This window comes from Clostridioides sp. ES-S-0054-01 (genome assembly GCA_021561035.1).
Taxonomy (GTDB): Bacteria; Bacillota; Clostridia; order Peptostreptococcales; family Peptostreptococcaceae; genus Clostridioides.
This window is the reverse complement of the sequence record CP067346.1, coordinates 904,728-962,398: the sequence shown is the minus strand read 5'-3', so window position 1 is coordinate 962,398 and position 57,671 is coordinate 904,728. Positions and strand designations below refer to the sequence as shown.

The window sequence follows — 57,671 nt, the reverse complement described above, 5'->3', positions numbered from 1 at the left end:
TGTAGGAGAAACTCTTGGATGATTTACTAAGTCTAGATTTAATGTAGGTTCTTGTTCATAAACATCTATAGCAGCTGCTGATAATTTACCTTCATCTAATGCTTTTAGTAAATCTTTTTCATCAACTAAACCACCTCTTGCACAGTTTATTAAATAAGCCCCTTTTTTCATCTTATTTATTTCTTTTTCAGTTATTACTGCCCCCTTATTCTTATCAAATGGAATGTGTAAAGATAAGAAATCTGCCTTTTCTAAAACCTCTTCCATATCACAGAATCTATAATTGTTAAAACCTTGTGCTTCACCCATTATGTCAGTATATACAATATCCATACCTAATAATTCTGCTCTCTTTGCAACTTCTTTTGCAATTCTTCCAAAACCTATAAGTCCAAGTGTCTTTCCATTAATTTCTGTACCTTTGTATTTTTTCTTTTCCCATTTTCCATCTCTCATAGTTACATTTGCAGTATTTATGAATCTTGCAAGAACAAATAATTGACCTATTGTAAGTTCTGCAACAGATATACTACTTGCATTTGGAGTATTCATAACTTTTATGCCCTTAGCCTGTGCATATTTAACATCTATATTATCTAACCCTACTCCACCTCTTACTATCAGCTTCAACTTTTTGCCCTCTAATGCTTTATCTATTACATCCTTAGTAACTTTAGTAGCTGAACGTACTACAAGTACATCAACATCTTTAAGTTTCTCTCCTAAAACATCTTTTTCATAAAACTGCTCTATCACATTAAAATTTAACTCTCTCAATTTTCTCACTGCTTCTTTCTCTATTCCATCAGTAATTAATATATTATACATAACAAACTCCTCCAATTTATATTCACTTAATTTTCCCAATTTTTATTTTTTAAAGTATTTTCATCAATAAAATACTCTACTTAATTTAACTTTCTGTTTATATAATTTTCAAAATATTTTTTCATTAAAAACATATCAAATTTCTCTATTGTTTGTTAAAAATTTAATATGTAATTTTTATAAAATATATTTTATTATATATTCTAAATTTATCTTAAAATATACATATTTTTACAATATTACTGATTAAAACCTAATATATCATCAATATTATCTAATAATTCTTGTACATCTTCGACAGTATAGTCACCCATATGTGAAATTCTAAAAGTTTTTTCTTTTAAATCTCCATAGCCATTTGCTATTTGGAATCCTCGTTCTTGTAATTTTGAATTTAAATTTGATACACTAATACCTTGAGTATTTTCTATAACAGTAAGTGTATTGGATAAGTGATTTTCATTGGTAAAAATTTGGAAGTGTTTTTTAGCCCAGTTTCTAACTAAGTTTGCCATGTCTTCATGTCTATTGAACCTGTTATCTAGACCTTCATCTAATATATTATCTAATTGGAAATCTAAAGCGAACATGTGAGAAAGAGATGGTGTTGAAGGGTATTGGTAGTTTTTCTTGATTAAGTATTCATACATTGCTAACAAATCAAGATATACTCCTCTAAAAGGTACTTGCTTAGCTCTATCGATTGCTTTTTGAGAAAATGTGCAAATAGACATTCCTGGTGGTAATCCCAGTGCTTTTTGTACTGATGTTATACAAATATCTATTCCTATCTTATCAACCTCGACTTTTATTCCACCGGCTGAACTTACAGTGTCTACGCAGTAGACCACATCTTTATACTTTTTAACAACTTCTCCAATTTCTTCTATCGGGTTTCTTATTCCAGTTGAAGTTTCATTGTGAGTTACAGTTATTAAATCGTATTCTCCGGTAGAAAGCACCTTATCAACCATTTCTGGTGTTGTTGCCTCTCCTAATTCAACTTTAAATATATCCGCTGGGACATTATTAGCCACTGCCATTTTGTACCATCTATCACCAAAGGACCCACAGGAAAATACTGCTGCCTTTTTGGATGTACAGGAACGAATGGAGCCTTCCATTAAACCAGTTCCGGATGACGTGGATAAAAGTATCGTGTTGTTTGTATAGAATAGTTTTTGCATTTTTTCACTTATACTCTTTTGGAGCATAGATGCATCTTTTCCTCTATGTCCTATCATTGGTGTAGCCATCTTTTGCAAGACTTCTTCTTTAACATCAATAGGACCAGGAATAAATAATTTCTTACTCATTATAATTCCCCCCTTTTTTAGTTTGTAATATGGATAGCGTGTTTACTGTCCTTATTTTTAATAACTATAATATCAAGCTAAATTAACTATGTCAACTCAATTTTTATTTTTTATATATAATTTTTTTTTTATATTTTATGAAAACATTCATTTTGCACATTAGCACAAGTCTGAATTTTCCGAATATTTTTTTCAAAAAAAATAAACTTTTTAGTTATATAAATTAATTTTTTTAGTATGTAAATTTAACACTATTAAGATAAATATTTTTAGTACAACTAATTTATTTTTATCTTGTATTTTTACTACACTTTTTCATTTTATATTTTTAATTCTATCTTTTTAAGATATAAAAGTTTTATTTAATTAAAATTCAATATATTCTACTTTTTCTTTTGATTCTTCAAAAAACCATTCTTCATCAGAAAAATCACCTTCTGCAATTTGACCAATAGGCATCTTCATATACTTTCCAGTAGCTGTTACTGCTATATCTCCATTTGGCAAAATTATTTCGCCTGTACCTTCAAACAATTTTCTATTTTCCTTAGTTATTCTTCCAACAACTTTTATAGTAGCATCTGTTGGCACTGGTTTTTTATATTTCAATTCCAAGGATACTGTTACTCCCCATATTTGGTCATTATTTATACTTACAGCTCTTCCAATAGTCTCATCCAATATTGCAGCAGACATACCTCCATGTACTCTTCCTGGATAACTTTGATGCCAATCCTTTGTATTGCAAATCGATACAAGTTCTCCATTCTCAAGTTCATAAAAATCTGCTTTAAGTCCTAGTTCATTTTGTGTTCCACAAACTAAACAAGATTTGCTACTATTTTGCTTCTTTAAAACTTTATACTTTGCCAAAAACTCCATCTCCTAACCTACACTAATAGTTGCTTAATATTAAATAACTCTAAAATATATTATATAATATTAATAAAATCCCTGCAAACTTCTAATAATAAAAATAGGCTATTTCAATATGATAATTTTAATTTGAAGTACTATTTTCTAAAAAAGGAGCTATCTCAAAATAGAAACTTAAAGTAAAGATAAGTCTCTTTTTCATTATTGAAATGATGAAAATATATTTGACTTCATACAAAAAAGAGTGCCTCATAAACTAATAAAGTTTATCTTGAGACACCCCTTCTAAAAACAAGCTATTTTACAATAGATTTTTACTAATTTTCCAAATTATACATTCAAATTATATTATACAAATTAAACTATAATTCTAAATTTCATTTACTATTAATTCTCCCATTTCTTTCGTTCCTACAACAGTTCCCACACCATTATATATGTCACTAGTTCTATAACCTTTATTAAGTACACTTTGTACTGCATCTTCAATACACTTAGCTTCTTCTTCTAATTTAAAACTATGTCTTAACATCATGCTTACAGATAGAATAGTTGCAATTGGATTTACAATATCTTTTCCAGCTATATCAGGTGCACTTCCATGTATTGGTTCATACATACCAAAACTATCTTCTCTAAGTGATGCTGATGGTAACATACCTATAGACCCTGTAATCATAGATGCTTCATCAGATATTATGTCTCCAAATATATTATTAGTTACTATTACGTCAAATTGACTAGGGTCTCTTACAACTTGCATAGCAGCATTATCAACATACATATGTGACAACTCTACATCTTCAAACTCTTTAGCTAAATCTTCCATTATACTTCTCCAAAGTCTTGAACTCTCAAGAACATTTGCCTTATCTACACTTATAAGTTTTTTATTTCTATTTCTAGCTATTTCAAAAGCTCTCTTACCAATTCTTCTTATTTCATTTTCGTTATATGTCTCTACATCATAAGCATTTTCAATACCATCAATGATTTTTCTTCCACGTTCTCCAAAATAAATGCCCCCTGTTAACTCTCTTACAACAACAAAATCAATACCTTTCTCAACTATATCTGCTCTGAGTGGTGAAGCTTCTTTTATACTTTCATACATTGTCGCTGGTCTTAAATTTGCAAATAACCCCAGTGACTCTCTTAACTTTAAAAGACCAGCCTCTGGTCTTATATCCCCCTTACATTTATCCCACTTTGGACCTCCAACAGCTCCAAGCAATACAGCTTCATTTTTTCGACAAACTTCAACAGTTTTATTAGGTAGAGGTTCTCCAGTTTCATCAATTGCACATCCTCCAGCTAATACATATTCACAATCGAATCTATGATTAAATTTACAACAAATTTTATTTAGAACCTTTATACCTTCATCTATAATTTCCGCTCCAACACCATCACCTTTTATGACTGCTATATTATAATTCATCACCCCACTACCCCCTATTTAATTTTATTGAGTTAATTAAACCTTCATTTAGTATAATATTTTGCATAAATTCCGGAAATGGTTCTGCCTTATATTCTTTTCCTTTTGTTATATTTTTTATCACACCTGTAGAAAAATCTACTTCTATATTATCCCCTTCCTCTATGTTATTAACAGCTTCTTCACATTCAAGTATAGGAAGCCCTATATTTATAGAGTTTCTAAAAAATATTCTAGCAAAAGTAGAAGCAATCACGCAGGATACTCCGCTTTCTTTTATTACAATTGGAGCATGTTCTCTTGATGAACCACAACCAAAGTTTTTAGTTGCAACTATAATGTCTCCTTCTTTTACCTTAGAAACAAATTTATCATCAATATCCTCCATACAATGCATTGCTAGTTCTTTATAATCAGCTATATTTAAATATCTAGCTGGTATTATTACATCTGTATCTATATTATCACCAAATTTAAAAACATTTCCATTAGCAATCATAAACTTTACCTCCCTTAAATTATCTCTGATGGTTTTGATATTTTTCCAGTTATAGCTGATGCTGCTGCTACAGCTGGGCTTGCAAGATACACCTCTGAATCAACATGCCCCATTCTTCCTACGAAGTTCCTATTTGTTGTTGAAATAGATTTTTCACCTGATGCAAGTATTCCCATATGTCCCCCTAAACATGGTCCACAAGTTGGTGTAGAAACTGCTGCTCCTGCCTTTATAAAAGTAGTAATATACCCCTTTTCTATAGCTTCAAGATATACTTCTTGAGTTCCAGGAAATATCATAACCCTAACTCCATCTGCAACTTTTTTACCTTTCATTATTTCAGCTACTACTTCAAGGTCTGATATTCTTCCATTCGTACAAGAACCTATTACAACTTGGTCTATTTTTATATCTTTATTAATCTCATCTACTGTTCTAGTATTTTCAGGAAGATGAGGAAAGGCTACTGTTTCTTTTAGTTCAGCTAAATCTATTTCGTATACTTCATCATAGACTGCATCTTCATCTGCTTCATATACATTTACATCTTTTGTTATCGTTCTACACCTATGTGAATTTATATATTCCATAGTCTTATCATCTACTGGAAAAATTCCATTTTTAGCTCCTGCCTCTATTGCCATATTACAAATGGTAAATCTATCATCCATAGATAAGTGTTCTACTCCATCCCCACAAAATTCCATTGACTTATAAAGTGCGCCATCAACACCTATCTCACCTATTATATGAAGTATTATATCTTTACCACTTATCCATTTATTTGGCTTGTTCTTCAAAACAAATTTTATTGCTCCAGGAACCTTAAACCAACATTTTCCTGTAGCCATACCTGCTCCCATATCAGTTGAACCTACGCCAGTAGAAAATGCTCCTAATGCTCCATATGTGCAAGTATGAGAGTCAGCACCTATAATTACATCTCCAGCTGTTACTATACCTTTTTCAGGAAGAAGAACATGTTCTATTCCCATATCTCCTACATCAAAGAAATTTACAACTCCTTTTGATTTTGCAAAACTTCTTGTAAGTTTACATTGTTCTGCACTCTTTATATCTTTATTAGGTGTAAAATGGTCTAAAACCATCACTACTTTAGTCTTATCATAAACATCTTCAATTCCTAATTTTTCAAATTCTCTAATGGCTACTGGTGATGTTATATCATTGCCTAAAACTATATCTAAATCTGCTTCAATTAACTGCCCTTTCTTAACCTCATTTAACTTAGCATGTTTGGCTAAGATTTTCTGCGTCATAGTCATCCCCATTTTTTACTTCCTCCTCAATGTAACTTTTATTTATTGCATTCATAAGTGCATTAATAGCTGCTGTATTTATGTTTTCCGATATGCTTACTCCAAAATAGACTTTATTATTATGCTCTATTCCTACATAAGCTACCCCTCTTGAATGTGACCCTTCCTCTAATGCATGTTCCCAATAGTATCTAAATTTATAATCTTTCATGCCACATTGTTTTAGTGCATTATTAAATGAATCTACAGGTCCATTTCCTACACCAACAATTCTCTGTTCATTTCCCATATAAGTTACTCTTGCAGTCATCTCAATCATGTTAGTATCATTAGAATCATCATTTTCATAGTTTAGTTCATCCATTGATTTTATTTTATATTTTTTAACTTTATAAGGACTCTCAACATCAATATATTCTTTCTTAAATAAATTAAAGATTGCTTCACTACTAAGTTCTTCCCCTATTCTATCAGATTCCATTTTGACTACATTTCCAAAATCAGAATGCATATTCTTAGGTATCATAAATCCATAATCTGTTTCCATTATATAAACAGCTCCACCTTTTCCAGATTGACTGTTTATTCTAATAATCTCCTTGTATTCTCTTCCAATATCATGAGGGTCTATTGGTAAATATGGAACTTCCCAGTAATCATTATCTCTGTTTTTCATTGCTATCATGCCCTTTCTAATAGCATCTTGATGTGAACCTGAAAAAGCACAATGCACAAGATTCCCTACATATGGATGTCTATCATGTACTATAAGTTTTGTACATTCCTCATATATTTCTCTTATCTTATCTATATTGCTAAAATCTAGCCCTGGCTCTATTCCTTGTGTATAAAGATTAAGCCCCACATTTACTATATCCATATTCCCAGTTCTTTCACCATTTCCAAATAGTGTCCCTTCAAGTCTATCTGCACCAGCTAATAATCCAAGTTCACTTGCTGCTGTACAAGTTCCTCTATCATTATGAGTGTGCAAACTTAGTATAATGGAATCTCTACAACTTATATTTTCACAAAACCACTCTATTTGGTCTGCATATACATTTGGTGTTGCCATTTCCACTGTTGATGGAAGATTTATTATTACTTTTTTCTGTGGAGTTGGTTTCCAAACTTCTATCACTGCCTCACATATTTCAAGTGCGTAATCCATCTCTGTTCCTGTAAAACTCTCTGGTGAATATTCAAAAGTAAATTCTGTCTCTGGATATTTTTTTACTTCTTCATTAAATAATTTTGCCCCTTCAACTGCTATATCTATTATTTCTTGTCTACTCATATTAAAAACCACATCTCTTTGAAGAGTAGATGTAGAGTTATATAAATGTATAATTGCTTTCTTACATCCCCTTATTGATTCAAATGTTTTTTCTATAAGATGAGCTCTAGATTGTGTAAGAACTTGTATAGTCACATCATCTGGAATCATATTCTCATCTATTAATTTTCTTAAAAACGTATACTCTGTATTTGATGCTGATGGAAATCCCACCTCTATTTCTTTAAATCCTGTATCAATAAGCATTTTGAACATTCTGACTTTTTCATTTACACTCATAGGTGTTGGTAGTGATTGATTTCCATCTCTTAAATCGACACTACACCAAATTGGAGCCTTAAATATTTCATTGTCTGGCCATTTACGATTTGCTATTTGCATTTTATCATATCTTTTATACTTCCTACATTTCATGTTATTTCCCCCTTTTTCGTTTTTTGTATTCAGTATACTTTATATTGACGCAATTCTCCTCTATTTAATTCATAAGAATAAATGTCAATTTTATCATTAGAATAAAAATAACCTCATCTCTAATAAAATTAGAGACGAGGTTTTGCTCGCGGTACCACTCTATTTAGCTTTTTAAAAAGCTCCCTTAGTAATAGCCAATATAATAATTATAATGACCATATTTCCTATAACGTGGAATTACTCCGATTATTCTAAGATTTAAATCTTAGAAAACAGCTCCTAGACAAGTTCAGAACTATCAACTACTAAATCACACCATCCTTTAGCTCTCTGAAAGTTTCATTATTCTTACTACTTCTATTCATCGCTTTTTTAATCATTTAAATTTTCTAAATTTTTTGATTTAATAGTTATTATATACACATTAAAATGTATTGTCAACACAAAAAATAATTATCTTCGTTTTTTATTTTTGATAAGTAATTTTATAAAATATGCTAACTATTGAAAATAGTATAATATTATGCCTTAAACTTTTTCATCTTTTCATCTATGATATTCAATAATTTTTTTTCATCTTCTAAACTCAATGCACTTAATCTAATTTTATAATTAGATTCATCAGTATATATATTTAATATATTTTTTGCTACTTCTATTTTTTCTATTATTTTATAGTTAAACTTTTGATTTTTTTTAGATTTTATACTGAATATACATTGATTATTTATTGATATTGAATGATTATCGAGAGTAATATATACTTTTCCCTCATATTTATTTGAAAAATCACGACCTTGTTTAAATAGAAAAACTGCTGTTATTATACATAAAAGATATAGGATTGTTGTTGAGTATATAAAAATTGTGACTAAAATTATAAGTGCTAAGACCATATATATAGCCATTCCTTTTTTAAAATAACCATTGTCATAATAATTCATATAGATAAACTTATTTTTACTCAAATTTTTTCACTCCCACAATTCTAAAAATCTATATCAAAAAGCTCTATAATTTCATCTTCATGATAATTTATGACCAGTTCATCTGGAAAATCTACTGATTTTAAAACTTTCTCTGCATTTTCAAATTCTCCTATAGAATAACATATATGAGAGTCAGTGCCAAGAATTACTCTTACACCATATGTTTTACATAATGTTAGCATATGACTTGCATTTTCCCAAGCTCCAGTCCTATGAGAGTTTGAACTTAATGATGAATTATTTATTTCTAAAAGGACATTTTTATCTTTAGCTCTCTTTACTATAGATTCATAATCTAAAGGATACCTACTATCATCTGGATGTCCAATTATCTTTACCTTAGGTTTATCCATAACTTTTAAAATAGCATTTGTATTTTCTTCTTTTGTTCCTGAAGCTATACAAGGTCTATGCAGACTTGCAATTATATAGTCCAAGTGTTGAAACATATCTTCTTGAACATCCAAATTACCATTATAATCCATTATGTTTCCTTCTATTCCCCTAAGAATCTTTACCTCTTGTACTCTACGTGGAAATAGATGTAGATTATAAAAATAAAATGGATGTGGTCCTCCTGGCATATTAGGTCCATGGTCTGATATTCCTAGATATTTTATATTTTTCTTAATTGCTTCTTCGACATTTTCTTTGAAAGTACTATGTGCATGTCCACTTATTAGAGTGTGACAATGTACATCTATAATAGACTTTTTCATTAAATTTCCTCCTAACATCTTATATAAGTTTTATAGATAGCTAAAGGGCTATTCCAAAACTAAAGCTGTCATAATAGACAGGGTAACGTTTTAAAACAGCCCCATTTTCAATTATTTTACACTTCTAAATCTTTAAATTTATCTTTAAATAACTCTCCAATACTTCCTAAAGATTCTTCTACTTCTAGGTATTCTGTTATATCTTCTTCTGGCTCTCTAGTTGCTTCTTTTATTGAAACTAACATTCTTTTAGTCTTTGGTTTAAAATCAAGAATCTTAACTTTCACTTCATCTCCAATATTCACAACATTAGTGACTTTAGCCACTCTAGTATCACTCAATTCAGATATTGGTAAATATGCTTCTACACCTTCTTTAATTTGAACAAAAGCCCCTTTTTCTATTATTCTAAGAACTTTAGCATTAACAACATCATCAATTTGTACTTCTTTCGCTATTAAATCCCAAGGGTCATTATTTATGTCTTTTAATGCCAATGCAATTTTTTTAGTCTCTTCATTTACATCTAACACATAAACTTCTACTTCTTGACCCTCTGAAACAACATCTTCAACACTTTCAACTCTTGTCCAAGCTAAATTATTTATATGTGCTAATCCTTCAATCCCACCAATATCCACAAATGCACCATAAGGCATTATCTTTGTTACCTTACCATCTCTTTTTTGTCCAACTTCAAGTGAGTTAAATAATTCTTCTTTAGCTGCTTTGATACGAGCTTTTTCTTCTTCTCTTTCTTGCTTAATTCTTGCTCTTTCAGCTTCTTTTTCTGCTTTAATTTGAGCTCTTCTTTCTTCTCTCTCTTTATTTATACGCTCTTGTAATACATCTCTATGAGACGCTACAAGTCTATTTTTTCTAATATCAAATTCTTTTATATAAACTTCTAGGTTAAGACCAACAAATTTAGATGTGTCTGTAATAAACTTTGTATCAAGTTGAGAGATTGGTATAAAAAATGTATATGTATTGTAATTAGCAAATACACCTTTATCTATATTTTTTTCAACATTTACAGTTATTATTCTATGTTCATCATAAGCCTTTTGTAACTCGGCAAAATCATTTCTTTTGTCAAGTTGTAATTTAGATAAAGTTATTGTACCATCTTTTTGAGATACTTTTGTTATTACAGCAGTTATTTCATCACCTATATGGTATAAATCTTCTATATATTGATTTTTTTCTATATTCAATTCACTTATAGGTATTATTCCATCAAACCCATAGTCTAATCCTAATTGTACTTCATCATTTCTCACTGCAGTTATTTTTCCAGTTGTCAATTCTCCAACTTTCACTTTGCTGAATACTTGTTCTTGCTGGTCAAGTAATTCTTGCATTGTTAAATCATTTTCCATTATAAACATCCTTTCCTCTCATTGATTATCATATCTGTAAATATTATACCATTAATATTGCAAATACTTACATTTTTCTTACTATAATTTTAAAAATAAATTCGACTTCATATATTTATACATTATAGAAAATATCTTATTAAATTAAAATACAAATTCTAATTTTTATCTAATAAAATATTTTCACAGAAAATTTATATTGTATATCTTATTCTTCTGTTGCTTTAGGTTTTGATAGAGAACTTTTATAAAATATAAAGAAACAAATTGCTGTTATAGTGGCTGCTGTTATATCCGCAACTGGCTCTGCTAAAATCACTGCAAAAAGTTTTTCATTAAAAAATGTTGGAAGTATAAATATTAAAGGTATTAAAAGTACAATTTTTCTAAGAAGAGCTAAAACCAAAGATATTTTTGCTTTTCCAAGTGCTAAAAATGTCTGTTGACAAGCTAGTTGAATTCCAAACATAAAAGCACCAGCAAAATATATTTTTATACTCCAGCTAGTCATACTAAGTAACTGCGGATTCTTATTAAATATACCAACAAAAAATTCAGGAAATATCATCAGTAAACCCCACAAGATGGTAGAATATGTAAGACATGACAATAGACATAGCTTAAATGTCTTTTTTACTCTATCAAGTTGACCTGAACCATAATTGTAACTTATTATTGGTTGTGCTCCTTGTGTAAGTCCCATATTAGGAAGCATAAGAATTTGCATTATACTGCTCATTATGGCCATTGAACCTACTGCTAAATCTCCCCCATACATTTGTAATTTACTATTTAAGGCTATAAGTACTAGACTTTCTGTAGATTGCATTATAAATGGAGATATTCCCAACCCCAGCACTGGCAAGATGATACTTGCTTTGGGTATCATATACTTCTTTTTTATCTTAAGTATACTTTTCTTTCCAAAAAGAAACATTAGTACCCAAATAGCAGAAACACCTTGTGCAATTATAGTAGCTAATGCAGCTCCTTTTACACCCATATTAAAGCCAAATATAAAAATCGGGTCAAGTGCTATGTTTATCAAAGCCCCTATAGCAACGGTCATCATACCAGTTGTAGCAAACCCTTGGGTATTTATAAAAGTATTCATACCTAGTGAAATCTGAACAAATACTGTACCTATTAGATAAATATTTAAATAATCCATTGAATATCCAATTGTAGATTCACTTGCTCCAAATATCCAAAGCAAAGGCTCTTTTCCAATCTGAAAACCTATAGTTAAAAGTATTGCTAAAATCACCAATACAGAAAAACTATTACTCATTATTTTCTCTGCATCATCATTGTTCTGCTCACCCATTTTTATAGCAGCTAACGGTCCTCCTCCCATCCCAATTAAATAACTACATGCAGTTATTATAATTATTATTGGAAATGCTACTCCTACACCTGCCATAGCAACTTCTCCACTTTGCATTCTACCAATAAAAATTCTATCGACTATGTTGTATAAAACATTTACAATTTGTGCGATAATAGCTGGTGTGGCAAGTTTAAATAATAATTTACCCACACTTTCATTGCCTAAGTTAGCGTTTGAATTTTCCATTTTAAAACCTCCTTAATCCATTAATTAAAATGTATTATTAAATTTATTCTATATAAAAATTTTATTTTATTAGCATACAAATTTAGAGTACTTTCCCTACAAGTAATACTATACTATATTTCTTTTGACATAGTAAACATTTTAGAATTGACAGAATTTAAATACTTTGTCTAATTTTTTATCTACCTTATAAAAACTTTCACATGTACTCATAAAAAAACTATCCAAGTATATTACTTAGATAGTTTTATATTATATGTAGAGAAAGAGCTGAAACTATAACTCCTGATAGCAAATTACCAAAAAATACTCCCATAAAAGCATCTTTTATTCTCATTTTAAGTATGGAAGCTATAGCAGATGCAGTCCATGTTCCTGTAGTTGGAAGTGGTATACCTACAAATAGTATTATACCAATTATTGAAACACTTTTTAATTTCTTCATTCTCGAGTTTATTTTTCTATCAATTATATCAGCAATCCCCTTAAATAGTTTTTTCCCCCTTAAAAATTGTAATATATGTCTAAATGTCAATATCAAGGGAATCGATACTAATGTAGAACCAATTACACCAAATACGTAAACCCATATAGGATTTAAGCCCATTGCAATACCTATAGGAATGGCTCCCCTCAATTCCGTTACAGGAACCATAGATAAAATTAATATGTGTAAATATCCCAAACTATTCCCTCCTATTCTAAGTGACATTAAGTTATAAATTTATTTGCTCTATAACCTCACCATTCTTTTTACTAACTAAAAACGCATTTTTAGTCAATGAAAGCATTGGTAAATCACTCTTAGAGTCTGAATATGCATATGAATTTTCATAATCAATCTCTATCCCAAGCTTACCTAATACAGCCTTTATTCTTTCTACTTTTTCAATTCCCTTACAATTTTCTCCAATGAATTGATTTTTATATCTTGAATTTTCATAAAATAACTCAGTACCTATGACCTCATCTGCAAAACCATAATACTTAAAATATTTCATATATGCATATGGAGATGCAGTTATCATAATTATAACATTATGCTCTTCTTTATTCTTGTAAATAATCTTTTTCATAGATTCGTTAATTTTTTTCATTATACAGTCATCAAAAAACTCTTTTAAATCTTCTTCACTAAAATCTACTATTGGATGAAAGACTGCCTCTTTTGCCCTTTTCAAAGTTATTATTCTAATCAAATACATAAATAGAATAAAAATAATGTATGGCAACTTTATAACAGTTTTAAAAGTTTTATTTTTTAAAGAGTAGATAAAAAAATCTATCATGCTATCAGTATTTATAACAGTGTAATCCACATCAAGTAATAATACACTTTTTTTCATAAGTATTTGCCCATCCTATCACTAAAAAATCAATATTACTAAACATGTAATTATCCATAAGATTACATTTATCTTTAAAGCATTATCTGTTAAGACAATATCGGTAGGATTACTTTCATTTGTAGTGTTAATTATATAATTGTATCTAAGCACACCATAAACTACAAATATTGTTGTAAATATCATATGTGGCTTTTCTGGATTACTTGTAGAATACAATGCATAACATACAATTGTAGAACTTAATATAACTATCATCATTTGATTTAAATTTTCTACGTCATAATCTTCTAGTATTTTTCTATGTTCAACTGCATCACCTCTTAAAGTTTCTATTTCTTTTTTACGTTTTCCAAGAGCTAAGTACAGAGATAAGAAAAATGTACATAAAATTATCCAATTTGATAAACTAACACTTATGGCTACACATCCTGCATAAACCCTAAGTATAAATCCAAGAGATATAGAAAACACATCTAATAGTATTATATTCTTTAGTTTAATAGAATATAATATATTGTTTATCAAGTAAAGACTAAGAATTATAGAAAGATTAAAATTAACAACTGTTGATAAACAGATTGAAATTAAAGCTAATACTACAAATAGTATATTAGCACTTTTTTTGCTTATTCTTCCACTTGCCACTGGTCTATTACATTTTTTAGGATGTTTTTTATCTTTGTCCATATCTATAACATCATTCAACGCATATACTGATGATGATATTAGACAAAAACACACAAATGCAATAAACGTATTTAACAATAAATTTATATTTAGTATGTTACTTGAAAAAATTATAGCTGAAAATACAAAGAAATTCTTTATATATTGCTTTATTCTCATTAGTTTTATATAATCTGAAATTTTAGTAAGAAGCCTTATATTTGTATTGGTCTGTTTCATAAACTTACTACCCTTTCAATATTATTTTTTAAACAGGATATGATTTTATCCCTATATTTAAAACTTCTATAAATCCATTTACATTACTGATTATTATAGTAATCAGTAACAATGATAGAAATATATTATACATATTTTTTTCATTTTTTCTAAGTGCTTTGGTAAAGTAAGCCAATAAAACTATAACTGCAAAACTAAAATTTATAGTCATAATACTTGAATTGACTAGATTATAACCTACTATACCATGTAAAACTAGATTAAATATAATTATTCCCATACATAGCTTAGGAACTCTTTTTTCTGAATTCTCAATAACTGATAAAACACAAAAACAAAAAGCTAATAATGTAAGAATTACTGGTATTGTCGCAACTTCTCCATTTTGCAAAAATAACCCCTTTTTAATCTCTGCTCCAGGAAAATAAAAAACTGAATACAACAGTCTTTCTATAATCATTGCAATTTTCTCCAAAATTGGTTCTCCACTTATAAATTTAGTATCATACTGTATTACATTTCCAAGATTCATAAAACTCTCATAAGATTTTGTTGAAACTACACAAATATATGCCATTAAGATAAATGTAATTAAATGTTTTAACATTTTTCCTATTTTCAATTTAAATTCAAATATCATATTAAAAAAATACAAATATATATTACTAATAGTTATTCCAAACAGAGGAATAGCTGCCAATTCTAGCAAATAAGAATTCTTCCCTTTCACCTTATTTGCAATAACTATGAAAAATATTAATGAAAATTGACTATATATAAATCTCTCTATATTTAAAGTCATAAATAATTGTGGAAAAGAAAATATCATTATCATAGTAAGTAAAATTAAAGTTAACCTCTGCATTTTTATCTTTTTAATATGATTAAAAACTAAAGTTATTGATATAGCACTGGTTATTATTTGTAAACAAATTAACCCAAACCCATAAGCACTATTAAAATCGGCTGTTCCTGAATTTGCTATTGAAGTACACAATAAGTATATTGGATATGCAAAAATCGATATAATTGCTGAAAATAATATGTGCTTACTATTATCTTGATTTATAGCAAATACATTTAAATTGAATAAAACACCTGTATCTGTATCTAACAGCACATCATAGGTATTGTTCAAATCATAAAATATAGTAGTCTTAGAAAAAAATATCTTAGTTATTATTAAGTAAGTTATTACAACTAATATAAATAAAAATATTTCATTTTTATATTTTAATATCTTACTCATCAATATATCACCATCCATTCATTATATAGGATTTGCTGACACCTACAATTTATTCCTCTAATTTTAATAGTCATCTTCATAATATTCTTACTTGTTTTATTGTAATTGAATAGTTCTTTATTTACAACCACAATATTTACTTTATTAATGTTATAATTAAGCAAGTATTATTTATATAATGCAGATTGGTGGTATATAAAATGAGAATTTGCAAGCAATGTCAATAAAATGCTTGAAGAATTTGATATAAAAATAGATGGTTCTAGTTATAGAATTAAACTATAACAAATTAAGACAGAATTTAAGGAGACAAAATTATAATTAGTCTCCTTAAATATTAAAACTGTATTTTAAAGTATTACTAAGTAATATACAAATTTCAAATATAATACAAATTAAATTGATAATAGGAATTTTTTATCAAAAAACTACAGGTAGATTTTACAATATATTCTACACATTTAGTATATTTTTTAGAGGTAAAATAGCATTCATATATATAAATTTATTCAATTTTCAAACAAGTGTATTGAATAATAATTAATTCTATTGTATTATTGTAATTGTAGAGTAAAACTAAATCGGCAAAACTAGAGAAATTTAGTGACGCAAAGCTATAGGGACTAAGACTTATAGAATATCTTATGAGTTATGTCAGCCAGTTGCCAAAAAGATATATTCTTTTTGTTTTTATGAAAGTTTTTTAGGGGGATAATAATATATGTTTAGAGATAAAATGGATAGATGTACACATATGTTGACTGCTTATATCGGTAGTTCACATGATTATTGTGATTTTATAGATACACAATTAGATGATTTTATACTAGAGTACGGAGAAAATGTGGTAGAATCTTGCTTACATCAAGTGATGGTATTGGTAAGTAAGTATAATTAGATAGATTTTGTTTTCTAGAGAACCCTTTTTAGTTTTATCTACTATTTAAAATAAATTGTTGCTAAAAAATTCATTAAAATATATTTCTTTTTTACTTTCTGTTATTTTTAGATTTATTTCTCTAAAAGCACTCCCGCCCATGAGAATGCTTAGTTATAACTATAGAAGTGTACTGCAAATACACTTCTATTTTTTATTATATCATCAATTATATTTTTATTGGATAATTTTAATTCATTTTATTGTTACAACTTCTACTATAGTTTTATTCTATTTGTTAATATTTTAGATACTCCTTATGTTTATTCTACTTCTATACTTTTCAAATTAAAAGCTATAAAAAGGTTCAATATGGACTATTACTTGAGCATTTTCATTAATTTCTTCCTGTATTTGTTTCTCAATTTTGTGTGTTAAAGCATGAGATTGTTCTACACTTATAAATGGTTCTACCATTACATGCATATCAATATAAATAGAACTTTTGCTACCTCTACTTCTGATATTGTGAACATCCCTTACCTCATTAAATTCAAATACAATTTCTTTTATATAGTCCTCATCTACAGCTACTCTATCGACCAAAATTCCAATAGATGGCCTAAATATTCCATAAGCTGAATAAATTATAAATGCAGAAATAATAATAGGAACTATAGATTCCATTATTACTGGAAATCCTAACTTAACGCCAACTAAAGTAACCAATACTCCTAGAGATACAAATATATCACTTCTTGTGTGCAATGAATCTGAAATCAAAACATAACTATTCAGTTTAGTTCCAACTCTATATTCATACATACATACAAAAATATTTATAAAAAGCGTAATAACTAGAGCAATTAAACTTTCTATAGTTATAGAAGGTACAATTGGATTAGTTATTCTTAATACTGCACTAAGAATTATCTTAACTGCTATAACAAACAACATACCACTTATAAATAGACTGGTTATAATTTCAAATTTTTTGTGTCCATAAGGATGATTTTTATCTTTTGGCTTAGATGCAAAGAAAATTCCTATGAGCCCCACTACATTTGATGCTCCATCTGACAAAGAATGAAATCCATCTGCTGTCATACTATAGCTTTTTATTTGATTACCAATAATGATTTTTAATAATGCTACTATAAAATTAGCAAATAAAATTATCCATAATACTTGCTTCACTTTCTTATAGTTATCCATAACAATTTAGCCCTCCCTTCGATTTAATCAAAAAATACTATGTATAAATATCAATAAACTAGACAAAAAATTATATATAAGCACATTTACTATATTTATATTCAAAATTGGTTGTACTTGTTCATTCAATTTGAAACTTAATTATAAATAAAAATCGTAGGTATGGTTTTGGCATACATAAAAATAATGGGCTGTCCCAAAATAGAGATAAGCTTCTTTTTAATTGTTGAAAAATGATAAAATATATTTTTTTTCATACAAAAAGAGTGCCTCATGAACTAAAAAGTTCATTTTGAGACACTCCATTAAGTTTTTGATATAAACTATTAATTTTTTATACTAAGCCTTCTTTAACTAAGAATGAATGAGCAACATCTTCTGGTGATTTACCAAGTTCATCAACTTGATAGTTAAGTTCTCTCATAGTTTCTTCGTTTATTTTTCCTGAAAGCATATTCATAACTTTTTCTAACTCAGGATATTTCTTTAAAGTATCTTCTCTTACTAATGGTGCTGCATAATATGGTACAAAGAAGTTTTTATCGTCTTCTAATATCTTAAGATTAAACTTTTTAATAAGACCATCAGTTAAAAATGCATCTACAACCTGAGATTCATTATTATCTAAAGCTGTATATCTTAAACTTCCATTCATTGCTTTTACATCTTTGAAATTTAAGCCATAATCCATAGAAAGCCCTATAAGACCATCCTCTCTATTTTCAAACTCTAAAGTTGGCGAGAAGATAAAGTCTTTACTATACTTAGTCAAATCAGAAATAGTATTTACTCCATACTTTTCAGCAGTTTCAGGCATCATGGCTAATGTATAAGTATTATTAAATCCAAGAGGGTCAAGCAGAGTTAACTGATTTTCTTTTTCCATAGTATCTTTTACAACATTATATGCTTCATCAGCATCTTTAATTGGAGTATGTTTCATTACATTTACCAAAAGTGTACCTGTATAGTCCACATACATGTCTAGTTCACCAGATTTAATTGCACTAAATGCAACAGATGAACCGCCTAGATTTAAATTCTTATTAACTTTAAGATTCGTATTTTTTTCTACTAATTCAGCATAAATATTACCAAGTATAAGCTGTTCTGTATAATCTTTAGAACCAATAGTTATTGTATCTTTTTTACTTGAAAAACTAGAACTAAAAGCAACAAACAACATTGAAACAACAACTACGACAGATATTACTTTAAGTGCTATATAATTTTTCTTTGGTGCTTTTGGATTTAACCCTTTTGGAGTAACTGCAACTTCAATCTTACTAAATAAATAATCAACTATTAATGCAATTATACATGATGGAATTGCTCCTGCTAAAATCATATTATTATTTACAGTTTGAACCCCTGAAAATACTAAATATCCTAAACCTCCAGCACCTATAAATGCTGCAAGAGTCATCAATCCAACAGCTGTAACTGCAGATATTCTAACCCCACCCATTATTATGGGAAGTGCTAAAGGAAATTGTATTTTAAATAATGTCTGATTTCTTGTAAGACCGATACCTTTAGCTGATTCTAATACTACTGGGTCAATACTGGTTATACCTATATACGTATTTTTTACAATTGGCAGTAATGAATAGACTACTACCATAAATATGGCTGGTTTACTTCCTATACCAAGTATAGGTACAAGAAGACCCAAAAGTGCCATAGATGGAACTGCTTGGACTAAGTTTACAAATCCAAGTACAAATTTCCTAAGAGATGAGATTCTTGAAATAATTATTCCAAGAGGAACACCAACTATTATAGCTATTAAAATAGATGTAACAGTTAGACTCATATGTTGTATTAAAAGTTCTATAATCTTATCTTTTTGTAACAGTATAAAGTTAAAAAAATTATCCAAGGACACTCACCTCCATTTCTAGGAATTGTTCACTTAAAACAGAAAGTAAACTACTTCTAGTAATAAGACCTACGAGTTTATTTTCATTAGAAATAACTGGAATATATCCAACCGAATTACGATTCATTACATTTAGTATTTCAACTAAATTATCTCCTTCATTTACATGCAAAGGCTCACTTGACATAATATCAGCAAGTAATATTGACTTATCACTAATATCTTTCATATCTTTTACAGTAACAATACCTTTTAATGTTTTAGCTCTATCTATGATTAGTAAGCTATCAACCTTACTTGTTCTCATAATTTCTATCCCTTGAGTTACTGTTCTAGTTGAGGTAACAGCAATAGGATTTTTTATCATAATATCTTTTGCTTTTATATATTCTGGATTATCCCAAACTCTATCTTCTCCAATAAAATCTCTTACAAAGTCATTTGCAGGCTTTCTAAGTATGTTTTCTGGAGTATCATATTGTGCTATTCTTCCATCCTTCATAATACAAATTTTATCAGCTATCTTTAAAGCCTCATCCATATCATGAGTTACAAATATTATAGTTTTTTTCAATTCATCTTGGAGAGAAAATAATTGTTCTTGTAAAGATGTTCTTGTTATTGGGTCTAAAGCACTAAAAGGCTCATCCATCAATATTATTTCAGCATCAGTAGCAATGGCTCTTGCAACACCGATTCTTTGTTGTTGTCCACCACTAAGTTCTGAAGGATATTTATCTAAAAATTCATCACTGTTAAGCCCTACCATCTCAAGTAGTTGCAATGTTCTTTTCTCAATTTCTTCAACGGATTTTTCCTTTTTTAGGCGTGGAATTAGCTCTATATTTTCTTTTATTGTAAGATGAGGGAATAGGCCTGTGTTCTGTATAACATATCCTATTTTTCTTCTAAGTTCTATTTCATTTTCCTGAGAAATTGGTTTGCCATTAATATATATCTCACCAGATGTAGGTTTTATTAATTTGTTTATAAGCTTCAAGGTAGTAGTCTTCCCACAACCACTTGAACCAATCAAAACTACCAATGTACCGGTTTCTACAGTTAGAGAAATATCGTCTAATATAACATTATTTCCTATCTTTTTGGTTACATTTCTTATCTCTATCATAATTTATCATCCCCTTTTTTGAACAAGCAACCTTTGCCAATGTGATAAGTTGTTTTTATAATTATATCATACTATTTTATTTATGTAAACAAAGTACGACTTTTAGGTCAATATATGTCTGAATATTGCTACAAATATAAAGTATTTATATATAGTATATAATATATAATGTAAAAAACAAAAAAGTATAAAAATATTCGTAAAATAACACTAGCCTCAATTATATAATATTAAAACTAGTGTTATTTTATTTAAACAAAACTCATAGTTGAATACTATCCATGTACTCAAATAAGGTAATATCTTTATAAGTTTCTTTTTTATCTCTTAAGTTTGATATTGTAACTCCCAATAGCCTAATTTGTTTTCCATTCATATCAACATTTCTCAATAAATTGTCTATACCACTTCTTATATCATTGTATTCGTCAATATAGCACTCTAAACTAAGGCTTCTGGTTATCTGTGTAAAATCCTCATATTTAATTTTTAATGTTAATGTTTTTCCAAACTTTTCAGAGCTTTTTAATCTGCTACATACCTCTTCACAAAGTTCATCAAGAATGTTGCGTGTTTCTTCTTCATCAATATCTAAATTATGACTTAATGTAGTCTCTGCTCCAACAGATTTTCTAACTCTATTTGGTTCCACTGGTCTATCGTCTATTCCTCTAGCAAATTTATATAATTCGTAACCTCTTTTTTTAAATATATTTTCAAGTTCAAATAAATTTAAACACCTTAAATCGTATCCTGTTTTTATACCTAAATTTTTAAGAGTATTGGAAGTAACTTTTCCAACACCAAAAAATTTATTCACAGGTAATTTATCCAAAAAGTCTTGGGCATTTTCTTCGGTTATTACAGTTAATCCATTTGGCTTTTTTAAATCTGATGCAATCTTAGCAAGAAACTTATTGTACGATACACCAGCTGAAGAAGTAAGACCAACTTCTCTAAGTATGTCTCTTTTTATTTGCTTTGCTATCTCAATTGATGAATCAATACTTTTTTTATTTTTTGTTACATCTAAGTAAGCTTCATCTAAAGACAACGGCTCAACTAAATCTGTGTATCTATAAAATATATCTCTTATTTGTTCTGACACACTCTTATACACATCAAATCTAGGTCTTACAAAAACTGCATATGGGCATCTATTATAAGCTATAGCTGATGACATAGCTGAATGGATACCAAATTTTCTAGCTTCGTAAGAGCATGTTGCAACCACACCTCTGCTTTGTGGATTTCCACCAACAATCACAGGTCTTCCTTTTAATTTTTTATTATCTCTTTGTTCTATAGATGCATAAAAAGCATCCATATCTATATGAATTATTTTTCTATGAAGTTCCATCCTTATCACCTTTTAAAGTATAAATAAATTAATTTTATTTAGATTCCTTTTTAATTATACCAAACTTATGTTTCTTTAGGCTATTTTTTCATGATTTTCTTTATATATTCATATTTTCTATAAATAAAACAACCTATAATCAATTAACTTCAATATAATTTATAAAAAATACTTAAAAACACTTGCAAAAACCATATAAAAGCTTTACAATAAGTATTCCAAGGAACTAAATTTAAAATTCCTTATGGATAACAGTATATATATTTAATTTAAATGGGATGTTTTAAAAACAAAAGACTGCCTTATACAAGACAGTCTACTGATTTTATTATAATTGTAATGGACTGCTCAAACTATTACTTTAAAACAGCCCATATTTTTTTATATAAATTTAACTATAGTAAAGATTTTGTGAAGGATACTCTGGGTCACAAGTTACATCTATGCCAAGCTTTCTAAATGTTTGTTCATCATCTCTATTTAATATAGTAGTAGAATGAGATTGACACCCTTTTAATAATGCTAATTTTTCCATAGCAAATTGTGCAGTTGGATTAGTCACAGCACAAATGCTAAGTGCAGTTAACACTTCTTGGCAACTAAGTGAAACATTTCTACTGGCTAAAGTTTTTGTTTTTAAATTTATAATAGGCTCTAATATTACAGGTGATATTAAGTGCATATCATCAGATATATTAGCTAAGTGTTTAATTGCATTTAATACTGCTGCTGCTGTCCCATTCATTAAATCAGAACCCTTACCAGTTAATATTGTACCGTCTTCTAATTCTAATGCAACTACAGGACAAGTATCATTCTTGTCAGCACTTTCTTTTAATTTATTACTGTAATTTCTAGCAGGTAATACAACATTTCTATCTTCTGGTTTTAAGTTGAGTTCTTCCATAATCATTTTCATTCTATCATAAGCACCCTTATCAACTTGCCCCTTTTTATACTCACAAGCAGTTTTAAAGTATCTTCTTATTATTTCTTCTGTAGAAGCTTTTCTTATTACTTCATCATCTATTATTCCAAATCCAACTCTATTAACACCCATATCAGTTGGAGATTGGAAAATTGATTCTTTTCCAGTTATCTTTTCTATTATTTTCTTAAGCACTGGGAATAATTCTAAATCTCTATTGTAGTTTACTGACATTTCACCATAAGTTTCAAGATGGAATGAGTCTATCATATTTACATCTTTTAAATCAACCGTAGCTGCCTCATAAGCTATATTTAAAGGATGTTTTACAGGTACATTCCAAACTGGGAATGTCTCAAACTTAGAATATCCAACTACATTACCTCTTTTATTTTCATGATATAACTGACTTAGACAAGTACCAAGTTTTCCACTATTAGGTCCTGGTGCTGTTACTACTACTATTGGTTTTGTAGTTTCTATATATTCATTTGCTCCATACCCTTCATCACTAACTATAGTCTCAACATCTGACGGATATCCCTTTGTTGGATAATGCTTATAAACTTTAATTCCTCTACGTTCTAATTTATTTATGAATACAGTTGTGGCAGGTTGTCCTTCAAATCTAGTAATTACTACACTATTTACATCTAGTTCATAACCTCTTAAATCATCTATTAATCTTAAAACTTCCATATCATAAGTGATACCAAAGTCTCCTCTTATTTTATTTCTTTCTATATCTCCTGCATATACACAAATTACAACTTCAACTTTTTCTTTCATATGCTGTAATACTTTTATCTTTGCATTTTCATCAAATCCTGGTAGTACTCTTTTTGCATGAAGGTCTCCTATCAACTTGCCTCCAAACTCTAAATAAAGCTTGTCAAAATTGTTTACTCTTTCTAAGATATATTTAGACTGCTCTTCTAAATATTTTTTGTGGTCAAATCCTACTTTCATCTTAACACCTCACTAAATTAAATTTCTTATTGATAACAGTATATTTATATATATTTTTTTAGTAAAACATCTTATAAAAAAATGTTAATACTTTTTCACTCAAAGTAATATTATACAATTAAGATTATTTTTTTTCAAGATAGTTTTATAGCAAATAAGATATACTTATATAACTAATAAAATAAGAATATTATATTTTTATATATAAGTATAATATTCTCACCTTAGCATTAATTTATTTCAATATTCTCATATATCTTTTATTCTAAATTTAATACTTTCCTAATATCTTCTATCCCTTGATAAACTTCTTGTTTAGAAAAATTCATAGCTTCTAATTCTTCATCAGTTTTTTCCATAAGCATAGTATAAAATTCTATTGCTATATACTGCATATTTTCACTATTTACAGTCTTAGCCTTGTCAAATAAAATTTCTTCTGCTTCGTTCACATTTCCCTGAAAAACCAACCTTTTTAAAGTTATAAGTATAACTTCTTCTTCTGTATTATACACTAAATCTTTTTCTTCATATTCACTGTATTTTTTCCCCAATAAAAGTCTTGCAACCATAAGTTTTATCTCATTGAAAATCTTATCCACTATAGCCATTTTTACATCTCCTATAAATAAAATTTATTTTCTTTTTAATTATATCAGACTTTATAGTAAAAATTATTATATGTAAATGAAATAATCCAAAAATAAATTTTAAACATAAAAAAAGAAGGTAGCGGGGGATTTCCGACTACCTTCAAACACTAGATTGTGATTGGTTTGGTATTTTATTTATACCCACCATAAGCTTTGTTAAATCATTTAAATTGATTTTTTTAGCATCCACATCCTCCATCAAAAACGTCACCACATTCACAAAGTATTAATAATAATATTAAGAAAGGTATCCATGCACATAAGTCCATTTCAGCCCAACAATCTTGGAATGCTAAGAATAAGAAGAATAATATTATTATCCACCAAGCACATCCACCAAATCCGCCTTCACCAAAAAATCTATCCAACATAATATGTTACCTCCTAGTCATTTTGTATGTGGAGTTTCAGCTCCTAAAATATACTATGTTTAAGAGGTAATATTTGCTAATGATTTTTTTAAATTTTTTTAGATATTTTTAAAAAAAATTATTGATTCACACTCAACGTCTTACCATCACTTTTAATAACTATATCTCCATTAGAAGTCAAAAATGTTTTTATATTCAACTTTTTCAATATTTTTAAAACATCTTCATCTGGTTCTTTTTTCTCTGAACATGTGATAACAGCATATTTGGGTGAAATAGATTCTAGAAATGCTTCAGTTAATTTGTCATATCTACCATGATGAGGTATTTTAACAAAATCATATTTTAAAGTATTTTCACCTATAAATTCTGCCAATCTTTTTTCCTCTGCATCTCCTGAAAATAAAAACTTATGTGCTCCATAATTTATACTAGTGATTATTGAATAATCATTTGAACTCTCATACTGGCTTTTTGAAGCTGGTTGTATGTTTATTTCTGCACTATTGATTACAATATCCATCTTCTCTTTTAGTACTACTGGTTCTACATCAGCCTTTTTAAGTGAATCAATATATTCATCATATTGCTTACTATCTTTCTTATAATTTGCCTGTATAATATTGTTTATTTTGACACTAGATAACACACTATCTACTCCACCTATGTGGTCCTTATCTAAGTGGGTTAAAATCAAATAGTCAAGTGTGTTTATTCCTTTTTCTTTTAATCTATCAACTATTTGTTTTCCATTTTTATCTTCTCCTGTATCAATCATTATGACTTTATCACCTATCTCAATTAATATACAATCAGATTTTCCAGTGCTTAGTATAGTAGTCTTAAATGCAGTATTTTTTGTGCTACTCTGAATATTATTTTGACTCACACCATTTTTGTTACTTTTTAAATAAGATTCACTTGTTAATTTTATCTTACCATTAGCAGTTATATTTACTACAATCAATAATATTGCTATTAGAGATAATGTAGTAACAAAAAACAGGATGTCTCTTAATATTATTTTCTTCATCCAAAATCTCCTATAAATTTATTTATTACACATTTATAGTATAACAATCTTAACTCTGTAAAATACACATATAAAAAGGGCAAATTCTAGGCATATTTGTGGCATGGAAAAAAAGTTATACCGTTCTTTTCTAAAAATTAAGATTATCTTTCTAAATTTATATCTTCAAATTCTTTAATCTTATCATTAGATAAAACACTCTTTTTAGTTGATTGTCCATTTTTTCTATCAAAAGTATTTTTAGCCTTTACACCTGATAAAAACTTACCTGCTCCATTAATACAACCTTCTTCACACATCATTCCTTCTATAAAATTACCTTCTAACCTTCCCAATTTAGCCATTGTCATTGCCTTTTTAATTTGTCTTGGACCAGATACTTTTATAGGTTCAAAATCAAAACTAATCCCCTTCTCGGCAATATAATTCTGTATTGATTTAGCAAGTCCACCAGATGCTCCAAATCCCCTTCCAAAAATCGAACCATCATTTATATCTTCATTTGAACATTTTGATAAATCTATATTAAATGCTTCAAATAATGCCATTAGTTCTTCAAAAGTGAGTACATAATCTACTGAATCTTTTAAACACTTCTCTGTTGCCTCACTCTTTTTAGCTGTACATGGCCCTATAAATACAACCTTGGCATCAGAATCAAATTTTTTTACTAATCTTCCTGTTGCTACCATAGGAGATACTGTAGATGATATTCTATCTTTTTCATCTGGGAACATTTTCTCTATATACTTAAAAAATCCTGGACAACATGAATTTGTCATGTAATTATCTCCTGATTTTATTCTTTCAATAAACTCATTACTTTCATGAACTGTAACTGCATCTGCTCCACAAGAAGCTTCTATCATATCTACAAACCCCAATGATTTTATAGCATTTTTTAATTGTCCATATGTAATATTACTATCGATTTGACCTGTTATAGCTGGAGCTACTATCGCATACATATTTTCTTTTTTTGCAAGCTTTTTTGCAACAGGTGCTATCAAACTCTTATCAGATATTGCTCCAAAAGGGCATGCTGACATACATGCTCCACAATTTATACAGTTATCTTCATGTATCATAGCTTTCATAGTGTTTCTATTAAAATCCAAAGCTCCTGTTGGACAAACACTCTTGCAAGGTCTTACAACTTCTGATATAGCATCATATTGACATGAACTTTTGCACATTCCACAGGCCTTACATAATTCATGATTTATATATGCCCTTCCATTTATATAAGAAATTGCCCCAAACTTACATGCTTCTTTACATCTATGAGCTAAACACCCTCTACAAAGCTCTGTAACTGTAAATTCATTTATTGGACATCTATCGCATGCTGCTTCCACTATATATATAATTTGCTCATCTGTGTCCAAACTAACTGAATCTGGATTTATATCTCCATATTTACTATTTGGAGTTAAACTTAATGCAAGTTGTGCTCTTTCAAGAACTACCTCTCTCTCTTTATAAACACAGCATCTATATCTCGCCTTTTCTCCTTTAATTATTTCATATGGAATTTTTTCTATATTTTCTTTTGTTAAACTTTCTTCAATAGATAACCTTGCCACTGCTGTTAAAACTTCATGCTTCAACCTTTTTAGTTGCGTTTCAAACTCAAACATAAGTAATCCTCCCTATAAATCACATCTTTTTTGCTATATTTATACTATTATGTATATTGTATTTTTTATTTATTTCTACAAATTATTATAACATAGGCATATACTTTGTTAAGTTATATACAAAATATTATATATGTAATTTTTATTTTAAGTGCATATAACTTTTATTTTGGTTACTCAATAATTAAATATATAAATAAAAATAGAGTTGTCCAAAAGTTAAACTTCAACTTAAAACAACTCTATTAATAATATGTATTTTTGTTACTTTGTATTATCTTTATCTTTCTAAATTTATATTACTAAAATCTTTTATCTTTGTATTTGCTAAGACACTCTTCTTAGTTGATTGAGAATTTTTTCTATCAAAAGTGGCTTTAACCTTTGCACCCGATAAGAATTTACCAGAACCATTTATACATCCACCTTCACACATCATTCCTTCTATAAAATTACCTTCTAATTTTCCTAAATTAGCCATAGTCATAGTTTTCTTGATTTCTCTTGAACCAGAAATCTTTACAGGTTCAAAATTAACACCAATACCTTTTTCAGCAAGATAGTTCTCTATAGCCTTTGTAAGACCTCCAGAAGCTCCAAAACCTCTTCCAAAAATTGATGCATCATCTATATCTTCATTTGAACACTTAGCCAAATCTACATCAAATGCCTCAAATAATGCCATTATTTCTTCAAAAGTAAGTACATAATCAATAGCTCCTTTTAATTCTTTCTTAGCTGCCTCACTCTTTTTAGCTGTACATGGTCCTATGAATACAACTTTAGCATCTGGCTCATGACTTTTTATAAATCTACCACTAGCTATCATAGGAGACACTGTAGAAGATATTTTTCCTACATGATTTGGGAATGTCTTTTCTATGTAACCAACAAATCCTGGACAACAAGAATTTGTCATAAAATCTTCTCCCTTTTCCATTCTTTCAGCAAATTCTAAACTTTCATGAACTGTAACTGCATCTGCTCCACAAGCTGCTTCTAATACATCAATAAAGCCTAGTGATTTTATAGCATTTTTTATTTGACCATATGTAACATTTGCTTCAACTTGACCTGTTATAGCTGGAGCTACTACTGCGTACATTTTCTGTTTTTGAACTAATTTTCTAGCCACAGGAGCTATCAGACTCTTATCAGATATTGCTCCGAATGGGCAGGCTGACATACATGCACCACAGTTTAAACATTTATCTTCATGTATCACAGCTTTCATATTCTCTCTATCAAATCCTAATGCATTAGTTGGACAAACACTCTTACATGGTCTAACAACTTCGGAGATGGCATCGTATTGACAAGCTTTTTTACACATTCCACAAGCCTTACATAATTCATGATTTATATAAGCCATTCCTCCGACATGTGTTATAGCACCAAATTTACAAGCTTCTTTACATCTATGTGCTAGACATCCTCTACAAATATCGGTTACTGTAAATTCATTTATTGGACAACTATCACATGCAGCTCCCAAAATATATATAATTTGTTCATCCTCTTCTATATCCATAGTATCTAAATCTATCTTATCTTGACCTGGTTGTAACCCCATACTTACATTTACTCTCTCAGATATTATGGCTCTTTCTTTATAAACACAACATCTATATGTAGGTTTCTCACCTTTTATTATTTCATACTGAATATTATCCATTGCTTCTCTTGTAAGGTTATCTTCTTTTCCAAGCCTAGCTATTGCAGTTAAAACATCATGTCTTAATTTGTGTATTTGTGTTTCAAATTGAAACATTTTAATACCACCCCCGTAAATGATTTTATACGATACCATTATAACACAATATTTCCTTTTATTAATATATACATAAAATATTATATGTTTAAATTTTATTTTATCGAATATATATAATATTTTTTTATTTTATTATATAATATTATTGATATTTCTGAAATTTCACTATTTTTATTTTTAATTTACAACCGAATATATAATATTTTTTATTATATATTTTAATTTTACTTTTTACTTATAATCATTTTTATTACATTTTTTGATATTAAATTCATTGTTCATATTCATACTTTCGTCAAATTTTATACTACTTCTCGCTATATAATTTAACAATTTTTATTAAATTCTAAAACTAATTAATTTTTTTAAAAATTTTATTTGCTTTTATTTAAATTTTATGATATATTAATAATACAGACTTATTTTTTTAGTTTGTATTTTTTAATAATGCGGAGGTTTTCTTATAATGAAAAACGGAATAGTAAAATGGTTTAACAATGAAAAAGGATTTGGGTTCATATCTGTAGAGGGAGAAGATGATGTTTTCGTACATTTCTCAGCTATACAAAATGATGGATACAAAACTTTAGAAGAAGGCGAAAAGGTTAGCTTTGATATAACTCAAGGTAATAGAGGACCTCAAGCTGAAAACGTAAATAGAATATAATTATTTAATTTAAATATATATATTTTAGAAAAGGAGCTATAGAAGGCTCTTTTTTGTTGTTCATTATATTTATTGTTCATTACAAAAATAAAAAGTTACTTTAAAAAATCTCCAATTTAAAACAACTTTTTTTAAATAACTTCTTGTATTATAATATATATTATCCATATAAAATACTCTATCTAATTTTATCAGATATTATCAAACATAACTCTCTTAAGATTTTACAGGCTATAACTGTTGATACGCCTGTAGTATCATAATCAGGGCTTAACTCTACTATATCACAACCAACTATATTTATATTTGAGTTTTTTATAATCTTAAAAATCTCTTGAAATTCTCTATAATTTACACCACCAGGTTCTGGTGTACCTGTTCCTGGAAATACAGACGCATCCAATACATCTAAGTCTATAGTCAGATAAATATTCTTTCCACTTAGCATATTAACTATATTTTCAAATGTACCTATTCCTCCTATTTCCATGTATGTGTGTTTTTGCTCTGTAGCAAATTTAAATTCTTCTTTTGTACCAGACCTTATTCCAAATTGAAATATTTTATTATCTCCTACAATATCCCATATCCTTTTAATTACTGTTGCATGAGAATTTTTACTATTATTATATTCTTCCCTCAAATCTGTATGAGCATCAAAATGAATTACATATATATCATTATACTTTTCATATACTGCTTTAAAAGCCGGTAATGTAACTAAATGCTCTCCTCCAATCATAAATGGCACCTTTGAATCCCTAACAATCTTATATGTCTCTTGATAGATTTCTTTTAATACTTGTTCTGTGCTTCCAATACTAATTTCTAAATCTCCATAATCACATATATTATAATCTTCTAAATCCAAGTCTAAAAAAGGGCTATATGTCTCGAGACCATAAAATTCTTTTCTCATATAACTACTTGCAAATCTAGCTCCAGGTCTATTTGAAGTAGTTCCATCAAATCCAACACCAAATACTATCAGATTAGATTCTTCATAATTTTTGTCCATACTCATAAAAGTATTCATATAATAGAAATTATTGTTCATCTAGCATCTCCTTTACGTATTGAGGCAACATAAATGAACCTAAGTGTATATTACTATTATAATATTTAGTTTTTAAATTTAATTTCTCCCATCCATTCATATCTTGATTTTTTATTGGATTAAGTTTTTTTGAAGCAAATCCAAACAGCCAATGACCAGATGGGTATGTTGGTATATGTGCTTGATAGACTTTAGAGATTGGAAATATTTCTTTTAACTTTTTATTGGCTCTTTTCATCTCCTTAGCATTAAAATCAAAATATGGACTTTCACTTTGATTTACCAAAATTCCATCATCAGTCAGTATTCTATAACAATCCTTATAAAAATCAGTTGAAAAAAGACCTTCTCCTGGTCCTATTGGGTCAGTTGAGTCTACTATTATCAAATCATATGATTTATCACAAGCACACTTAACAAAATTAACACCATCTTCAAAATATAAACTTACTCTTTTATCATCTAATTTACATGAGCATATATCCATATATTCCTTAGATACATCTACGACCATTTTATCTATTTCAACCATGTCAATCTTTTCTATTTGAGTATAACGGCTTAATTCTCTTACTGTACCGCCATCACCTCCACCTATAACTAATACTTTCTTTATGTTTAAATTTGTAGCCATAGGGACATGAGTTATCATCTCATGGTATATAAACTCATCTTTATATGTTACCATCATTAATCCATCTATCGTTAGAAACTTTCCAAATTCATCACTATCGAATACATCTATCCTCTGAAATTTAGACTTTCCCTCAAATAAGTGCTTATTTACTTTTATAGAAAATCTTACATTTTCTGTCCATTCTTCTGTATACCAAAGTTCCATATAATAATCCTCACTTCCTCTTATATATTTTATACTGCTTCTGGTTTATGAGTAATCTTACCCAAATCTTTTTTTGAATATTTTTTAATTTTTGTGGTTAAACCTCTTGGAATTTCTGTAGACTCACTTCTTTCAGACTTTAAAAGTTGTTCTAATAATTCAAAACTCTTCCATGGGTCTATATCACCACAAGTAAAAAAATCTGCTGCTGCATAACCATATTCAGGCCAGGTATGTATTGTCAAATGAGATTCAGCAATTATAACAGCTCCTGAAACCCCCCAAGGATTAAAATGGTGGAATACAGAATCAACGATTGTAGCTTTTGCACTTAGTGCTGAATCATTCATAAAATTTTCTATAAGATGTGGGTCTTTAAGTATGTTTTCATCACAATTATAGTATTCTACTAGTATATGTCTTCCTAGTGTTTTAAATTTCATTTCAATCCCAACTCCTTTATCTTTTTAATAAACTCTATTTAATAAACTTTTAACCTTTCAAAATAAAGTAATTTATTTTATTACTAGTATTCTATCTAAGTTTTTATCTTGTACATCTGTCAGATATGCATTGCTATTTTTTAAGAAAATAATATACTCCATAATTTCTTCTGTTATCAATTCTCCTGGAGCAACAATTGGTATACCTGGTGGATACGCCATTATTGATTCTCCACAAATTCTATCTATACAAGAATTAATTTCTACGCTTTCTTTTGGTGCATAAAAGGCTTCTCTTGGATTAAGTTTAATGGTTGGATTTATTTGAACCATATTAAACTTATTTAATATTGCTTCTTTTCTATAAACCTTTGCAATTATAGAAAGTGCTTTTACTAATCTATCTATATCTGATTTATTTGTTCCAATAGATACAAGCGCCAGAATATTGTGCGAATCTCCTAACTCTACTTGAATTGAAAAATTTTTATATAATAAATCGTAAACTTCAAATCCAGTCAAATTTAATTCTTTTACATTTATACACAATTTTGTTTCGTCTATAAATTTAACACCTTTTTGTTTCAATATTTCAGTAGATAAGACTTTTATTCCATCAATTTTGCTCAATCTAGATTTTGCATACCTAGATAAATTTAATGCTTTTGATAATTGCTTTTCCCCATTTTCAACTAGATTAACTCTAGCACCATCTATACTTGCCATAAGCAAATAAGATGCAGATGTTGATTGTAGCATATTGATTGATTGAAGAACCTTTTCAGACCTTACATTATTTCTATTCAATAAAAGTGCTGAAGATTGTGTCAACGCTCCTCCAGTTTTATGTATACTTACAGCCACCATATCAGCTCCCAAACTTATTGCAGAAGGAGGTAAATCTAAATGAAATGGAAAATGTGCACCATGAGCTTCATCCACTAACACTAAAACATTATTTTTATGACACAGCTCTATAATACTCTCAAGGTCAGCACAAATCCCATAGTAAGTTGGATTAAGGAAAAACAATGCTTTTATATTACAATCTTTTGCTATCTCTTTTTTAACTTTTTCAAGAGTAATATTTAAACTTATATCTAGTTGTTCATCAAATTCTGGTTGTATAAATATTGGTATTCCTCCACAAAGTATTAATGCATTTATTACTGATTTATGTATATTTCTTGGGAGTAATACTTTCTCACCTGGTTTTATCACACTCAAAATCATTGCATGTATTGCTTGAGTTGTTCCATTAGTTATAAAGAATGCCTCATCAGCCATATATGCTTGTGCTAGTAAATCCTGTGCATTTCTTATAACTCCATTTGGGGCAGATACATTGTCCATAGTTGGTGATGAATTTATATCCATTTTCATGAGACTTTCACCTAGATATTTATTTAATATATCTACACCTCTATTTTTTACATGTCCAGGCACATCAAAACAAGCTATATCTTTCTCTGAGTATTCCTTTAATGACTCTAATAATGGAGCACACTCATAGCTTAATTCAACTGCATTTGCGAACTCACTATCCATGATTTTAAATTCATCCCCTCTCTATATTCAAACATTTTTAATATTTATTATTTATTATTTCTATTTTTTATTTTTACTTTTATTAAACTTATGATATTTATTATATTAACATTTCAATATTTTTACAAGTATTTTTTTGAACTCACTCAAAAACATATACATTAGTTATATCAATATTTATAAACTTTTTTGTTTTTTATTGTTTATATTAATTTTTTTAAAAATTAGTATTTATAAACTTTTTTGTTTTTTATTTTTTTAATATTTTTGTTTTTTTTAGATTTAGTAAGCTTTTGAGTTTACTTTTTTTAATTTGTAAGTATTTTATTACTAAACTTTTATATTATTCTTAGTCCATATATAAAAATTCTTAGTTTAGTTAGACTAAATAATTTTCCTATTTTCGTATTTTAATTTTATATTAAAATTTATTAAATTTTTTTAATTGATAAAATAAATTCTATATTTATAATATTAAAATCCTATAAACTTTTTGATTTACGTGCGTTTGTTTTAATATACCTATTCTATCATAGTGTTTTAGGGTTTCTATTAGTATTTTAAATTAAATTTATTCTTATTTTTATTTTAATAATTAGCAAAAAATAATAAAATTATATAAAAAATAAAGAGAAACTTTATAAAAGCTTCTCTTATTCCATATCTGATATAGGTATCGTTTTCCAATGCTCTTTCAAAATTCTTTCAACATTTACTAAATCATTCTCTCTCATAAATTTTACTACCTCAATATGTTGATTATTACTGTATTCCAGCATTTTATATAACGCATTTTCATTATCACTAGTATATGACTTTGACATAAAATTATATCTTAAAGAGTTCAATAGATTTATTAACACTTGATTATCTGATTTAGTTATGTACATATCGTGAAATTCATTACTTAATTTTAAATAGTTATTGTAATTTTTATACTTTATAGAGACCGTCATCATCTCTGTTAATTCTTCCATTTTTGTTAAGTCTGATTCAGTTAAATTTTGTAATGCTGAAGAACCGGCTAATCCATCCAATACTCCAATTACAGAGTAGGTGTCTAATTTTTCCCTTTCTTGAAATTCTTTTACTACAAATCCCTTATTAGGTATCTTTTCTAGTAAATTTTCACCCGCCAACCTCGTTAATGCTTCCCTTGCTGGTGTTCTACTAACTCCGATAGATTTACAAATCTCAGATTCAGTAATTCTTCGATTTGCTTCATACTCTCCATTTTGGATTTTCTTTGATATATAGTCATATACTTGAGTTGTAAGTGGATCTACCTTCATAAGATGTTCCGTTACCAAAAATCTATAAATTAAAGATTCCTGTTTCTTTTCTACTTCATAGTGTCTTATTTTGCCTAAGCTACTATAATTTGCTATAACACTCCATAGACTTTTTATACTACCGCAATTGCTACACATTTTACTTGAAGGATAGAATGTTGGAACTTGAACGAATTTTATCCCTTTCCACTCTCATTCATATTTTATTTTCTCTATAAATGTATAAAATCCTTGTTGTTGAATTGATTTAGCTAAATGTCTACTTTTCATTATATTCTTAACCCCTCCATCACTACTATTGACGGTTTGATTCTCACCATCTTATTAGTAACTTGGTGCATATGATTTAACCTAATATTTTTAACTTTTCTATGAAGTTTTTTAATCTTTAATTCAATTTTTGAAATGTTCTTAGTTTTTTGGTAACACCCTCCTTTCCTATTATTTTCATATTTTCTTGAATATTGTCTTTGTCAATCTTTTTAATTCATAAAATCTTATCTTATCTACTATAGAGAATATTAAATACCATCAATACTAAACTTTGAGAAAAATTACAACAGTACTCAAAAGAAATTCAAATACCTACATCTAAATTACTAGATAAAGCTATATCTTTATTATTAAAATCTACTAAAAAATAGTAGCTTCTTTTAGATTTTTATATATTTATTTTAACTGTTTCATCCCTCCATATTAAGATTATAAAAATCTCCCTATAATTTAGGTAAAGAGGTTACGTTTTATCTAACTAATTTATATAATATCATAATTATGACATTTTTTACACTTATTTGTAATATTTTGGAATACTAAAATTCTAGAGATGATTTACACAAAAAATATAGAAATATTTTGATAATTCAAAATCTTTCTATATTTTCTGTTTTCTATTTATTTTTTCCAAACTCATATATTTAATTTACTTTAAAAACTCTAAATGATTTAGAGTCTAAATCTACTTTCAATTCATTATTTTCAATTTGTATAGTATTATTTATGTTCTTAGGACTATACTTTATAGGTATTTCCTCAATAAAACTACCCACTATATTTAATGATATATTTTCAATATTATCACTTCTATTTACTAAAATTAATATTCTATCATTATCTTCATTAAATCTAATAAATGCAAACACAGAATCAGTTGTAGTATATACAAATTCTGTACCTCCAGAGCTTAAAAGTTTATTTTTATTTCTAATTTTTATAATATCCTTATAGAAGTTAAGCATATTTTCATCTTCATTTTTCCATGGATATGTCCTTCTATTATCTGGGTCAACGCCTCCACAAAGACCTGCTTCATCTCCATAATATATATATGGTACCCCCTCAAATGTCATCTGTATAGCTACAGCAAGCTTCACTAAGTCTACATCATCATTTAATTCAGTTTTAGCTCTTGTAACATCATGTGTTCCAATTAAATTTAAATTAGACTTAAATGATTCTTTTGGATAATTTTCCTTAATCTGCATATATCTATTACAAAGTTCACATGAATTAATTTCTCCTTTTAAGAAAGAAAACATATTATTTCTAAAAGGATACCCCATAACAGAATCTAATTCTTCTCCTAATAGATAGCTTCTTCTTTGTCCATAGCTAATCTTATTTGATGCATCTTCCCATACTTCACCTATAAGAATTGAGTCAGCATCAGCCTTTTTTAGTTCTTTTTTTAGCTCTCTTATAAACTTAGTTGGTAGTTCATCTGCTACATCTAATCTCCAGCCCTTAACACCCATGTTTATCCATTTATTTATAACACTATCTTTATCATATATTATATAATCCATGTAACTATTTTCTAATTCATTTATATTTGGCAATGTCTTAACATCCCACCAACTTCTATACTTTTGAGGAAATTCTTCAAACATATACCATGAATAATATCGAGATTCTTTTGATTGATATGCTCCTAAGCTATTATAATTTCCATACATATTAAAATATTTACTATCTGCTCCAGTATGACTAAAAACTCCATCCAATACTATTGATATACCTTTTTCTTTTGCCTTATTAATAAGTTCTTTAAATGTATCTTCATCCCCAAACATTGGGTCAATTTTCTTATAGTCACCTGTGTCATACTTATGATTACTAGAAGCTTCAAATATAGGGCTTAGATATAGTATAGTTACACCTAATTTTTTTAGGTATCCAAGTTTATTGATTATTCCTCTTAGATTTCCACCATGGAAATCCCATCTTATAATATCCCCTTGACTATCCTTTATGTACATAGGTATATCTTCCCAATTTCCATATATGAAACTATTTTTTTTAGGATTATCAACCTTACCATTACGATTCCCATTATTGAACCTATCTACAAATATATGATAAAGTATTCCTTCTTTGTACCATGTTGGTACCTTAAAATCTTTGTAAACAGTAATTTGATATTTATTAATATTATCATAATCATATTCACAAGAGCATCCATTCTCTCTATTCTTTCCATAAAGTAGGGTCTTTTTGTGACCATCTATTTCAACATCAACTTTAAAATAATAAAAATAAATACCTGTATCATCAAATTTTTTAACCTTGCAACTAAAACACGTCCCAAATTTATCATTATCTAATTCTTCATTTAAAGTTATTGTTCTCATTTCTTCGTCTCTATTTATTTCTAGGGAAATAGACTTGACATCATACCCTTCATTTACTTTAACATAAATCTTCAATTCCTCATTAAATTTTAAAGCTCCAAACGGAGCCTTAAAATTTTCATCCCAAGAGTTATATTCTATTATACCTTGCATTTAATCACACCCTTTTAAACCAAATGTCTTTTGCATATTCAGAAATTGTTCTATCTGAAGAGAAAAATCCTGAATTAGCTATATTAACCAAAGACATTGTATTCCATTTTTCTTTATCTCTATATAATCTGTTTATATCAGCTTGAGCTTGACCGTAATTTTCAAAATCTCTCAATACAAAATACTCATCATTATAAGTAGTAAGTGAATTATAAATGCTTCTTCCTTCTTCACCTAGATTAGGAATAAATCCATTTATTAAATCATCTACAACCCTTTTTATATTCATATTAGAATGATACAAGTCAAGTGAAGAATATCCACCATACTTATTATAATTCAAAACTTGTTCTGCACTAAGCCCAAATAAAAACATGTTTTCTTTACCCACTTGTTCACATATCTCCACATTTGCACCATCAAGTGTAGCCAAAGTTATAGCACCATTCATCATAAACTTCATATTACTTGTTCCAGATGCTTCCTTAGTTGTAGTTGAAATTTGCTCACTAACATTTGCTGCTGGTATTATTATCTCTGCTAGTGATACCCCATAGTTCTCTAAAAATACTACTTTTAACTTGTCTCTTACTCTAACATCATTGTTTATAGTACTTGCAACAGAATTTATAAATTTAATTATACACTTAGCTAAATAATATCCTGGTGCAGCTTTTGCACCAAATATAAAAGTTCTCGGGTCAATATTTAAATTAGGATTATCAAGCAACTCATGATACATATGAAGCACATTAAATATATTCAACAACTGTCTTTTATAAGCATGTAATCTCTTAACTTGAACATCAAATATTGAACTTGGGTCGATATTTAAATCGTATTTACCTTTTATAAACTTTGCTAAATTTGCTTTATTATCGTATTTTATATCATCAAGTTTTTGTAAAACAGAAGAATCATTTTTAAATTTTTCAATATTCTTTAATTGTAAAGTGTCTTTCTTCCACGAATCACCAATCAAATCTGTAATTAAATTGCTAAGTTGAGGATTTGAACTTATAAGCCATCGTCTATGTGCAATTCCATTAGTCTTATTATTAAATTTATTTGGCTCATCTTTATAGAAGTCTTTCAATACCTCAGTTTCAAGAATCTGAGTATGAAGTTTAGCAACCCCGTTTACACTGTGACTTGTTACAATACATAAATTTGCCATGTTGATGTTGTCCCAGTGTATTATACTCATTCTATTTATTCTATCTTGGTCATATCCTTTATTATTTAACTCCTCTACATATCTTCTGTTTATTTCTTCTATTATCATATAAATTCTTGGTAATAGCTCTTTCATCATACTTACTGGCCATTTTTCCATAGCTTCTGACATTATAGTATGATTAGTATAAGATACTGTTTTTTTAGTTATTTGCCATGCTTCATCCCAAGATAAGTATTCTTCATCAAGCAAAATTCTCATAAGCTCTGGTATACATAACGTAGGATGTGTATCATTTATATGGATAGCTACCTTATCAAATAAATTATTGATATTCAATTTATTCTTTTTGTATTTTCTTATGATATCTTGTATCCCTGCACTTACAAAAAAGTATTCTTGTTTTAACCTCAATAACTTGCCTGCGTAATTTGAATCATCAGGATATAGTACCTGTGATATTTCCTCAGTATAGTACTTATGTTTTAAAGCCTCTTCATAGCTACCAGAATAATTTAGAGCATTTGAAGTAAGTTCACCAAAATCTCTCTTTGGTATTTCACTTTTAAACAATCTTAAAGTATTTATACATTGATTTTGGTATCCGATTATTGGTATATCATAAGGCATTGCCATTACAGGAAGATAGTCTTTATGGATTACTTTTAAGTGACCACCTTCCCTGATTAATTCCACCTCTCCACCAAACTTCACCATTGTTGCTTCATTTGGTCTTACAGTTTCCCACGCATATCGTCCTTCTGTAAGCCAGTTATCAGGCACTTCTACCTGATAACCACTTACAAATTTTTGTTCAAAAAGACCATATTTATATCTTATTCCATATCCTTGACCACTTATGTTCAAAGATGCCATAGAATCTAAAAAGCAAGCTGCTAATCTACCAAGCCCACCATTTCCTAAGGCTGGGTCTACTTCAGCTTCAATTAAATCATCTAAGTTAATTCCTAATTCTGATAAACCTTCTCTAACTTCTTCTTCAATATTTAAATTTAGTAAGTTAGATTTTAATTGCCTTCCTATTAAAAATTCTAAACTAAAATAATAAACTTCTTTTTTCTTATCTAACTTTGTAGCAACCCATTTTTTTGCTATTTCATCTTTCAGTAGACTACATAATACATTTAACAATTGTTCATCAGTAGCTTCCTTGATAGATTGTGCATATAAGCTATACATTTTTACTTCAAATTTTTGCTTAAACTTCTTTTTGCTTATTGTTACCAAAAAAACCACTCCTTTAATCACATATGTCTCTATACGTTTCTATATACTCCTTAGCTGATTTTTTCCAACTATTATCTGTGTTCATTGCATTTTCAACTAATTTAATCCATTTTTCTTTATCTTTAAACACTTTAATTGCATTTTTCAAACAGAAAAACATCTCATGAGCATTGTAATTTTTAAAACTAAATCCATTGCCTTTGCCAGTAAATTTATTGTAAGGTATTACAGTATCCTTAAGCCCTCCAGTCTCTCTAACTATTGGTAAAGAACCATATCTCATAGCCAACATTTGCCCTATACCACAAGGCTCAAACAGTGATGGCATTAAGAATATATCACTTGCAGCATATATCTGTTGAGCCAATGATGCATTAAAAGTAATTCTAGCTGATACTTTATCTGAGAAATTGGAATCATAATAATTGAACATTGACTGATATTGATGTTCTCCAGTTCCTAAAACGACAATCTGCAAATCTTCTCTCATAAGTTCAGGCATCATATATGCTATTAAGTCAAACCCTTTTTGAGAAACTAATCTTGAAACTATACCTATCAATGGAATAGACGAATCTTTTTTTAGTCCCAATATATCTTGTAATCTCAATTTGTTTTCTATCTTTTTATCAATAGAACCTACATCATAATGAACAAATATATCTTTGTCTTTTGCAGGGTCATTTAAATCATAATCTATGCCATTTAATATACCTTTTAATTTGTCTGATTCTTTTCTAAGCAATCCATCTAATTGTTCACCATAAAAAGGCGTTTGTATTTCATTTGCATAAGTAGGACTAACAGTTATAATCTTATCTGCAAAATTTATTCCAGCTTTCATAAAATTTATTGAACCATAATACTCTATATCTCCGTTATCAAAGTATTTTTGTGGTAAGTCCAATACATCATCTAAAATATACTTATCAAACACACCTTGATATTGGAGATTATGTATAGTATACATAGTTTTTATATTTTTATACCCCTCAAGGGTTGCATATCTTTCTTTTAGAATTAATGGTAACATACCTGTATGCCAATCATTTATATGTATTACATCTGGGTAAAAATCAATTCTACTTATAGCTTCTAAAACAGCATCTGTAAAGAAAGTATACCTTTCTGCATCATCTCCATATCCATAGATACTCTTTCTTTCATCTTCTCTTCTAAAATAAAATTCATTATCTATAAAGTAAAATTTTACACCATCCAGTTCCATTTCTAAAAGACCACAGTATTGATTTCTCCATCCAACACGTACACTAAACACTGCTATTTCTTTCAGTTGATCTTTTAAATAACTTGGTATAGTTGAATATTTAGGCATTATAACCCTTACATCTACACCTTCTTTTTTTAATTCTTTAGGCAATGCATAAGAAACATCTCCTAATCCTCCAGTTTTTGCAAAGGGCCAACATTCTGCTGTTACATAAAAAACCTTCACTAGTTATTCCCCCTTCTAAAAAATATATTTATATATTTGTATTCTTTTCTACTACAAGAGGATATTTTTCATCTCCTCTTAACTCTTTTCCATTTGATATATTTGTATTTTTATCTAATATTGCATTATATAATTTTGCATTTGACTTTATTACACAATTTTGCATTACTATTGAGTTTTCTATAACTGTTCCTTTTTCAACATTGACCTTTCTAAATATAATACTGTCTTTTACAGTACCTTCAATTAAACAACCTGATGCTATAAAGCTATTTTCTACTTTAGCACTATCTGTATAAATTGTAGGTGATTCATTCTTTTCTTTTGTAAATATCTTTCTTTCAGAATATAATAATTCGTCAGCAACTTCTAAATTTAATAAATCTTTGCTCATTTCAAAATATGATTCAACAGAATTTATACATTTTAAATATCCTGTATACTCATAAGCTCCTACTTTCATATTTTCTGCTTCTTCAATAATGAATTCTTCTAAGTAACAATAATTTCCTTTATTTACAATATTATATATACATTCAACAAAATCTTCACGTTTCATAATATACGTTTCCATACATATATTTGCTCTAGGGAATTTACCTAAATTATTTCCAACATTTATTACCCTATTGTTACTATCTAAATTTAGAGTTAAGTTACCCGCAAAATCTTTATTTGCATTGTTTACATTTTTATATATCATAGTTATATCATTATGAGATTTTTTATGGTATTCCAAGGCATGAGAATAATTTAAATTGCATAGCATATAGCTTGGAGCTATTAAAATATATTCTTCTTCACTCTTTTCTATATAATCTAGATTAGCCAAGATGGTATATATGTCACCTTCTCTATGTGAGTAAGTGTTTCTGTACTTAGTGTTTTCTGGACTAAAAATTGATAGACCACCTTTTTTTCTACTTAAATCCCAATCTTTACCACTGCCTATATGGTCTGTCAATGATCTGTATTTTTCCTTTGCGAATATTCCAACTTTAGTGATTCCTGAATTTATCATATTAGATAAAGCAAAATCTATTATTCTATATCTTCCAGCTATTGGTGTAGATGCTATTGGTCTTCCATAGTTAAGTTTGTTTATTGCTGGGTCTCCTTTTTTGTTTAAATTTATTATCCCTAAACATTCATTTCTCATCTTAAAGACCTCCTTCTATTAATACGCATCTAGGTTCGATATTTTCATACTCAGAAACTACATTTATTTCATTATTTACATTTTTTATCTGAACATTATCATTTATAGTTGCACACTCACCTATCATAGCTTTTTCTATAGTTACATTTTCACCTATTACAACATTTGGCATTATCACTGAGTCAATTACTTTACTTCCTTTACCAACAACAACTCCATGTGACAATACAGAATTACCTACTTCACCTAAAATTCTACAACCATCTGCTATCATTGATCTGTGAACACTTGCATTTTTACCTATATATTGTGGAGGCATTGCCATGGTATTTGTATATATCTTCCATTTAGGGTCCACTAAATCAAGTGTTTCTGGGGACTTTATTATATCCATATTGGCATCCCATAGACTTTGTATAGTTCCTACATCTCTCCAGTATCCCTTAAATGGATAAGCATACATTCCAACATTATCTTCTAACATTTTAGGTATTAAATTTTTTCCAAAATCATCATAATTTATTTCTGCATTTTTTTCTGCTTCCTTAAAATAACTTCTCAACATTTTCCAATCAAATATGTACACTCCCATAGATGCCAAATTACTCTTAGGTTCACTTGGTTTTTCTTCAAATTCATAGATACTTGAATCTTCATTTGTATTCATTATTCCAAATCTAGAAGCCTCATCCCAAGGAACTTCAATTACTGCTATTGTAGCTTTAGAACCTTTTTCTTTATGAAATTTTAACATCTTGCTATAATCCATTTTATATATATGGTCACCAGATAGTATCAATACATATTCTGGATTATAAGTATCTACAAAATCCATATTTTGATATATTGCATGTGCTGTACCATTATACCAATTACCCTCTTTTTCATTCATAAATGGTTGTAAAACATATACACCACCATTTATTCTGTCTAAATCCCAATGACTTCCCATACCTATATGTGAATTTAATATCAACGGTCTATATTGAGTTAAAACACCCACAGTGTCAATGCCAGAGTTTGAACAATTGCTTAACACAAAATCAATAATTCTATACTTACCCCCAAATGACACAGCTGGTTTTGCAATTCTTTTTGTAAAAACTCCTAATCTTGAACCTTGACCTCCTGCCAAAATCATAGCTAACATCTCTTTTTTCATTTAATGACACTCCCCTCATCTAGTAATTAATATTTATAATTGCATTTTTACTTTTATAAACTTTATCAGTCAATAAATGCTGTGCATAAATGTCGCTTATAATAATACCTTAATAAAAATAAAATAATATCAACTATACAATTGATATAATGTATATCCCATAATAGAGTTATAGATGTATACATTATTTTCCATAAGCACTATAGTATTTATTAATATTCAATTCTCAGTTAAAAAATAATACAAATTTTATTTTACAAATATAAAAAATACTTTTTATAAATCTTTTATTCCATATAAATATGCTTATTTTTTTATTCATTAAATTCATAATAGTAAAACATAATTTTAAACTTGTAAAATAATTATCCAAAAAATTTTAAGTAAGCACTAGCTAATTTTATTTTTGCATTAATACTTCTTTGCTGTCATATAAACAATAAATTATAAAATTCAACTCAATTATTAGCTTTCTTAATAGCCACGTTGATATTTTTATAACTACATATGTTAATAGTAGAAATATACTAATTAAAACCATTCTCATTCGCTATATGTTTTATATACTATTATATAACACTTTTTATATTAGTAAAGGAGAAATTGTATAAAAATTCTGTTAATTTATTTTTATAATTTTGTTTTTTAAATAAAAACTTTAAATAAAAACAAAGAAGAAGACTTAAAAAGCTATAAGTCTTCTTCTTTTCAACGTGCATTTTTGTGCTATATTTAATTAATTCGACCTTTAATTTCCATATCCTTCCTTCAATAACAAAACTCTTTTATTTTTTTAATGACTCATTATTACCTATAACTTCTTTTGCATCTAATATCTCTTTGTTATCATCACTCATAACTTCTTTTATACCTTTAAATGTTCCTAGGAAGTTAACTGCTTCTGAAGGTAAAACTAGTTTTGTTGACTTACCTTCAGCCATTTTTTCAAGAGCTTCCATAGATTTTAATGCTAGAATATTATTGTCAATATCAGATTCTTTCATTGCTAAAAAGACTAGTTTTAAACCTTCTGCTGTTGCTATTTGAGTTCTCTTTATCATTTCAGCTTCACCTTGTGCCTTAGCAATAGCTGTTTGTCTTATAGCTTCAGCCTCACCTTCTGCAACCAATATAGCAGATTCTTTTTCACCTTCTGCTACACGTATCATAGCTTCTTTTTTGGCTTCTGCTGTCAATATTGCAGATTGTTTTTCTCCTTCTGCTTGAAGTATCGCAGCTGACTTATTACCTTCTGCTTGAAGTATTGCCTCTCTTCTTTCTCTTTCTGCCCTCATTTGTTTTTCCATCGCAACTTGAATATCCTGAGGAGGCATTATATTTTTTAACTCTACTCTATTTACTTTTATCCCCCATTTATCTGTTGCTTCATCAAGAATGGTTCTCATTTTTACATTTATTATATCTCTTGATGTTAGTGTTTCATCTAAATCAAGTTCACCAATTATATTTCTTAGCGTTGTAGCTGTTAAATTTTCAATAGCAGCTATTGGATTTGCTATCTCAAACACGTATCTAACTGGGTCTGTAACTTTATAGTATACAACTGTATCAATCTGCATAGTTACATTATCCTTAGTTATAACTGGTTGAGGTGGGAAATCTATTACAATTTCTCTCAGGTCAATTACATATGCCATATTATCTAAAAATGGTATTAAGAAATGCACACCTGTCTCAGCTACTTTTTGAAACTTACCAAGTCTCATTATTATACCTACTTTAGATTGTTTTATAACTCTTATGCAGGTTAAACTTATTGCTATGACTACTACTATTAATACAATACTTAAAACAATTTTAGTACTCATACTATAAATCCTCCTTTATTCTATTGATTTGTCACACTAGTTGTAGCGTTTACTTTTTTAACAACTAGTTTTACCCCTTCTATTTTTAATACTTCTACTGTAGAATCTTTTTCTATCTTTTCACCATCTATAGAAATAGCCGTCCATGTTTCATGTTCAACTACAACTAGACCTGTGTTATTTGGAGAAATCTCTTCTGTAACAATACCTCTTTTAGATATCATAGCTTGTAAATTAGTATTAGACTTGTAACCTTTATCTTTTTTTATAATTTTTTTAGTAGCTAAAATCAACATTGCTATAGAAATTACTGCAAATATTAAAATTTGTAAGAAAATACTCTCTATAAAGCTACTTAAAAATATAAGTACTACAGCTCCTACACTAAACCATATCAGTGTCAAGCTTGGTGTCAACATTTCTGCTATTCCAAATAAGACTGCTACTATCAACCATATTAACTTCATACTATCTACCCTCTTTTCATATGAATTATAAAACCCTATATAAATATATGTTTATACAATGCTTTTGCACATAAATTTAAACTACAAATCAATAAAATAAACTAATTTAAGATTAATTTAATAGTATTATATCAACAAACTTTGTTAAAGTTGTTACAAAGTAGTATCAAAAATCATTAGTTATACAATCAAAAACTCTTTCATTGTTAATGAAATGTTACTTATTAAATCTGTGGCATTTACTGTATACATTGTTTTGCTCAATTTATCTCCTATATAACCATGTATATATGCTCCACTAACTGTAGCTTCCAATATATCCATACCTTGACCTATAAATGAAGTAATAATCCCAAGCAAACAATCACCCATTCCACCAGTTGCCATACAGCTGTTCCCTGTAGGATTTATATATGTTTTTTTACCATCTGTTATGACAGTTTGATAACCTTTTAAAAGGACAACTAGATTATATTTTTGAGCAAATTCTTTTGCCACATCTACTCTATGTTCTCTTATATACCCAATTGAATCTCCTGTCAACCTAGCCATTTCTCCCAAATGAGGTGTAATTACAAATCTATTTTTCCATTCTAAAAACTTATAACATCTATCCTTCATAACGTTTAATCCATCAGCATCTAATACGATTGGGCAATTAGAAGTTTCTATTATTTTAAGTAATTTATCAAATGTTTGATGATTATCTCCCATACCTGGACCAAAACCAATTGCATCACTAGAGCTAAGTAACTTATTCAATCTTTCCTCTTCAAAATTTAAAGTCATTGCTTCAGTAAGTCTACTAGATACCTTATCTTGCACATCTTCAGTACTGATTAGCGTTACAAGTCCACTTCCACTCTTAACAGCAGATTCAGTTGCTATGAAACTTGCACCATAAAATCCTTTTGAACCTGCAACTATAGATACTTTTCCAAAATCACTTTTAAAACCATACATATCTCTTCTTCTAATATTATTTTTTACAAAAGTCTTATCAGTTATGAACTCTTCATCATGGTATTTTCTTGTAATAAAATCTGGAACACCTATCTTTTCTACAATTACATCACCTATAAGTGAACTAGTATCATAGTTTAAAAAACCTCTTTTATAAAACTCAAAACTAATCGTTTTGTTTGCTCTAATACAAGTTCCTAATACATTTCCCTTATCACTATCTATACCAGAAGGAATATCTATAGAATATGTATTTTTACTGTTATCGTTTACTATATCAATAACTTCTTTAAAAATACCAGTTATATCACGTTTTAATCCAGTTCCAAATATAGCATCTACTACAACATCACTTTTGGATACTCTATCTTTAAAAATTGTTAAATTTTTATTTTTTATAATATTTTGTTTCTCGACTTTAATAATTTTATCTACTTCATTTTCATCTCCATCATTTTTTTCACTTAAATCCTTTTTATTAATATTTATAATATTAATTCCCATATTTAAAAGTACATTGTAGTTTATTTTAGAACATTCACTTAGTTTTTCAAGATTACCTACTAAAAATACGTTTACTTCTTTTCCCTTTATATTTAAATGCCTTGCTATTCCAAGACCATCTCCACCATTATTTCCAACACCACATACAACTGTATAACTATTATATATGTCTATATCCATATTTTTCATTGCAGACATAACTGCATTTTCCATTAATACAATCATTGGAATACCTAATTCTTCTACACATGCAGTATCGACATTCCTGCTTAATTTAGATGTACCTATTAGCATAAATTATCACTCCTATAAAGTTAAAGACTTCTTAAATATTTACAAATAAATATCTATTGAAGTCTTTCTAATCTCATAAATATCATAATAGAATCACTCAATAATACAGTTACTAAAACTAAAGTTTTTAAAACAATTCAAAATAACAAAAAATTTTGAATTAAAACAATTATTTAATTTATTATACCATATAATTTGAGTTATTATGATGGTTTAAAACCTGTTTGTATTAAGTATCTAAATATTTCTTTATTTTTTACAATCTTTTGCGATTTATCTATATTTTTTATTTTTATTTAAAAAACAATAATTAAGAATATTACTATACTCTGCACATAAAAATTTTTTTATTTAAATTCAATTTTCTGATAATTCGATAATTTTTCAAAATTTATAGTTGACTTTTATTTTTTACTGTATTAAACTAATTACTATACAAAACGGAAAACAAAATTTTCAAAATTATTAAATTAAAAGGAGAGGTAAATATGAAGACTTTATTAAACAAACAAGTACGATTTTTTAGTAGCCAATTTAGTTAGGGTTTGTAGCTAAGTTAAGACAAATTGTCATAACATAGATACAAGCCCCTTAGGATTATGATTTTTAAGGATTGTATCTATGTTGGCTATAGTAATTGTTGTTAAAGTTTTTATTTTATCATCATAATATAGGGCCACATGGATTATACTGTGTGGCTTATTCGTGTTTTTGCCATACAGTTATATATACTGTGTGGTTTTTTTATATCAAAATTAAATTTAAAAATTAAATTTAAAAAATTATTTTAAAATATTTTCAAAGGGGTGTTTTATTTATGACAGGTATTGTATCTGTAATGACGCAAAGTTTAATTTTATCGATTATGGCACTGGGGGTTTATATAACTTACAAAATCTTAGATTTTCCAGATATGTCTGCTGATGGTAGTTACACAATGGGTGCTTCTATCGTAGCATTTTCTCTTACTAATGGTATTTCTCCTGTAGTAGCAACTTTAATGGCTATATTATGTGGTTGCACTGCTGGTCTTGTTACTGGAATTCTTCACATTAAGTTTAAGATATCCAACCTACTTTCTGGTATCTTAGTCATGGGAATGTTGTACTCTATCAACTTAAGAATAATGGGAAAATCAAATATTCCTCTATTTAGTTTTAAGCACTTATTTAATGGAGAAATATCTCCTATAGTTTTAGCCTTAGCCTTTGTGTTTATCTGTAAGGTCCTTTTAGACTTATTCTTAAAAACAGGTCTTGGATACACTCTAAAAGGTGTCGGTGATAACTCTCAAATGATTAAATCTTTGGGTATAAATATCGGTTCTATAAAAATACTAGGACTTATGATTTCAAATGGGCTTATTGCTTTATCTGGTGGTCTTATGGCTCAGTTTTTGGGATTCTCAGATGTAAATATGGGTATAGGAACTTTGGTTCTTGGAATTGCCTCTATTATAATTGGTATTACACTATTTAAGAAATTTACTTTTATTAAAGATACCACTGCAATAATTGTTGGCTCTTTTATATACCAATTCACTATATACTTTGCAATGAGTTTAGGAATGTTATCAACTGACTTAAAATTAATAACTGCTATAGTTATAATAGCTTTCTTAGCTACTGGCAACTTAAATATTTCACTAAAAAAAAACAAATACAAAGCTAGTACCAAAAATAAATCAGAAAAAAGAGGTGTTATAGATGTTACAAATTAAAAATCTTTCAAAGAGCTTCCCTAATCCATATGGTGAACCTAATACTATATTTGAAAATTTATCAATTGATATAGAAGATGGTGAATTTGTAAGTATTATAGGTAGTAATGGAACTGGTAAATCTACTTTATTAAATATAATATCAGGTCTTATAAAAGAATCTTCTGGACAAATTACGTTAGACAATACTACTATAACAAACCTAGCTGAATACAAAAGAACTCAAATAGTAAGTAGAGTTTTTCAAGACCCTAGTCTAGGAACTTGTCCCTCTATGACGGTTAGAGAAAATTTATCTCTGGCACTTAATAAAGGCAAACTATTAAACTTAAAGAGATGTCTTCGTCATAAAACGAACGACTTGGAATACTTGCTTGAAGGAATTTCTTTAGATTTAAAAAAATACTTAGATATTAAAGTACAATATCTTTCAGGAGGTCAAAGACAATCACTTTCACTGATTATGTCTAGTTTAGCAAGCCCTAAAGTTCTATTGCTAGATGAGCATACAGCAGCACTTGACCCAAAAACATCAAATGAAGTAATTGAGTTAACAGATAAAATTGTAAGAGAAAAAAGTATAACTACACTTATGGTAACTCACAACTTAAAACATGCTCTTCAATATGGAGATAGGCTAATAATGCTTCATAAAGGCGAAGTTGTCTTAGATGTAAAAGATAAGGAAAAAGAGGAATTAACAGTTGAAGAAATCTTAGAAAAATTTGAATATGCAGTTTAAGAAACCAAAATACAGTCTTAGGTACGCATACTTATAACCTATTATATGAATATATGAACAAATATAATTTTTAAATTTTAAGGGAGGAAAATAAAATGATAAAAAGTAAAAAAATGTTAAGTTTAATCACCGCAGGGATACTTGGATTATCAATGCTTACTGGATGTTCTCAATCTGGAGGTCCTGATGGTTCAAAAGACAAAGAAAAAACAGATGATGGTAAAGTAAAAACTATAGGTATCACTCAGTTAGTAGAACATCCATCTTTAGATAAGGCAAAGAAGGGATTCATAAAAGCACTCGAAGATAAAGGCTATAAAGACGGAGATAATATAAAAATAGACTTTCAAAACGCTCAAAATGATATGCCTACTACACAAAGTATTGCAAGTAAATTCGTATCAGATAAAAAAGATTTGATATATGCTGTATCTACTCCATCTGCTCAAGCAGCTTATAATGCTACTAAAGATATACCTATAATCATGACTGCTGTTACAGACCCTGTAGAAGCTGGACTTGTTAAATCAATTGAAAAACCAGGCGGAAATGTTTCCGGTACATCAGATTATCTTTCAATTGATAAAACATTGGAATTAGTTAAGACACTAACTCCAAAAGCAAAAAAGATAGGTGTTATATACAATACTAGTGAAGTTAATTCAAAAACTCAAGTTGACTCTCTACACGATTATGCTAAGAAAAATAATTATGAGGTTGTTGAAAAAGGAGTCAGCTCTTCAAGTGAAGTTAATCAAGCTATTTCTAGCTTAGTTGGCAAGATAGATGTTTTATATGTCCCTACTGACAATTTAATAGTTTCTTCTATGCCTATAGTTTCTAAAGTTGCCAATGAGAACAAAATTCCTATAATAGCTTCTGAAGAAGGCTCTGTAACTTCTGGTGCTTTAGCTTGTTGTGGTATAGACTATGTAAAGCTAGGTTACAAAGCTGGAGAACTTGCTATTGAAGTGTTGGAAGGAAAATCTGTTGGCGATATACCAATTACTATGTTAGATGAAACTGAAATAATAATTAATGAAGATACACTAAAAGCACTTGACATGCAAAAGTTATCAGCAGATAATATAAAGTATATAAAGTCAGATGAAAATGCAAAATCTACAGAATAACACTTATTGATTTCAAAAAAGTAGGTAATATGAAAACTTTATATAATAAGTACTCTTATCCACCCTAACCCTTTGAAAATTGTGCTTATTGTAGCAATTTAAATATTGCATATAAAGTTATTCATTTTCCATAAAAGTCGTCTTTATTGACGACTGATTATGAAAGTTATATAACTTTCTAATCACTACTTGAGCTGTCCAAAAGAATTTTAACATTCTTTAGACAGCTTTTTTTATGAAATTGGATTGATATATATTCCATATTCAGTAAATATTTCGATAAAATTTTCATACTTATACACAAGCTAGAATAACGTTTTTTTCAACTGATACATTAATTTAAAAGTATTCTAGGTATACATTATTTAGTATTTTAATTAAATTTAGCAGTTGACTTTTATTATGGTATAATTTATAATTTATAACAAGTCAAGAATACATATAATTTTCTGACTAATTAAAATATTAAAAGGAGAGATAATTATGAATACTTTATTAAACAATAAAAAATATTATTATTATTATAGCCACTATTTTTAGGGTTTGTACCTACGTTTTAACATAGATACAGACCCCTTAAGACTATTAAAATTTTGGGATTGTATCTATGTTGGCTATATTGTTTATAAAGTTTTCATTTAACTATATAAGAGCCACATAGATTAAACTATGTGGCTTATTCGTGTTTTTACCACATAGTTTTGTATACTATGTGGTTTTTTTATACACAAAATTAACAATTAATTAAAATTATAAAAATATTTTCAAAGGAGTGTTTTATTTATGTCAGGTATTATATCTGTAATGACGCAAAGTTTAATTTTATCGATTATGGCACTGGGGGTTTATATAACTTACAAAATCTTAGATTTTCCAGATATGTCTGCTGATGGTAGTTACACAATGGGTGCTTCTATCGTAGCATTTTCTCTTACTAATGGTATTTCTCCTGTAGTAGCAACTTTAATGGCTATATTATGTGGTTGCACTGCTGGTCTTGTTACTGGAATTCTTCACATTAAGTTTAAGATATCCAACCTACTTTCTGGTATCTTAGTCATGGGAATGTTGTACTCTATCAATTTAAGAATAATGGGAAAATCAAATATTCCTCTATTTAGTTTTAAACACTTATTTAATGGAGAAATATCTCCTATAGTTTTAGCCTTAGCCTTTGTATTTATCTGTAAAGTCCTTTTAGACTTATTCTTAAAAACAGGTCTTGGATACACTCTAAAAGGTGTCGGTGATAACTCTCAAATGATTAAATCTTTGGGTATAAATATCGGTTCTATAAAAATACTAGGACTTATGATTTCAAATGGGCTTATTGCTTTATCTGGTGGTCTTATGGCTCAGTTTTTGGGATTCTCAGATGTAAATATGGGTATAGGAACTTTAGTTCTTGGAATTGCCTCTATCATAATTGGTATTACACTATTTAAAAAATTTACTTTTATCAAAGATACTACTGCAATAATTGTTGGCTCTTTTATATACCAATTCACTATATACTTTGCAATGAGTTTAGGAATGTTATCAACTGACTTAAAATTAATAACTGCTATAGTTATAATAGCTTTCTTAGCTACTGGCAACTTAAATATTTCACTAAAAAAAAACAAATACAAAGCTAGTACCAAAAATAAATCAGAAAAAAGAGGTGTTATAGATGTTACAAATTAAAAATCTTTCAAAGAGCTTCCCTAATCCATATGGTGAACCTAATACTATATTTGAAAATTTATCAATTGATATAGAAGATGGTGAATTTGTAAGTATTATAGGTAGTAATGGAACTGGTAAATCTACTTTATTAAATATAATATCAGGTCTTATAAAAGAATCTTCTGGTCAAGTATTATTAAATAAACATAATTTATCTAACTTAGCTGAACATAGAAGAACTCAAATAGTAAGTAGAGTTTTTCAAGACCCTAGTCTAGGAACTTGTCCTTCTATGACAGTTAGAGAAAATTTATCTTTAGCTCTTAATAAAGGTAAATTATTAAACCTAAGAAAATGTCTTCGTTACAAAAGAGATTTCTTAGAAAATTTATTAGAGGGTGTATCTCTTGATTTAAAAAAATATCTTGATGTTCAAGTACAGTTTTTATCAGGAGGTCAAAGACAATCACTATCACTAATTATGTCTAGTTTAACAAATCCTTCTGTTTTATTACTTGATGAACATACAGCAGCACTTGACCCTAAAACATCAAATGAAGTTATTGAGTTAACTAATAAGATTGTAAGGGAAAAAAATATAACTACACTTATGGTAACTCACAACTTAAAACATGCTCTTCAATACGGAGATAGGCTAATAATGCTTCATAAAGGTGAAGTTGTCTTAGATGTAAAAGGTAAAGAAAAAGAGCAATTAACAGTTGAAGAAATCTTAGAAAAATTTGAATATGCAGTTTAAAATATATCTATTACATTAATTTAAGTTTATTTCTAAAATAAACTCAAAATTATAATAATTATACTAACTTTGTAACAATTCATATGAATATATGAACATATATAACAAAAAAAATTTAAGGGGGATATAAAAATGATTAATAAAAAAAGATTAGCAAGTTTAGTTTTAGCTGGTGCTCTTAGTGTATCCATGCTTACAGGATGTTCACAAGGAGGAGACTCTAGTAATTCAAAACAAGAAAATACTTCTAAAAATAAAGAAGTTAAAAAGATTGGGATAACTCAATTGGTTGAACATCCAGCACTAGATGCTACTAAGACAGGATTTGTAAAAGCATTAGAAAAGAATGGATTTAAAGATGGAGAAAATATTGATATAGACTTCCAAAATGCTCAAAATGATATGCCTACTACACAAAGTATTGCAAGTAAATTTGCATCTGACAAAAAAGATTTAATATTTGCTATATCTACTCCATCAGCTCAGGCAGCTTTCAATGCTACTAAAGATATACCTATACTTATGACTGCTGTCAGTGACCCTGTTGCCGCTGGATTAGTTAAAACTCTTGAAAAACCAGGTGGAAATGTATCCGGAACATCAGACTTTGTTTCTGTAGACAAAGGTCTAGAACTTCTTAAAATATTTGCTCCTAAAGCAAAGACCATAGGAGTTATGTACAATACTAGTGAAGTTAATTCAAAGGTTCAAGTTGATGCTTTAAAAGAATATGCATCTAAAAATGGTTTCAAGGTTGTTGAAAAAGGTATAACTACTTCAAATGAAGTTAACCAAGGGATTTCTAGTTTAGTTGGCAAAATAGACGTCTTATATGTTCCTACAGACAACTTAGTAGCTTCTTCTATGCCTATAGTTTCTAAAATAGCTACTGAGAATAAAATTCCTGTTATAGCTGCTGAATCTGGTCCAGTTGAAAAAGGTGCTCTTGCTTGTCAAGGTATCAACTATGAAAAACTAGGTTACAAAACAGGTGAAATGGCTGTTAAAATTTTAAATGGTGAATCAGTATCTGATATGCCTGTAGCCACATCAGACGACACAGATATCATTGTTAATGAAGATATATTAAAAGCTTTAGGTATGGAAAAACCTTCTAACGAGAATATTTCTTACGTAAAGACTAAACAAGAATAGCTATAATAGTAAAAGAAGAAATGGTAAAAGGAAGAGCATTAGCTTGTCAAGGTATAGATTTGAAAGATTGGGTTATAAAACTGGTGAAATGGCTGTTATAGTACTAAAAGGAGAATCTAAAGTTTTATATATGCCTAAGTTTAGATGGCAATAATATAGTTTATGTTAAAACTGAAAATAAATAATTTAACTACTCTAGTTTAAACGATATAAAATTAAATATATTTTCTCTATACGATTAATATTCCTGTTTCTATAAATTTTTATTTAAAGAATACACATAAATATTTCCAGACTCTTTTTATAGAAACAGGCGTATATTTTTTCTTTAATATCTTATTTATTCAAAGATTATATGTAAATACTCTTAATTTATTTTTATAAACTTTATTTGTATATATTTTACATAATCAAATTTATTCTTCTATTTTCTTTATTACTCTGCATGGATTTCCAACAGCTACAGTATTTAATGGTATATCTTTTGTCACTACACTTCCTGCACCTATTACTACATTATCACCTATAGTAACTCCTGGTGTTATGATTACTCCCCCACCTATCCACACATTATCTCCTATTTTTACAGGAGAACCATACTCTATACCTGAAATTCTAAGTTGTGCATCAATTGGATGATAGGCTGTATAGATTTGAACGTTTGGAGCTAGCATTACATTATCACCTATTTCAATTTTACATACATCTAAAAAAATACAATCATAATTTGCAAAGAAATTTTCACCTACATATATATTATATCCATAGTCGCATTTAATGCTTTGTTCCACATTTATTTTATTACCGACTGAACCAAATAGTTGTCTTAAAATAGCTTCTCTTTTTTCATATTCATCCTCTAAAGTATTATTAAATAATCTAGTTAATTTTTTACAATATTCTCTTTCTTTTACTAGCAATTCATCATTTGCATAGTAACCTTTCCCTGACAACATTTTTTCTTTTTCAGTCATATAAATTACTCCTTTTCGTTATAATTGTACTTAAATAAAAATAAATATTCCTGTGGAAAATCTAAGTAAATACTGTCTCCATTCTTAAATCTCATCTTATTTTTTTCTACTTCTATTTGAATAGGCATATACTCACTAGATAAATCATGCTTTCTAACATATATAGTATATGTAAATGGATTTTCTATAATGTTAATCAATTCAAAGCACAACTTTCCATTTAAATATTCATTAGAATCCAAGACCTTAATATGATGCTCTCTAATTCCCACATATTCTACATTATCACCTATTTCTCTATTTAATGTCAACTCACATCCCCAATCTGTAGCATAAATAGTATTTTCATCTATCCTGTTGAATTGAGATATATTTTTACATCCTGTTATCTTAGCTTCTATAAGGTACTTTGGAGATTCAAATAGCTCTTTTTTAGGTCTCTTTGGAAGACCTTCTCCCTTGTTATATACCATAATATCATCACAAACTCGATAAGCTTCCTCAATATCATGAGTAACAAATAATATATCTCCCTTGTAGTCTTTTAACATGTTCATAAGTTCTTTTTCCATATTACTTCTTAAATGATGGTCCAGTGCTGAAAAAGGCTCGTCTAAAAGTAATATATCTGGAGATGTTGCCAATGCCCTAGCCAGTGCTACTCTTTGTTGTTGACCGCC

Annotated in this window: 48 protein-coding genes, 1 pseudogene, 1 riboswitch and 1 other annotated feature (2 of these 51 cut by a window edge); of the genes and pseudogenes, 9 read left to right on the top strand and 40 right to left on the bottom strand. The window is 28.4% G+C overall.

What is annotated here, in order from left to right; translation table 11 throughout:
* The 15 genes from JJC02_04745 to JJC02_04675 form a co-directional block, all read right to left on the bottom strand.
* Positions 1 to 828 carry the 5' portion of a D-2-hydroxyacid dehydrogenase gene (locus tag JJC02_04745; GenBank protein UDN55492.1) on the bottom strand. The gene continues 114 nt to the left of window position 1, outside the view, so 828 of the gene's 942 nt are visible here — the first part of the coding sequence; its start codon is at positions 826 to 828; its stop codon lies beyond the left edge, outside the window.
* Positions 829 to 1,067: 239 nt separating this feature from the next.
* A complete protein-coding gene (locus JJC02_04740; protein UDN55491.1) occupies positions 1,068 to 2,144 on the bottom strand; it encodes an alanine--glyoxylate aminotransferase family protein in 1,077 nt (358 codons plus the stop codon).
* 366 nt (positions 2,145 to 2,510) lie between these two features.
* Positions 2,511 to 3,026 carry a PaaI family thioesterase gene (locus JJC02_04735; GenBank protein UDN55490.1) on the bottom strand — a complete coding sequence of 172 codons (516 nt, stop codon included), beginning with the start codon at positions 3,024 to 3,026 and terminating at the stop codon, positions 2,511 to 2,513.
* A gap of 364 nt (positions 3,027 to 3,390) precedes the next feature.
* Entirely contained in the window at positions 3,391 to 4,464 is a 1,074-nt protein-coding gene (gene leuB, locus JJC02_04730; GenBank protein ID UDN55489.1) for a 3-isopropylmalate dehydrogenase, read from the bottom strand.
* A gap of 4 nt (positions 4,465 to 4,468) precedes the next feature.
* Entirely contained in the window at positions 4,469 to 4,960 is a 492-nt protein-coding gene (gene leuD / locus JJC02_04725; GenBank protein UDN55488.1) for a 3-isopropylmalate dehydratase small subunit, read from the bottom strand.
* A 14-nt stretch (positions 4,961 to 4,974) separates the two neighbouring features.
* Positions 4,975 to 6,252, bottom strand: a complete 1,278-nt coding sequence (gene leuC / locus JJC02_04720) for a 3-isopropylmalate dehydratase large subunit (GenBank protein ID UDN55487.1) — start codon at positions 6,250 to 6,252, stop codon at positions 4,975 to 4,977.
* Positions 6,209 to 7,951 carry a 2-isopropylmalate synthase gene (gene leuA / locus JJC02_04715; protein UDN55486.1) on the bottom strand — a complete coding sequence of 581 codons (1,743 nt, stop codon included), beginning with the start codon at positions 7,949 to 7,951 and terminating at the stop codon, positions 6,209 to 6,211. The genes leuC and leuA overlap by 44 nt, the downstream gene beginning before the upstream one ends.
* 127 nt (positions 7,952 to 8,078) lie before the next feature.
* Positions 8,079 to 8,325, bottom strand: a binding site (T-box leader).
* 147 nt (positions 8,326 to 8,472) lie between these two features.
* Entirely contained in the window at positions 8,473 to 8,919 is a 447-nt protein-coding gene (locus JJC02_04710; GenBank protein ID UDN55485.1) for a hypothetical protein, read from the bottom strand.
* 20 nt (positions 8,920 to 8,939) lie between these two features.
* Positions 8,940 to 9,659 carry a phosphatase gene (locus JJC02_04705; protein UDN55484.1) on the bottom strand — a complete coding sequence of 240 codons (720 nt, stop codon included), beginning with the start codon at positions 9,657 to 9,659 and terminating at the stop codon, positions 8,940 to 8,942.
* A gap of 116 nt (positions 9,660 to 9,775) precedes the next feature.
* Complete coding sequence (locus JJC02_04700) at positions 9,776 to 11,050, bottom strand: S1 RNA-binding domain-containing protein (GenBank protein ID UDN55483.1); 1,275 nt, start codon at positions 11,048 to 11,050, stop codon at positions 9,776 to 9,778.
* 199 nt (positions 11,051 to 11,249) lie between these two features.
* Entirely contained in the window at positions 11,250 to 12,617 is a 1,368-nt protein-coding gene (locus tag JJC02_04695; protein ID UDN55482.1) for an MATE family efflux transporter, read from the bottom strand.
* 247 nt (positions 12,618 to 12,864) lie between these two features.
* Positions 12,865 to 13,329 carry a small multi-drug export protein gene (locus JJC02_04690; GenBank protein ID UDN55481.1) on the bottom strand — a complete coding sequence of 155 codons (465 nt, stop codon included), beginning with the start codon at positions 13,327 to 13,329 and terminating at the stop codon, positions 12,865 to 12,867.
* Between the two features lie 4 nt (positions 13,330 to 13,333).
* Positions 13,334 to 13,963, bottom strand: coding sequence for a haloacid dehalogenase-like hydrolase (locus tag JJC02_04685; GenBank protein ID UDN55480.1), 630 nt, complete (start codon positions 13,961 to 13,963; stop codon positions 13,334 to 13,336).
* Positions 13,964 to 13,984: 21 nt separating this feature from the next.
* Positions 13,985 to 14,872, bottom strand: a complete 888-nt coding sequence (locus JJC02_04680) for a decaprenyl-phosphate phosphoribosyltransferase (GenBank protein UDN55479.1) — start codon at positions 14,870 to 14,872, stop codon at positions 13,985 to 13,987.
* Between the two features lie 28 nt (positions 14,873 to 14,900).
* Entirely contained in the window at positions 14,901 to 16,139 is a 1,239-nt protein-coding gene (locus JJC02_04675; GenBank protein ID UDN55478.1) for a hypothetical protein, read from the bottom strand.
* A gap of 555 nt (positions 16,140 to 16,694) precedes the next feature.
* Positions 16,695 to 16,791: riboswitch (cyclic di-GMP riboswitch) on the top strand.
* A 51-nt stretch (positions 16,792 to 16,842) separates the two neighbouring features.
* Here JJC02_04675 and JJC02_04670 point away from each other — a divergent pair.
* Positions 16,843 to 17,019: a hypothetical protein gene (locus JJC02_04670; protein UDN55477.1), complete on the top strand. Its 177-nt coding sequence runs from the start codon at positions 16,843 to 16,845 to the stop codon at positions 17,017 to 17,019.
* Positions 17,020 to 17,346: 327 nt separating this feature from the next.
* Here JJC02_04670 and JJC02_04665 read toward each other — a convergent pair whose 3' ends face one another.
* The 10 genes from JJC02_04665 to JJC02_04620 all read right to left on the bottom strand — a co-directional run bounded on the left by JJC02_04665 (position 17,347) and on the right by JJC02_04620 (position 29,949).
* Positions 17,347 to 18,213: a cation transporter gene (locus JJC02_04665; GenBank protein ID UDN55476.1), complete on the bottom strand. Its 867-nt coding sequence runs from the start codon at positions 18,211 to 18,213 to the stop codon at positions 17,347 to 17,349.
* 334 nt (positions 18,214 to 18,547) lie between these two features.
* Positions 18,548 to 20,095 (bottom strand): ABC transporter permease subunit, encoded by a 1,548-nt coding sequence (locus tag JJC02_04660; GenBank protein ID UDN55475.1) that lies wholly within the window; start codon positions 20,093 to 20,095, stop codon positions 18,548 to 18,550.
* Positions 20,088 to 21,224, bottom strand: a complete 1,137-nt coding sequence (locus JJC02_04655) for an ABC transporter ATP-binding protein (protein UDN55474.1) — start codon at positions 21,222 to 21,224, stop codon at positions 20,088 to 20,090. Before JJC02_04655 ends, JJC02_04660 begins: the two co-directional genes overlap by 8 nt.
* Before the next feature lie 262 nt (positions 21,225 to 21,486).
* Complete coding sequence (gene dinB, locus JJC02_04650; GenBank protein UDN55473.1) at positions 21,487 to 22,584, bottom strand: DNA polymerase IV; 1,098 nt, start codon at positions 22,582 to 22,584, stop codon at positions 21,487 to 21,489.
* A 391-nt stretch (positions 22,585 to 22,975) separates the two neighbouring features.
* On the bottom strand, positions 22,976 to 24,481 hold the full coding sequence (locus JJC02_04645; GenBank protein ID UDN55472.1) for a DUF1846 domain-containing protein: 1,506 nt from the start codon (positions 24,479 to 24,481) through the stop codon (positions 22,976 to 22,978).
* Between the two features lie 260 nt (positions 24,482 to 24,741).
* Entirely contained in the window at positions 24,742 to 25,092 is a 351-nt protein-coding gene (locus tag JJC02_04640; protein ID UDN55471.1) for a hypothetical protein, read from the bottom strand.
* 221 nt (positions 25,093 to 25,313) lie between these two features.
* Positions 25,314 to 25,505 carry a hypothetical protein gene (locus JJC02_04635; GenBank protein UDN55470.1) on the bottom strand — a complete coding sequence of 64 codons (192 nt, stop codon included), beginning with the start codon at positions 25,503 to 25,505 and terminating at the stop codon, positions 25,314 to 25,316.
* A 118-nt stretch (positions 25,506 to 25,623) separates the two neighbouring features.
* On the bottom strand, positions 25,624 to 26,538 hold the full coding sequence (locus JJC02_04630) for an MBL fold metallo-hydrolase (protein ID UDN55469.1): 915 nt from the start codon (positions 26,536 to 26,538) through the stop codon (positions 25,624 to 25,626).
* Between the two features lie 143 nt (positions 26,539 to 26,681).
* Positions 26,682 to 28,178, bottom strand: a complete 1,497-nt coding sequence (locus JJC02_04625; GenBank protein ID UDN55468.1) for a 4Fe-4S dicluster domain-containing protein — start codon at positions 28,176 to 28,178, stop codon at positions 26,682 to 26,684.
* Positions 28,179 to 28,458: 280 nt separating this feature from the next.
* Positions 28,459 to 29,949: a 4Fe-4S dicluster domain-containing protein gene (locus tag JJC02_04620; GenBank protein ID UDN55467.1), complete on the bottom strand. Its 1,491-nt coding sequence runs from the start codon at positions 29,947 to 29,949 to the stop codon at positions 28,459 to 28,461.
* Between the two features lie 466 nt (positions 29,950 to 30,415).
* Here JJC02_04620 and JJC02_04615 point away from each other — a divergent pair, with 466 nt between their 5' ends.
* The gene (locus tag JJC02_04615; protein UDN55466.1) at positions 30,416 to 30,616 is read left to right on the top strand and encodes a cold-shock protein; all 201 of its coding nucleotides are present in this window, start codon (positions 30,416 to 30,418) and stop codon (positions 30,614 to 30,616) included.
* Between the two features lie 178 nt (positions 30,617 to 30,794).
* Here JJC02_04615 and speB read toward each other — a convergent pair whose 3' ends face one another.
* The 5 genes from speB to JJC02_04590 all read right to left on the bottom strand — a co-directional run bounded on the left by speB (position 30,795) and on the right by JJC02_04590 (position 35,797).
* Entirely contained in the window at positions 30,795 to 31,673 is an 879-nt protein-coding gene (speB, locus tag JJC02_04610; protein ID UDN55465.1) for an agmatinase, read from the bottom strand.
* Positions 31,663 to 32,514: a polyamine aminopropyltransferase gene (gene speE / locus JJC02_04605; protein UDN55464.1), complete on the bottom strand. Its 852-nt coding sequence runs from the start codon at positions 32,512 to 32,514 to the stop codon at positions 31,663 to 31,665. The genes speB and speE overlap by 11 nt, the downstream gene beginning before the upstream one ends.
* Before the next feature lie 29 nt (positions 32,515 to 32,543).
* Positions 32,544 to 32,957, bottom strand: coding sequence for an adenosylmethionine decarboxylase (speD, locus tag JJC02_04600; GenBank protein ID UDN55463.1), 414 nt, complete (start codon positions 32,955 to 32,957; stop codon positions 32,544 to 32,546).
* Positions 32,958 to 33,029: 72 nt separating this feature from the next.
* Positions 33,030 to 34,505 carry an aminotransferase class V-fold PLP-dependent enzyme gene (locus JJC02_04595; GenBank protein ID UDN55462.1) on the bottom strand — a complete coding sequence of 492 codons (1,476 nt, stop codon included), beginning with the start codon at positions 34,503 to 34,505 and terminating at the stop codon, positions 33,030 to 33,032.
* A 653-nt stretch (positions 34,506 to 35,158) separates the two neighbouring features.
* Positions 35,159 to 35,797 carry a GntR family transcriptional regulator gene (locus JJC02_04590; protein UDN56377.1) on the bottom strand — a complete coding sequence of 213 codons (639 nt, stop codon included), beginning with the start codon at positions 35,795 to 35,797 and terminating at the stop codon, positions 35,159 to 35,161.
* Between the two features lie 518 nt (positions 35,798 to 36,315).
* Here JJC02_04590 and JJC02_04585 point away from each other — a divergent pair.
* Positions 36,316 to 36,441, top strand: a pseudogene (locus tag JJC02_04585) (ribbon-helix-helix domain-containing protein).
* A gap of 273 nt (positions 36,442 to 36,714) precedes the next feature.
* On the opposite strand, the gene JJC02_04580 reads toward JJC02_04585, so the two are convergent.
* The 8 genes from JJC02_04580 to JJC02_04545 form a co-directional block, all read right to left on the bottom strand.
* Positions 36,715 to 38,580: a glycoside hydrolase family 13 protein gene (locus tag JJC02_04580; protein UDN55461.1), complete on the bottom strand. Its 1,866-nt coding sequence runs from the start codon at positions 38,578 to 38,580 to the stop codon at positions 36,715 to 36,717.
* A 4-nt stretch (positions 38,581 to 38,584) separates the two neighbouring features.
* A complete protein-coding gene (locus tag JJC02_04575) occupies positions 38,585 to 41,005 on the bottom strand; it encodes a glycogen/starch/alpha-glucan phosphorylase (GenBank protein UDN55460.1) in 2,421 nt (806 codons plus the stop codon).
* Between the two features lie 13 nt (positions 41,006 to 41,018).
* A complete protein-coding gene (gene glgA, locus JJC02_04570; GenBank protein ID UDN55459.1) occupies positions 41,019 to 42,461 on the bottom strand; it encodes a glycogen synthase GlgA in 1,443 nt (480 codons plus the stop codon).
* A 28-nt stretch (positions 42,462 to 42,489) separates the two neighbouring features.
* A complete protein-coding gene (glgD, locus tag JJC02_04565; protein UDN55458.1) occupies positions 42,490 to 43,620 on the bottom strand; it encodes a glucose-1-phosphate adenylyltransferase subunit GlgD in 1,131 nt (376 codons plus the stop codon).
* Between the two features lies 1 nt (position 43,621).
* Positions 43,622 to 44,782: a glucose-1-phosphate adenylyltransferase gene (locus JJC02_04560; protein ID UDN55457.1), complete on the bottom strand. Its 1,161-nt coding sequence runs from the start codon at positions 44,780 to 44,782 to the stop codon at positions 43,622 to 43,624.
* 785 nt (positions 44,783 to 45,567) lie between these two features.
* On the bottom strand, positions 45,568 to 46,611 hold the full coding sequence (locus tag JJC02_04555; GenBank protein ID UDN55456.1) for an SPFH/Band 7/PHB domain protein: 1,044 nt from the start codon (positions 46,609 to 46,611) through the stop codon (positions 45,568 to 45,570).
* Positions 46,612 to 46,631: 20 nt separating this feature from the next.
* Positions 46,632 to 47,078: an NfeD family protein gene (locus tag JJC02_04550; GenBank protein UDN55455.1), complete on the bottom strand. Its 447-nt coding sequence runs from the start codon at positions 47,076 to 47,078 to the stop codon at positions 46,632 to 46,634.
* 180 nt (positions 47,079 to 47,258) lie between these two features.
* A complete protein-coding gene (locus JJC02_04545) occupies positions 47,259 to 48,839 on the bottom strand; it encodes an NAD(P)H-hydrate dehydratase (protein UDN55454.1) in 1,581 nt (526 codons plus the stop codon).
* An 817-nt stretch (positions 48,840 to 49,656) separates the two neighbouring features.
* Between JJC02_04545 and JJC02_04540 the strand changes: the two genes are divergently transcribed.
* The 6 genes from JJC02_04540 (at position 49,657) to JJC02_04515 (ending at position 56,017) form a co-directional block, all read left to right on the top strand.
* Positions 49,657 to 50,559, top strand: coding sequence for an ABC transporter permease (locus tag JJC02_04540; protein ID UDN55453.1), 903 nt, complete (start codon positions 49,657 to 49,659; stop codon positions 50,557 to 50,559).
* Positions 50,546 to 51,301, top strand: coding sequence for an ATP-binding cassette domain-containing protein (locus JJC02_04535; GenBank protein ID UDN55452.1), 756 nt, complete (start codon positions 50,546 to 50,548; stop codon positions 51,299 to 51,301). Before JJC02_04540 ends, JJC02_04535 begins: the two co-directional genes overlap by 14 nt.
* A 95-nt stretch (positions 51,302 to 51,396) precedes the next feature.
* A complete protein-coding gene (locus tag JJC02_04530; protein UDN55451.1) occupies positions 51,397 to 52,434 on the top strand; it encodes an ABC transporter substrate-binding protein in 1,038 nt (345 codons plus the stop codon).
* Positions 52,435 to 53,217: 783 nt separating this feature from the next.
* Complete coding sequence (locus JJC02_04525; GenBank protein ID UDN55450.1) at positions 53,218 to 54,120, top strand: ABC transporter permease; 903 nt, start codon at positions 53,218 to 53,220, stop codon at positions 54,118 to 54,120.
* Positions 54,107 to 54,862, top strand: a complete 756-nt coding sequence (locus JJC02_04520; protein UDN55449.1) for an ATP-binding cassette domain-containing protein — start codon at positions 54,107 to 54,109, stop codon at positions 54,860 to 54,862. The genes JJC02_04525 and JJC02_04520 overlap by 14 nt, the downstream gene beginning before the upstream one ends.
* A 132-nt stretch (positions 54,863 to 54,994) precedes the next feature.
* The gene (locus tag JJC02_04515) at positions 54,995 to 56,017 is read left to right on the top strand and encodes an ABC transporter substrate-binding protein (GenBank protein ID UDN55448.1); all 1,023 of its coding nucleotides are present in this window, start codon (positions 54,995 to 54,997) and stop codon (positions 56,015 to 56,017) included.
* Positions 56,018 to 56,433: 416 nt separating this feature from the next.
* Here JJC02_04515 and JJC02_04510 read toward each other — a convergent pair whose 3' ends face one another.
* The gene (locus JJC02_04510) at positions 56,434 to 56,991 is read right to left on the bottom strand and encodes a sugar O-acetyltransferase (GenBank protein ID UDN55447.1); all 558 of its coding nucleotides are present in this window, start codon (positions 56,989 to 56,991) and stop codon (positions 56,434 to 56,436) included.
* A gap of 5 nt (positions 56,992 to 56,996) precedes the next feature.
* Positions 56,997 to 57,671, bottom strand: the 3' portion of a protein-coding gene (locus tag JJC02_04505) for a sulfate/molybdate ABC transporter ATP-binding protein (GenBank protein ID UDN55446.1). The gene runs 402 nt beyond the window's last position; 675 of the gene's 1,077 nt are visible here — the last part of the coding sequence; the start codon falls outside the window, past its right edge; the stop codon is at positions 56,997 to 56,999.

Bases quoted from the DNA above. Each gene is read 5' to 3' on its own strand.
- JJC02_04740 (UDN55491.1), bottom strand. From the start codon at position 2,144: ATGAGTAAGAAATTATTTATTCCTGGTCCTATTGATGTTAAAGAAGAA.
- JJC02_04735 (UDN55490.1), bottom strand. From the start codon at position 3,026: ATGGAGTTTTTGGCAAAGTATAAAGTTTTAAAGAAGCAAAATAGTAGC.
- leuD (UDN55488.1), bottom strand. From the start codon at position 4,960: ATGATTGCTAATGGAAATGTTTTTAAATTTGGTGATAATATAGATACA.
- leuC (UDN55487.1), bottom strand. From the start codon at position 6,252: ATGGGGATGACTATGACGCAGAAAATCTTAGCCAAACATGCTAAGTTA.
- leuA (UDN55486.1), bottom strand. From the start codon at position 7,951: ATGAAATGTAGGAAGTATAAAAGATATGATAAAATGCAAATAGCAAAT.
- JJC02_04705 (UDN55484.1), bottom strand. From the start codon at position 9,659: ATGAAAAAGTCTATTATAGATGTACATTGTCACACTCTAATAAGTGGA.
- JJC02_04700 (UDN55483.1), bottom strand. From the start codon at position 11,050: ATGTTTATAATGGAAAATGATTTAACAATGCAAGAATTACTTGACCAG.
- JJC02_04695 (UDN55482.1), bottom strand. From the start codon at position 12,617: ATGGAAAATTCAAACGCTAACTTAGGCAATGAAAGTGTGGGTAAATTA.
- JJC02_04690 (UDN55481.1), bottom strand. From the start codon at position 13,329: ATGTCACTTAGAATAGGAGGGAATAGTTTGGGATATTTACACATATTA.
- JJC02_04685 (UDN55480.1), bottom strand. From the start codon at position 13,963: ATGAAAAAAAGTGTATTATTACTTGATGTGGATTACACTGTTATAAAT.
- JJC02_04680 (UDN55479.1), bottom strand. From the start codon at position 14,872: ATGAAACAGACCAATACAAATATAAGGCTTCTTACTAAAATTTCAGAT.
- JJC02_04675 (UDN55478.1), bottom strand. From the start codon at position 16,139: ATGGATGGTGATATATTGATGAGTAAGATATTAAAATATAAAAATGAA.
- JJC02_04670 (UDN55477.1), top strand. From the start codon at position 16,843: ATGTTTAGAGATAAAATGGATAGATGTACACATATGTTGACTGCTTAT.
- JJC02_04665 (UDN55476.1), bottom strand. From the start codon at position 18,213: ATGGATAACTATAAGAAAGTGAAGCAAGTATTATGGATAATTTTATTT.
- JJC02_04655 (UDN55474.1), bottom strand. From the start codon at position 21,224: ATGATAGAGATAAGAAATGTAACCAAAAAGATAGGAAATAATGTTATA.
- dinB (UDN55473.1), bottom strand. From the start codon at position 22,584: ATGGAACTTCATAGAAAAATAATTCATATAGATATGGATGCTTTTTAT.
- JJC02_04645 (UDN55472.1), bottom strand. From the start codon at position 24,481: ATGAAAGTAGGATTTGACCACAAAAAATATTTAGAAGAGCAGTCTAAA.
- JJC02_04640 (UDN55471.1), bottom strand. From the start codon at position 25,092: ATGGCTATAGTGGATAAGATTTTCAATGAGATAAAACTTATGGTTGCA.
- JJC02_04635 (UDN55470.1), bottom strand. From the start codon at position 25,505: ATGTTGGATAGATTTTTTGGTGAAGGCGGATTTGGTGGATGTGCTTGG.
- JJC02_04630 (UDN55469.1), bottom strand. From the start codon at position 26,538: ATGAAGAAAATAATATTAAGAGACATCCTGTTTTTTGTTACTACATTA.
- JJC02_04625 (UDN55468.1), bottom strand. From the start codon at position 28,178: ATGTTTGAGTTTGAAACGCAACTAAAAAGGTTGAAGCATGAAGTTTTA.
- JJC02_04620 (UDN55467.1), bottom strand. From the start codon at position 29,949: ATGTTTCAATTTGAAACACAAATACACAAATTAAGACATGATGTTTTA.
- JJC02_04615 (UDN55466.1), top strand. From the start codon at position 30,416: ATGAAAAACGGAATAGTAAAATGGTTTAACAATGAAAAAGGATTTGGG.
- speB (UDN55465.1), bottom strand. From the start codon at position 31,673: ATGAACAATAATTTCTATTATATGAATACTTTTATGAGTATGGACAAA.
- speE (UDN55464.1), bottom strand. From the start codon at position 32,514: ATGGAACTTTGGTATACAGAAGAATGGACAGAAAATGTAAGATTTTCT.
- speD (UDN55463.1), bottom strand. From the start codon at position 32,957: ATGAAATTTAAAACACTAGGAAGACATATACTAGTAGAATACTATAAT.
- JJC02_04595 (UDN55462.1), bottom strand. From the start codon at position 34,505: ATGGATAGTGAGTTCGCAAATGCAGTTGAATTAAGCTATGAGTGTGCT.
- JJC02_04590 (UDN56377.1), bottom strand. From the start codon at position 35,797: ATGAAGGTAGATCCACTTACAACTCAAGTATATGACTATATATCAAAG.
- JJC02_04580 (UDN55461.1), bottom strand. From the start codon at position 38,580: ATGCAAGGTATAATAGAATATAACTCTTGGGATGAAAATTTTAAGGCT.
- glgD (UDN55458.1), bottom strand. From the start codon at position 43,620: ATGAGAAATGAATGTTTAGGGATAATAAATTTAAACAAAAAAGGAGAC.
- JJC02_04560 (UDN55457.1), bottom strand. From the start codon at position 44,782: ATGAAAAAAGAGATGTTAGCTATGATTTTGGCAGGAGGTCAAGGTTCA.
- JJC02_04555 (UDN55456.1), bottom strand. From the start codon at position 46,611: ATGAGTACTAAAATTGTTTTAAGTATTGTATTAATAGTAGTAGTCATA.
- JJC02_04550 (UDN55455.1), bottom strand. From the start codon at position 47,078: ATGAAGTTAATATGGTTGATAGTAGCAGTCTTATTTGGAATAGCAGAA.
- JJC02_04545 (UDN55454.1), bottom strand. From the start codon at position 48,839: ATGCTAATAGGTACATCTAAATTAAGCAGGAATGTCGATACTGCATGT.
- JJC02_04540 (UDN55453.1), top strand. From the start codon at position 49,657: ATGACAGGTATTGTATCTGTAATGACGCAAAGTTTAATTTTATCGATT.
- JJC02_04535 (UDN55452.1), top strand. From the start codon at position 50,546: ATGTTACAAATTAAAAATCTTTCAAAGAGCTTCCCTAATCCATATGGT.
- JJC02_04530 (UDN55451.1), top strand. From the start codon at position 51,397: ATGATAAAAAGTAAAAAAATGTTAAGTTTAATCACCGCAGGGATACTT.
- JJC02_04525 (UDN55450.1), top strand. From the start codon at position 53,218: ATGTCAGGTATTATATCTGTAATGACGCAAAGTTTAATTTTATCGATT.
- JJC02_04520 (UDN55449.1), top strand. From the start codon at position 54,107: ATGTTACAAATTAAAAATCTTTCAAAGAGCTTCCCTAATCCATATGGT.
- JJC02_04515 (UDN55448.1), top strand. From the start codon at position 54,995: ATGATTAATAAAAAAAGATTAGCAAGTTTAGTTTTAGCTGGTGCTCTT.
- JJC02_04510 (UDN55447.1), bottom strand. From the start codon at position 56,991: ATGACTGAAAAAGAAAAAATGTTGTCAGGGAAAGGTTACTATGCAAAT.